The 55,840-nt window shown below is 57.8% G+C and carries 59 protein-coding genes (2 of these 59 cut by a window edge); 25 read left to right on the plus strand and 34 right to left on the minus strand.

What is annotated here, in order from left to right; genetic code table 11:
* Positions 1-1,925 carry the 3' portion of a DNA mismatch repair protein MutS gene (gene mutS / locus GS620_RS14780; protein ID WP_171616730.1) on the plus strand. Its footprint begins 688 nt before the window's first position, so 1,925 of the gene's 2,613 nt are visible here — the last part of the coding sequence; its start codon lies off the left edge, out of view; its stop codon occupies positions 1,923-1,925.
* 58 nt (positions 1,926-1,983) lie between these two features.
* Here the strand turns inward: mutS and GS620_RS14785 are convergent, their stop codons facing one another.
* Both GS620_RS14785 and hrcA read right to left on the minus strand, forming a co-directional pair.
* Positions 1,984-2,547: a nucleotide exchange factor GrpE gene (locus GS620_RS14785; RefSeq protein ID WP_171116719.1), complete on the minus strand. Its 564-nt coding sequence runs from the start codon at positions 2,545-2,547 to the stop codon at positions 1,984-1,986.
* Positions 2,548-2,557: 10 nt separating this feature from the next.
* Positions 2,558-3,622: a heat-inducible transcriptional repressor HrcA gene (hrcA, locus tag GS620_RS14790; protein ID WP_171616629.1), complete on the minus strand. Its 1,065-nt coding sequence runs from the start codon at positions 3,620-3,622 to the stop codon at positions 2,558-2,560.
* A 112-nt stretch (positions 3,623-3,734) separates the two neighbouring features.
* Here hrcA and rph point away from each other — a divergent pair, with 112 nt between their 5' ends.
* The 4 genes from rph to GS620_RS14810 are packed head-to-tail and all read left to right on the plus strand — an operon-like array spanning position 3,735 to position 6,559.
* Entirely contained in the window at positions 3,735-4,448 is a 714-nt protein-coding gene (gene rph / locus GS620_RS14795) for a ribonuclease PH (protein ID WP_171230142.1), read from the plus strand.
* Positions 4,445-5,059 carry an RdgB/HAM1 family non-canonical purine NTP pyrophosphatase gene (rdgB, locus tag GS620_RS14800; RefSeq protein WP_171616631.1) on the plus strand — a complete coding sequence of 205 codons (615 nt, stop codon included), beginning with the start codon at positions 4,445-4,447 and terminating at the stop codon, positions 5,057-5,059. Before rph ends, rdgB begins: the two co-directional genes overlap by 4 nt.
* Positions 5,049-6,203 (plus strand): radical SAM family heme chaperone HemW, encoded by a 1,155-nt coding sequence (gene hemW / locus GS620_RS14805; protein WP_171616633.1) that lies wholly within the window; start codon positions 5,049-5,051, stop codon positions 6,201-6,203. Before rdgB ends, hemW begins: the two co-directional genes overlap by 11 nt.
* 2 nt (positions 6,204-6,205) lie before the next feature.
* Positions 6,206-6,559 (plus strand): YbaN family protein, encoded by a 354-nt coding sequence (locus GS620_RS14810; RefSeq protein WP_152459608.1) that lies wholly within the window; start codon positions 6,206-6,208, stop codon positions 6,557-6,559.
* Here the strand turns inward: GS620_RS14810 and GS620_RS14815 are convergent.
* The 7 genes from GS620_RS14815 to GS620_RS14845 form a co-directional block, all read right to left on the minus strand.
* The gene (locus tag GS620_RS14815; protein WP_171616635.1) at positions 6,549-7,445 is read right to left on the minus strand and encodes a ParB/RepB/Spo0J family partition protein; all 897 of its coding nucleotides are present in this window, start codon (positions 7,443-7,445) and stop codon (positions 6,549-6,551) included. The genes GS620_RS14810 and GS620_RS14815 overlap by 11 nt on opposite strands.
* A 20-nt stretch (positions 7,446-7,465) precedes the next feature.
* Positions 7,466-8,269, minus strand: a complete 804-nt coding sequence (locus tag GS620_RS14820; RefSeq protein ID WP_152459610.1) for a ParA family protein — start codon at positions 8,267-8,269, stop codon at positions 7,466-7,468.
* A complete protein-coding gene (rsmG, locus tag GS620_RS14825; protein WP_371419752.1) occupies positions 8,262-8,879 on the minus strand; it encodes a 16S rRNA (guanine(527)-N(7))-methyltransferase RsmG in 618 nt (205 codons plus the stop codon). Before rsmG ends, GS620_RS14820 begins: the two co-directional genes overlap by 8 nt.
* Positions 8,879-10,747 (minus strand): tRNA uridine-5-carboxymethylaminomethyl(34) synthesis enzyme MnmG, encoded by a 1,869-nt coding sequence (gene mnmG, locus GS620_RS14830; RefSeq protein WP_171616637.1) that lies wholly within the window; start codon positions 10,745-10,747, stop codon positions 8,879-8,881. The genes rsmG and mnmG overlap by 1 nt, the downstream gene beginning before the upstream one ends.
* 12 nt (positions 10,748-10,759) lie before the next feature.
* Complete coding sequence (mnmE, locus tag GS620_RS14835; RefSeq protein ID WP_171616639.1) at positions 10,760-12,046, minus strand: tRNA uridine-5-carboxymethylaminomethyl(34) synthesis GTPase MnmE; 1,287 nt, start codon at positions 12,044-12,046, stop codon at positions 10,760-10,762.
* 31 nt (positions 12,047-12,077) lie between these two features.
* Complete coding sequence (rho, locus tag GS620_RS14840) at positions 12,078-13,349, minus strand: transcription termination factor Rho (protein ID WP_170345848.1); 1,272 nt, start codon at positions 13,347-13,349, stop codon at positions 12,078-12,080.
* A gap of 122 nt (positions 13,350-13,471) precedes the next feature.
* A complete protein-coding gene (locus tag GS620_RS14845; protein WP_171171524.1) occupies positions 13,472-13,921 on the minus strand; it encodes a CopD family protein in 450 nt (149 codons plus the stop codon).
* Between the two features lie 404 nt (positions 13,922-14,325).
* Between GS620_RS14845 and GS620_RS14850 the strand changes: the two genes are divergently transcribed.
* The 4 genes from GS620_RS14850 to dnaQ are packed head-to-tail and all read left to right on the plus strand — an operon-like array spanning position 14,326 to position 17,060.
* The gene (locus GS620_RS14850) at positions 14,326-14,925 is read left to right on the plus strand and encodes a nucleoside triphosphate pyrophosphatase (protein ID WP_171616641.1); all 600 of its coding nucleotides are present in this window, start codon (positions 14,326-14,328) and stop codon (positions 14,923-14,925) included.
* Positions 14,922-15,755, plus strand: a complete 834-nt coding sequence (locus GS620_RS14855; RefSeq protein ID WP_171616643.1) for a shikimate dehydrogenase — start codon at positions 14,922-14,924, stop codon at positions 15,753-15,755. The genes GS620_RS14850 and GS620_RS14855 overlap by 4 nt, the downstream gene beginning before the upstream one ends.
* Positions 15,752-16,345, plus strand: a complete 594-nt coding sequence (gene coaE, locus GS620_RS14860; RefSeq protein ID WP_171230151.1) for a dephospho-CoA kinase — start codon at positions 15,752-15,754, stop codon at positions 16,343-16,345. The genes GS620_RS14855 and coaE overlap by 4 nt, the downstream gene beginning before the upstream one ends.
* Positions 16,338-17,060, plus strand: coding sequence for a DNA polymerase III subunit epsilon (gene dnaQ, locus GS620_RS14865; RefSeq protein ID WP_152459619.1), 723 nt, complete (start codon positions 16,338-16,340; stop codon positions 17,058-17,060). Before coaE ends, dnaQ begins: the two co-directional genes overlap by 8 nt.
* A gap of 24 nt (positions 17,061-17,084) precedes the next feature.
* Here dnaQ and secB read toward each other — a convergent pair whose 3' ends face one another.
* Both secB and GS620_RS14875 read right to left on the minus strand, forming a co-directional pair.
* Positions 17,085-17,585 carry a protein-export chaperone SecB gene (gene secB / locus GS620_RS14870; RefSeq protein ID WP_152459620.1) on the minus strand — a complete coding sequence of 167 codons (501 nt, stop codon included), beginning with the start codon at positions 17,583-17,585 and terminating at the stop codon, positions 17,085-17,087.
* Positions 17,586-17,639: 54 nt separating this feature from the next.
* Positions 17,640-18,140, minus strand: a complete 501-nt coding sequence (locus GS620_RS14875) for an FxsA family protein (protein WP_171616645.1) — start codon at positions 18,138-18,140, stop codon at positions 17,640-17,642.
* Positions 18,141-18,248: 108 nt separating this feature from the next.
* Between GS620_RS14875 and GS620_RS14880 the strand changes: the two genes are divergently transcribed.
* The 3 genes from GS620_RS14880 to GS620_RS14890 are packed head-to-tail and all read left to right on the plus strand — an operon-like array spanning position 18,249 to position 20,532.
* Positions 18,249-18,908 carry a Tim44/TimA family putative adaptor protein gene (locus GS620_RS14880; protein WP_152459622.1) on the plus strand — a complete coding sequence of 220 codons (660 nt, stop codon included), beginning with the start codon at positions 18,249-18,251 and terminating at the stop codon, positions 18,906-18,908.
* Positions 18,905-19,945: a murein transglycosylase A gene (locus GS620_RS14885; protein ID WP_171116688.1), complete on the plus strand. Its 1,041-nt coding sequence runs from the start codon at positions 18,905-18,907 to the stop codon at positions 19,943-19,945. Before GS620_RS14880 ends, GS620_RS14885 begins: the two co-directional genes overlap by 4 nt.
* Complete coding sequence (locus GS620_RS14890; RefSeq protein ID WP_171616647.1) at positions 19,945-20,532, plus strand: Smr/MutS family protein; 588 nt, start codon at positions 19,945-19,947, stop codon at positions 20,530-20,532. Before GS620_RS14885 ends, GS620_RS14890 begins: the two co-directional genes overlap by 1 nt.
* Here the strand turns inward: GS620_RS14890 and GS620_RS14895 are convergent.
* From GS620_RS14895 to hslU, 3 genes are all read right to left on the minus strand, one after another.
* Positions 20,529-21,749: an MFS transporter gene (locus tag GS620_RS14895; protein WP_171616649.1), complete on the minus strand. Its 1,221-nt coding sequence runs from the start codon at positions 21,747-21,749 to the stop codon at positions 20,529-20,531. The genes GS620_RS14890 and GS620_RS14895 overlap by 4 nt on opposite strands.
* Positions 21,746-22,846: an alpha/beta fold hydrolase gene (locus tag GS620_RS14900; RefSeq protein WP_171206541.1), complete on the minus strand. Its 1,101-nt coding sequence runs from the start codon at positions 22,844-22,846 to the stop codon at positions 21,746-21,748. The genes GS620_RS14895 and GS620_RS14900 overlap by 4 nt, the downstream gene beginning before the upstream one ends.
* Before the next feature lie 98 nt (positions 22,847-22,944).
* Positions 22,945-24,252, minus strand: a complete 1,308-nt coding sequence (hslU, locus tag GS620_RS14905) for an ATP-dependent protease ATPase subunit HslU (RefSeq protein ID WP_152459626.1) — start codon at positions 24,250-24,252, stop codon at positions 22,945-22,947.
* A gap of 192 nt (positions 24,253-24,444) precedes the next feature.
* Between hslU and GS620_RS14910 the strand changes: the two genes are divergently transcribed.
* Positions 24,445-25,686 (plus strand): MFS transporter, encoded by a 1,242-nt coding sequence (locus GS620_RS14910; RefSeq protein WP_171116678.1) that lies wholly within the window; start codon positions 24,445-24,447, stop codon positions 25,684-25,686.
* Here GS620_RS14910 and hslV read toward each other — a convergent pair.
* Complete coding sequence (gene hslV / locus GS620_RS14915; RefSeq protein WP_171616651.1) at positions 25,678-26,235, minus strand: ATP-dependent protease subunit HslV; 558 nt, start codon at positions 26,233-26,235, stop codon at positions 25,678-25,680. The two genes, GS620_RS14910 and hslV, sit on opposite strands and share 9 nt — an antisense overlap.
* Before the next feature lie 197 nt (positions 26,236-26,432).
* Here hslV and GS620_RS14920 point away from each other — a divergent pair, with 197 nt between their 5' ends.
* Positions 26,433-26,627, plus strand: a complete 195-nt coding sequence (locus tag GS620_RS14920) for a DUF1127 domain-containing protein (protein ID WP_152459629.1) — start codon at positions 26,433-26,435, stop codon at positions 26,625-26,627.
* Positions 26,628-26,688: 61 nt separating this feature from the next.
* Here GS620_RS14920 and GS620_RS14925 read toward each other — a convergent pair whose 3' ends face one another.
* The 10 genes from GS620_RS14925 to regB all read right to left on the minus strand — a co-directional run bounded on the left by GS620_RS14925 (position 26,689) and on the right by regB (position 39,295).
* Positions 26,689-27,051 (minus strand): Lin0512 family protein, encoded by a 363-nt coding sequence (locus GS620_RS14925; RefSeq protein ID WP_152459630.1) that lies wholly within the window; start codon positions 27,049-27,051, stop codon positions 26,689-26,691.
* Positions 27,048-27,398 carry a Lin0512 family protein gene (locus tag GS620_RS14930; RefSeq protein WP_171616653.1) on the minus strand — a complete coding sequence of 117 codons (351 nt, stop codon included), beginning with the start codon at positions 27,396-27,398 and terminating at the stop codon, positions 27,048-27,050. Before GS620_RS14930 ends, GS620_RS14925 begins: the two co-directional genes overlap by 4 nt.
* A gap of 74 nt (positions 27,399-27,472) precedes the next feature.
* Complete coding sequence (gene trxA, locus GS620_RS14935) at positions 27,473-27,835, minus strand: thioredoxin (protein ID WP_367396964.1); 363 nt, start codon at positions 27,833-27,835, stop codon at positions 27,473-27,475.
* 18 nt (positions 27,836-27,853) lie between these two features.
* Entirely contained in the window at positions 27,854-31,210 is a 3,357-nt protein-coding gene (addA, locus tag GS620_RS14940; RefSeq protein ID WP_171616655.1) for a double-strand break repair helicase AddA, read from the minus strand.
* Complete coding sequence (gene addB / locus GS620_RS14945) at positions 31,207-34,131, minus strand: double-strand break repair protein AddB (RefSeq protein WP_171616657.1); 2,925 nt, start codon at positions 34,129-34,131, stop codon at positions 31,207-31,209. Before addB ends, addA begins: the two co-directional genes overlap by 4 nt.
* The gene (locus GS620_RS14950; protein WP_171616659.1) at positions 34,124-34,810 is read right to left on the minus strand and encodes a nucleotidyltransferase family protein; all 687 of its coding nucleotides are present in this window, start codon (positions 34,808-34,810) and stop codon (positions 34,124-34,126) included. The genes addB and GS620_RS14950 overlap by 8 nt, the downstream gene beginning before the upstream one ends.
* The gene (locus GS620_RS14955; RefSeq protein ID WP_171616661.1) at positions 34,807-35,811 is read right to left on the minus strand and encodes an aminoglycoside phosphotransferase family protein; all 1,005 of its coding nucleotides are present in this window, start codon (positions 35,809-35,811) and stop codon (positions 34,807-34,809) included. The genes GS620_RS14950 and GS620_RS14955 overlap by 4 nt, the downstream gene beginning before the upstream one ends.
* Positions 35,808-36,281: a tRNA (adenosine(37)-N6)-threonylcarbamoyltransferase complex ATPase subunit type 1 TsaE gene (gene tsaE / locus GS620_RS14960; RefSeq protein ID WP_171616663.1), complete on the minus strand. Its 474-nt coding sequence runs from the start codon at positions 36,279-36,281 to the stop codon at positions 35,808-35,810. The genes GS620_RS14955 and tsaE overlap by 4 nt, the downstream gene beginning before the upstream one ends.
* A gap of 41 nt (positions 36,282-36,322) precedes the next feature.
* The gene (locus GS620_RS14965; protein ID WP_171616665.1) at positions 36,323-37,831 is read right to left on the minus strand and encodes a PAS-domain containing protein; all 1,509 of its coding nucleotides are present in this window, start codon (positions 37,829-37,831) and stop codon (positions 36,323-36,325) included.
* A 66-nt stretch (positions 37,832-37,897) separates the two neighbouring features.
* Entirely contained in the window at positions 37,898-39,295 is a 1,398-nt protein-coding gene (gene regB, locus GS620_RS14970) for a sensor histidine kinase RegB (RefSeq protein ID WP_171116656.1), read from the minus strand.
* Between the two features lie 90 nt (positions 39,296-39,385).
* Between regB and GS620_RS14975 the strand changes: the two genes are divergently transcribed.
* The 3 genes from GS620_RS14975 to GS620_RS14985 all read left to right on the plus strand — a co-directional run bounded on the left by GS620_RS14975 (position 39,386) and on the right by GS620_RS14985 (position 41,120).
* Positions 39,386-40,012, plus strand: coding sequence for an SCO family protein (locus GS620_RS14975; protein WP_171616667.1), 627 nt, complete (start codon positions 39,386-39,388; stop codon positions 40,010-40,012).
* A gap of 80 nt (positions 40,013-40,092) precedes the next feature.
* Positions 40,093-40,647: an ActR/PrrA/RegA family redox response regulator transcription factor gene (locus GS620_RS14980; protein WP_152459641.1), complete on the plus strand. Its 555-nt coding sequence runs from the start codon at positions 40,093-40,095 to the stop codon at positions 40,645-40,647.
* A gap of 101 nt (positions 40,648-40,748) precedes the next feature.
* Positions 40,749-41,120 (plus strand): VOC family protein, encoded by a 372-nt coding sequence (locus GS620_RS14985; RefSeq protein WP_171616669.1) that lies wholly within the window; start codon positions 40,749-40,751, stop codon positions 41,118-41,120.
* Positions 41,121-41,198: 78 nt separating this feature from the next.
* On the opposite strand, the gene GS620_RS14990 is transcribed toward GS620_RS14985, so the two are convergent.
* Entirely contained in the window at positions 41,199-41,912 is a 714-nt protein-coding gene (locus GS620_RS14990) for a GDSL-type esterase/lipase family protein (protein WP_171616671.1), read from the minus strand.
* A 50-nt stretch (positions 41,913-41,962) separates the two neighbouring features.
* Positions 41,963-42,556, minus strand: coding sequence for an HD domain-containing protein (locus GS620_RS14995; protein ID WP_152459644.1), 594 nt, complete (start codon positions 42,554-42,556; stop codon positions 41,963-41,965).
* A 207-nt stretch (positions 42,557-42,763) separates the two neighbouring features.
* On the opposite strand from GS620_RS14995, the gene GS620_RS15000 reads away from it, so the two are divergent.
* From GS620_RS15000 to GS620_RS15015, 4 genes are all read left to right on the plus strand, one after another.
* On the plus strand, positions 42,764-43,078 hold the full coding sequence (locus tag GS620_RS15000) for a hypothetical protein (protein ID WP_171116648.1): 315 nt from the start codon (positions 42,764-42,766) through the stop codon (positions 43,076-43,078).
* Between the two features lie 103 nt (positions 43,079-43,181).
* The gene (ahcY, locus tag GS620_RS15005) at positions 43,182-44,570 is read left to right on the plus strand and encodes an adenosylhomocysteinase (RefSeq protein WP_171616673.1); all 1,389 of its coding nucleotides are present in this window, start codon (positions 43,182-43,184) and stop codon (positions 44,568-44,570) included.
* A gap of 13 nt (positions 44,571-44,583) precedes the next feature.
* Entirely contained in the window at positions 44,584-45,333 is a 750-nt protein-coding gene (locus tag GS620_RS15010) for an extensin family protein (protein ID WP_171616675.1), read from the plus strand.
* Between the two features lie 140 nt (positions 45,334-45,473).
* On the plus strand, positions 45,474-45,815 hold the full coding sequence (locus tag GS620_RS15015) for a DUF2853 family protein (protein WP_171171577.1): 342 nt from the start codon (positions 45,474-45,476) through the stop codon (positions 45,813-45,815).
* Positions 45,816-46,033: 218 nt separating this feature from the next.
* On the opposite strand, the gene GS620_RS15020 is transcribed toward GS620_RS15015, so the two are convergent.
* From GS620_RS15020 to tsaD, 5 genes are all read right to left on the minus strand, one after another.
* On the minus strand, positions 46,034-47,347 hold the full coding sequence (locus GS620_RS15020) for a hypothetical protein (RefSeq protein ID WP_171616677.1): 1,314 nt from the start codon (positions 47,345-47,347) through the stop codon (positions 46,034-46,036).
* Positions 47,348-47,508: 161 nt separating this feature from the next.
* Positions 47,509-47,931: an EVE domain-containing protein gene (locus GS620_RS15025; RefSeq protein WP_171116640.1), complete on the minus strand. Its 423-nt coding sequence runs from the start codon at positions 47,929-47,931 to the stop codon at positions 47,509-47,511.
* Positions 47,931-48,200, minus strand: coding sequence for a YciI family protein (locus GS620_RS15030; RefSeq protein WP_171116638.1), 270 nt, complete (start codon positions 48,198-48,200; stop codon positions 47,931-47,933). The genes GS620_RS15025 and GS620_RS15030 overlap by 1 nt, the downstream gene beginning before the upstream one ends.
* Position 48,201: 1 nt before the next feature.
* Complete coding sequence (locus tag GS620_RS15035) at positions 48,202-49,164, minus strand: NAD(P)H-dependent glycerol-3-phosphate dehydrogenase (protein ID WP_171233505.1); 963 nt, start codon at positions 49,162-49,164, stop codon at positions 48,202-48,204.
* Positions 49,161-50,258, minus strand: coding sequence for a tRNA (adenosine(37)-N6)-threonylcarbamoyltransferase complex transferase subunit TsaD (gene tsaD / locus GS620_RS15040; protein WP_171233585.1), 1,098 nt, complete (start codon positions 50,256-50,258; stop codon positions 49,161-49,163). Before tsaD ends, GS620_RS15035 begins: the two co-directional genes overlap by 4 nt.
* A gap of 98 nt (positions 50,259-50,356) precedes the next feature.
* Between tsaD and GS620_RS15045 the strand changes: the two genes are divergently transcribed.
* Genes GS620_RS15045 through GS620_RS15055 form a run of 3 tightly spaced genes read left to right on the plus strand, consistent with a single transcriptional unit; the run spans position 50,357 to position 53,837 of the window.
* Positions 50,357-51,070, plus strand: coding sequence for a uroporphyrinogen-III synthase (locus GS620_RS15045; protein ID WP_171233504.1), 714 nt, complete (start codon positions 50,357-50,359; stop codon positions 51,068-51,070).
* Positions 51,071-51,124: 54 nt separating this feature from the next.
* Positions 51,125-52,333, plus strand: coding sequence for a COG4223 family protein (locus GS620_RS15050; RefSeq protein ID WP_171616679.1), 1,209 nt, complete (start codon positions 51,125-51,127; stop codon positions 52,331-52,333).
* Between the two features lie 10 nt (positions 52,334-52,343).
* Positions 52,344-53,837, plus strand: a complete 1,494-nt coding sequence (locus GS620_RS15055; protein ID WP_171616681.1) for a heme biosynthesis protein HemY — start codon at positions 52,344-52,346, stop codon at positions 53,835-53,837.
* Positions 53,838-54,181: 344 nt separating this feature from the next.
* Here GS620_RS15055 and GS620_RS15060 read toward each other — a convergent pair whose 3' ends face one another.
* Positions 54,182-54,769, minus strand: coding sequence for a TetR/AcrR family transcriptional regulator (locus GS620_RS15060; RefSeq protein WP_371809811.1), 588 nt, complete (start codon positions 54,767-54,769; stop codon positions 54,182-54,184).
* 80 nt (positions 54,770-54,849) lie between these two features.
* Between GS620_RS15060 and GS620_RS15065 the strand changes: the two genes are divergently transcribed.
* The gene (locus tag GS620_RS15065) at positions 54,850-55,323 is read left to right on the plus strand and encodes a cupin domain-containing protein (protein ID WP_253283956.1); all 474 of its coding nucleotides are present in this window, start codon (positions 54,850-54,852) and stop codon (positions 55,321-55,323) included.
* Between the two features lie 260 nt (positions 55,324-55,583).
* Here the strand turns inward: GS620_RS15065 and GS620_RS15070 are convergent, their stop codons facing one another.
* On the minus strand, positions 55,584-55,840 hold the 3' portion of the coding sequence (locus GS620_RS15070; protein WP_171364065.1) for a TetR/AcrR family transcriptional regulator. Its footprint extends 385 nt past the window's final position; the window shows 257 of its 642 coding nt (coding positions 386-642); its start codon lies beyond the right edge, outside the window; its stop codon occupies positions 55,584-55,586.

Genomic DNA, 55,840 nt, shown 5'->3' on the forward strand with positions numbered 1-55,840 from the left:
CGATGGGCGCGCTGATCGATTATCTGGAGATCACACAGAAGGGCAAATTGCCCCTGTTGCAAACGCCGCTGAAAGAATCCGAAGATCGCGTCGTGCAGATCGACGCGGCCACCCGCCGCAACCTTGAACTGACACGATCTTTGTCGGGCGGGCGGGCCGGATCGCTGCTGTCGGTGGTGGACCGGACCGTAACCCCGGGCGGTGCGCGCCTGCTGGAACAACGCCTGTCCAGCCCCTCGCGCAATCTTGATGTCATCCACGCGCGGCTGGACGCGGTCGATTTTGCCGCCCAGGACAGCCTGATCACCGCCGATCTGCGCGAGGCGCTGCGCAAGACGCCCGATCTGGACCGCGCCTTGTCGCGCCTGTCGCTGGACCGAGGCGGCCCGCGCGACTTGGCCGCCATCCGCAACGGGCTGACCCAAGCCGCAGCGATCGCCGGGATTTGCGAAGGTCAAGACCTGCCGGTGCTGCTGGCGACTGCGGTGCAGAACCTTGTGGGATTCGACGATCTGCTCGACCTGCTGGATCAGGCGCTGGTCGCCGACCCGCCGCTGCTGGCGCGCGATGGCGGCTTCATCGCGCCGGGCTTTGACGCCGAACTGGACGAGGCCCGCACCCTGCGGGACGAAGGCCGCTCGGTCATTGCCGGGTTTCAGCAGAAATACGCCGAACACACCGGCATCGCCTCGCTGAAAATTAAGCACAACAACGTGCTGGGCTATTTCATCGAAACCACGGCCACCCATGCCGAAAAGATGCTGAACCCGCCCTTCAGCGAGACCTATATCCACCGCCAGACCACCGCCAACCAGGTGCGGTTCACCACGGTTGAGCTCAGCGAGATCGAAACCCGCATCCTGAACGCCGGCAACCTGGCTCTTGAGATCGAAAAAAGGCTCTATCAAAGGCTTTCTGATGAGATTTTGAGCTTCGCTGCGCGACTTAATCAAGCCGCCCGAGGGCTGGCCGAACTGGATCAGACCACCGCGCTGGCAGATCTGGCCCGCGGAGAAAACTGGTGCAGACCACAGGTAGACGCCTCCCGGGCGTTCAGTGTTCAGGGCGGTCGGCATCCGGTGGTAGAGCACGCGCTGCGCCAGCAAAACGGTGATGCCTTCATCGCCAATGACTGCGACCTCAGCGCCCAGGACGGCGCCGCCATCTGGTTGCTGACCGGCCCCAACATGGCCGGTAAGTCGACCTTCCTGCGCCAGAATGCGCTGATCGCCCTGTTGGCCCAGATGGGCAGCTACGTCCCGGCCGAGCAAGCTCATATCGGCGTGGTCAGCCAGCTTTTCAGCCGCGTGGGCGCCTCTGACGATCTGGCAAGGGGCCGGTCGACATTCATGGTCGAGATGGTGGAAACCGCGGCCATCCTCAACCAGGCCGATGACCGGGCGCTGGTGATCCTCGACGAAATCGGGCGTGGCACCGCCACCTATGACGGCCTGTCCATCGCCTGGGCCACGCTGGAACATCTGCACGCCGCCAACCGCTGCCGCGCGCTGTTTGCCACGCATTACCACGAGCTGACCGCGCTGGCCGGCAAGCTGGAGGGCGTCGAAAACGCCACCGTCGCGGTCAAGGAATGGGACGGCGAGGTGATATTCCTACACGAGGTCCACAAGGGCGCCGCCGACCGCTCCTATGGCGTGCAGGTCGCGCAATTGGCCGGGCTGCCCGCATCCGTGGTCGAACGCGCCCGCGTGGTTCTGGACCAGTTGGAGAAAACGGAACGTGAGGGCGGCAAGCAGAAGGCGCTGATCGACGATCTGCCGCTGTTTTCGGCCGCACCGCCCCCGCCGCCGGTCCCGAAAGCGTCGCCCGTCACCGATATGCTGGACCAGATCCTGCCGGACGACCTGACCCCGCGCGAAGCCCTCGATCTGATCTACAAACTGAAAGAGGCGGCCAGATCCTGACCGCCCCTTCATCTTTTCCCAAATACTCTCGCCGAAGGCACGCGCCCTTGGGCGCGTATCAGCTTGCCGGGGTTGACGACACGCCCACCTGCGCCGGGCGCAGCAGACGATCGTGCAACATAAACCCTTCGGCGGACACCTGAATGATGTCTCCTGCCTTGGTTCCTGGAACAGGCGCCTCGAACATGGCCTCATGCACGTTCGGATCAAACCGGTCGCCCACTTCGGGTGTGATCACTTCGATTCCGTGCTTCTGGAACACATCCTTCAAAGCGCGCATGGTCAATTCGACGCCTTCCAGCAGACCAGCAGCCACTTCTTTCTGCTCATCCGTCGCAGCTTCAAGGGCGCGTTTCATGTTGTCATAGACGGGCAGCATATCGCGGGCCAGCTTGGACCCGCCATACTGTTCCGCATCGCGGCGCGCCTTGTCGCTGCGCTTGCGCATGTTTTCGGCATCCGCCAGCGCGCGCATGAACTTGTCTTTATAGTCATCCCGTTCGGCCCGCAGCGCGTCCAGTTCCAGTTCTTCTTCGCTGATATCCATCAGCTCTTCGGCCAGCTCTTCGGCCTCGGCGGTTGCGATATCGTCCAGAAAATCTTCGTTCTTCGGCTCTGCCATCTTTTACCCTCTAGCTCCGGTCGGATATCAGCTTGCCGACCAGTTGCGCCGTATAATCCACGATCGGTACGATCCGCCCATAATTCAGACGTGTGGGTCCGATAACCCCCACCGCACCGATTATCTTTCGATCAGCGTTCATATAAGGAGACACCACCAAAGAGGAACCCGAAAGTGAGAAAAGTTTGTTCTCAGACCCGATAAAAATGCGCACACCCTCGCCTTCTTCGGTCAATTCAAGGAATTCGGCGATGTCTCGCTTGCGCTCAAGGTCATCGAACAGGGTGCGGATGCGGTCAAGTTCCTCGGCCTGACCGGGTTCGTTCAACAGATTCGCGCGCCCGCGCACGATCAAACGGGCCGAGTCGCTTCCGTCTCCGTCCCAAACGGCCATTCCGCTTTCGACCATCTCACGGGCCAGAGTGTCGATTTCCTGCTTGCGCGCATCGATCTGCGTCTGCATTTGCCGCCGCACTTCGCTGAGTGTCCGCCCCTCGATAAGTGCGTTCAGGAAATTCGCGGCCTCGCGCATGGAACTTGGCGTTTGCCCAGGTGGCGGCGTGAACAGCCGGTTTTCCACATGACCGTCCGAGAAAACCAAAACCACCAAAGCCCGATCATGGCCCAGAGAAACAAATTCGATATGTTTAATTTCCGATTCACGCTTGGGCGTCAGAACCAGCGAGGCCCCTTGTGTCACGTTCGACAAGGCAGAGCCGACACGGTCCAGCATTCCACCGACATCACCCGTGTTAGAGCCTAATGTCTGCTCCAGTTTCTGCCGGTCATCGGCACCCAGGTCGCCGACCTCAAGCAATCCGTCCACAAACATTCGCAGGCCTTGCTGCGTCGGGATTCGGCCGGCGCTGACATGGGGGCTATCCAGAAGGCCCAGAAATTCCAGATCCTGCATCACATTGCGGACAGTTGCAGCGCTGACTTTTTCTGACAACGTACGCGTCAAAGTACGGCTGCCGACGGGCTCTCCGCTTTCCAGATAGCTCTCGACAATCAGCCGGAACACTTCGCGTGACCGGTCGTTCATCTCGTCCAGAATCTTGCTCGCTTCGCTCATCCGTGTTCCCCTGCTCGTTTGTCATTAAATAGCAGGCAAATGAAAGGTCAATCGGGGTTGCATCGTAACGCTGCGGGGCGTTATCCCCAACCCAGCAAACAAAGGAATTCCGATGCGACCCTCTGGAAGAGATTTAAGTGAAATGCGCGCCGTTTCAATCGAGACGGGAGTCACGAAACATGCCGAAGGTTCCTGCCTGATCAAAATGGGCGACACGCATGTTCTGTGCACCGCTACGATCGAAGATCGCGTGCCGCCGTTTATCAAGGGCTCGGGCCTCGGATGGGTCACAGCCGAATACGGCATGCTGCCCCGTGCCACCAATACGCGGATGCGGCGCGAGGCGGCCGCGGGTAAACAAGGGGGCCGCACGGTCGAAATCCAGCGCCTGATCGGCCGCGCCCTGCGCGCCGGCGTCGATCGGGTTGCTCTGGGCGAGCGTCAAATCACCGTGGACTGTGATGTGATCCAGGCCGATGGCGGCACCCGCTGCGCGTCAATCACCGGCGGCTGGGTCGCGCTGCGTCTGGCGGTGAACAAGCTGATGAAGACCGGCGACGTGATCTCCGACCCGTTGGTTGATCCGGTCGCGGCCGTGTCCTGTGGCGTATATGCAGGTCAGCCAGTACTGGACCTTGATTATCCCGAAGACAGCGAAGCGGGCGTAGATGGAAACTTCATCATGACCGGATCCGGCAAACTGATCGAAGTGCAGATGAGTGCTGAAGGCTCGGTCTTTAGCCGCGCTCAGATGGATCAACTGATGGATCTGGCCGAAAAAGGCGTCGGTGAACTGGCCGCAGCGCAAAAGGCCGCCACCGCATGACCCGCAAGTTCGACGGCGACAGGTTGCTGGTCGCCACCCACAACAAAGGCAAGCTTGAGGAGATGGCCCATCTGCTCGAGCCCTTTGGCGTGACGGTCGTGGGCGCGCCCGAGATGGACCTGCCCGAGCCGGAAGAGACTGAAGACACATTTGTCGGCAACGCCCGGATAAAGGCTCACGCCGCCGCACAGGCCACCGGACTGCCCGCCCTGTCCGACGATTCCGGGATCACCATCGACGCGCTGGATGGCGCGCCGGGCGTGTACACGGCTGATTGGGCCGAAACCGGAAATGGCCGCGATTTTCTGATGGCCATGACCCGCGCCCATGATGAGCTCGAAGCAAAAAGCGCACCGCATCCCCGCACGGCCCAATTCCGCTGCACTCTGGTTCTGGCCTGGCCCGACGGGCACGACGAGGTGTTCGAAGGCGTCGCGCCCGGTCATCTGGTCTGGCCGATCCGCGGCAAGGATGGGTTCGGCTATGACCCGATGTTTGTCCCCGACGGCTACGACATTACCTTTGCCGAGATGGATCGCTGGGAAAAGAACAAGATCAGCCATCGCGGTCGCGCGGTGGAAATGTTCGTGAAAGGCTGCTTTGGCGGATGATTGGCGCAACGGGGGCTTTGGCCTGTACGTGCATTGGCCCTTTTGCGAGGCCAAATGCCCCTATTGCGACTTCAACAGCCACGTTTCCAGAAATATTGATCAAAATCAATGGCTTAACGCCTATCTGTCCGAGCTTCACCGATCCGCTGCCGAAACGCCCGATCGGGTTCTGAACACGATCTTCTTTGGCGGCGGCACCCCGTCGCTGATGGCGCCCGAAACCGTGGCCGCCGTGATCGACACCGCCCGCGCCCTGTGGCGGCCCGCCAATGACATGGAAATCACCCTCGAGGCCAATCCCGGTTCGGTCGAGGCCGGGCGGTTCGCCGCCTATCGCGATGCAGGCGTGAACCGGGTTTCGATGGGCATTCAGGCGATGAATGACGAAGACCTGAGGCGGCTGGGCCGCATCCACACCGCGGCAGAGGCCCGCGCCGCCTTTGACATCGCCCGCAACTGTTTCAACCGGGTCAGCTTTGACCTGATCTATGCGCGCCAACACCAGACACTGGACGCCTGGCAAGAGGAACTGACCCAAGCGCTATCGATGGCCATCGACCACCTGTCGCTCTATCAATTGACGATCGAAGACGGGACGGCCTTTGGGGATCGATACGCCGTCGGTAAGTTACGCGGCCTGCCCGAAGATGACAGTGCCGCCGACATGTATCTGGCCACGCAGGAAATCTGCGAAGCACATGGCTTGCCGGCCTATGAAGTTTCGAACCATGCCCGACCGGGCGCAGAGTCGCAGCACAACCTGATTTACTGGCGGTATGGCGACTATGTGGGCATCGGCCCCGGCGCCCATGGGAGGATTACCCTGAATGGTCAGAAATACGCGACCGAAACCTATCTGAACCCCCAGCGTTGGCTTGATGCCGCCAATCAAGGCAATGGTGAAAAGAACCGCAGCGCGTTGCCCCTTGAAGATCAGGCAAATGAATACCTTATGATGGGTATGAGAATTACTGAGGGACTAGATATGGACAGGTGGCAAAGTTTGTCTGGCCGCTCTCTTCCCTCTGAAACCATAGATCATCTGACCGACATCAACATGGTTCGGCGCAGCAACGGGCGCCTCATCGCCACATCAGATGGACGCGCCGTATTGAACGCAGTCATCCGGGAGCTGTTGGACTGAGCATGCAGTATCTTTGGGCCGGACTGGGATTGCTTTGTGTTGCCATGGCGGCTGTTGGGGTTGTCCTGCCCCTTCTTCCTACGGTGCCTTTTCTTCTGCTTGCCGCGTTTTTCTTCGCCCGCTCATCCTCGCGGCTGCACAATTGGCTTGTGACCCATAACCTTTTTGGGCCACTGATTCTTGATTGGCAAAGCTCCGGCGCCATTCGACCAGCCGCAAAAAAGGCGGCAACCGTCTCGATCGCCGCCGTTTTCGGACTCTCTGTTTTGTTGTCAGCACCGCTTTTCGTGTTGATCATTCAGGCGGTTGTGCTGGGCGGTGTCATGATCTTTATCTGGTCACGTCCTAACGGCTGAGCTTGGCGCACAAGTCGTCCAACTGATCCAGATTTTCGTAGGTCAGAACAACTTGTCCCGTTTCCGTTCCGGCCTTGTGATTGATTGACACTTTCATCGCCAGGATCGCGGACAGGTCTTTTTCCAAGGCACGTGTGTCTGCATCCTTTCCGGCATCCAGATTTCTGGAGCGGGGTGCAGAACGCTCGGCACTGCCTTGCTGCTGTTTTTTGACCAAAGCCTCGGTTGCGCGCACCGACAAGCCATCCTTGACGATCTGTTTCGCAAGTTCCGACGGATTTTCCGCCGTAATCAGTGCCCTGGCGTGCCCCGCAGACAATTTACCTTCAATAACAAGGGTTTGCACATCCAACGGCAAGGACAGAAGCCGCAAAAGATTTGCGATGTGGCTGCGGCTTTTGCCCAGGGCCTCGGCAAGCTTTTCCTGTGTATGACCAAATCGGTCCATCAACTGCTTGTAGCCGGCGGCCTCTTCCACCGCGTTCAGATCCGCGCGTTGGATGTTTTCGATAATCGCAACTTCCAACACTTCCGTATCATCGAATTCACGCACAATCACCGGGATATCATGCAGCTGCGCCATCTGCGCCGCACGCCAACGGCGTTCCCCCGCGACGATTTCGTATTCATCGGGCCCCGTCGCGCGAACGATCAACGGCTGAATGATACCTTTTTCCTTGACCGACGCTGCCAGCTCGTCCAACTGCTCGGGCATGAATGTCCGGCGCGGCTGGTTGGGGTTGGCTTTGAGCTTTTCAATCGGGACTTTCAGATCCGGTCTGCGTGCATCCGTTGAAATCCGGCCTTCTGATTCAGGATTCACATCCGCCATAAGGGCAGACAACCCCCGCCCCAAACCTCTGGACTTTGCTTTCTTGGCGCTCATGTCGCCCTCCTCGTTCCCGCTCAGGCAGCGGTCTTATTGTTCTTGTGCAAGATCTCACGAGCAAGATGCCGGTAGGCCATGGCCCCAAGCGATCCCGAGTCATATTGCAAAACAGGCAGCGCATATGACGGCGCTTCGCTGACCCGCACATTTCTGGGTATCTTCGTTTTAAAGACCATCTCACCCAGATTGTCACGCGCGTCCTTTTCAACCTGACGGGACAAGTTGTTGCGGTTGTCATACATGGTCAACACAATACCTTCGATTCTCAGATCTGGGTTAGCCGTTTGGCGGACCTCTCGAATCGTCAGCATCAGTTGTGAAAGCCCTTCAAGGGCAAAGAACTCGCTCTGCAGCGGAACAAGCACCGAATGCGAAGCAACCATTGCATTCACGGTCAGCAAGTTTAAGGACGGCGGGCAGTCGATAAGCACAAAATCCAGTTCAAACGCATCTATGGCTGGCTGCCTCAAAGCATCATGCAAAAGATAGCTGCGTTTTTCGTTGGAGATTAGTTCAATATCGGCGGAACTCAGATCAACGGTCGCCGGAACAACGAAAAGACCTTCGATTTCAGTTTCCTGAACGACGGCCTCCAATGGCGCGTCGTCGAGGATCAGATCATAAGTTGTCCAGTCTCGATCTTCGACACCCAAACCTGTCGAAGCGTTCCCCTGCGGGTCAAGGTCAACCACCAGAACCCGACACCCGGATTCGGCCAATCCTGCTGCAAGGTTGATTGCTGTGGTTGTTTTTCCGACCCCACCCTTCTGATTGGCAACAGCAATTATCCGAGGCCCTGAAGGTCGAGACAAATCAACCACGTGATACTCCATTTATCTTAAGGATAACGGCTTGAGGTTCAGTTAAACTTGTAATCGCCTCAGCTTCGAAATTCCATTCCTCACGTGCGTCTTCCAGCTCTTTTTTCCAATTTGCACCTTTGGGCAACAACGCTGTCCCGTTGGTGTGTAAATGCCTGTCACAAAAGGACAACAGGGTGCGCAAGTCAGCCAGCGCTCGGGCGGAAACTATGTTTGCAGCCAAAGGATCAACCGATTCAATCCTTTTTGAAGTAACCGTGCATTTTATACCGCATTCCCGCGCAACGCTGCGCAAGAAAGCCGATTTCCGCTGGTCGCTCTCGATCATATTGAATGCGGCGCCTGGGTTTTCTTCCGCGGCGATGATGGCGCAGACCATACCCGGGAATCCGCCTCCGCTTCCCAGGTCCGCCCAGGTGTCAAACCTGTCAGCGCACCGATAGACTTGCACCGAATCCAGAATATGCCGGTCCCAGATATGCTCCAAACTGTTCTTCGACACGAGGTTGATCTTAGGATTCCAACGCTTCACCAGATCAACATAGGTCACGAGGCGATCGAATGTTTCACGTGAAACATTTAGGTCTCCAAACTTCGAATAATCAACCATCATGCCTGACGAGCTCTTTGATCCCGGCGTAGTTTTGCCAGAACAAGCGTCAGCGCTGCCGGAGTAACGCCCTCGACACGACTTGCCTGAGCGATATTGGCGGGTTTCGCTTGCGACAGCTTCTGTTTCATCTCCGACGACAGGCCGTCCAAGGCAAAATAGTCGAACTCATGCGGGATGACATAGGATTCATCCCGCTTCATTGCTTCGACATCCCGCTTTTGTCTGGCAATGTAGTTGGCATACAAGGCGTCCCGCTCAATCTGGAGCCTGATTTTTGGGTCGACGTCCTGCAAATCAGGAACGAGAGGCAACAAATCTTCGAACGAGGTGTCGGGGAATGCCAGAATTGCCATCCCATCTCTACGGTTTCCGTCCTGATTAACGTTTATACCGGCAGCGAGAACTTCCTTGGGTGTGTAAGTGCGTTCCGTCAGCTTTAACTTCACACTCTCAAGTTGGTTCATTTTATCTTCGAACTGAATCTTGCGCCCTTCTCCGACGCACCCCAGCTCCAAACCAAGCGGTGTCAACCGTTGATCAGCATTGTCGGCACGCAGAGATAGCCGGAACTCCGCGCGCGATGTGAACATGCGGTAAGGTTCGGCAACCCCTCGAGTTGTCAAATCGTCGATCATTACGCCAACATAACTGTCGGATCGTGTAAAATGGATGGGCTCCCGCCCTTGGGTCTCCAACGCCGCGTTGAGGCCCGCCACCATGCCCTGAGCCGCGGCTTCCTCATATCCTGTGGTCCCATTTATCTGTCCCGCTAGATATAGTCCGGGAACAGCCGGCAAGGATAAAGAAGCGCTCAGGACACGCGGATCAACATAGTCGTATTCGATTGCATATCCCGGTTGCAGAATTTCTGCATTTTCCAATCCTTTGATTGACCGCACATAGTCCAGCTGAACATCCTGGGGAAGAGATGTCGATATGCCGTTCGGATAGATTGTGTGGTCGTTGATCCCTTCGGGTTCAAGGAAGATTTGATGCGATTCCTTGTCGGCGAAGCGTACGATCTTATCTTCGATCGAAGGGCAATAACGCGGGCCTACCCCATCGATGTGACCGCCATACATGGCAGATTTCGAAAGATTTTCCGCAATGATCTCATGCGTTCGCGCATTTGTATGTGTAATTCCGCAAGAAATCTGGGGCGCGACAACGGATTTCGACATGAAAGAAAACAGGGTTGGCTCATCGTCGCCGTCCTGCCTTTCAAGATCGGACCAATCAATGCTCCGCCCGTCCAGACGCGGCGGTGTGCCGGTTTTCAATCGCCCCATAGGAAGATCGTATCCATCCAACCGCTCAGCCAATTTGATGGAGGGCCGATCCCCCATTCTCCCGCCTGGGCGAGACACGTCACCGATATGGATGACGCCCCTTAGAAACGTACCGGACGTCAGAATAACGGCGCGGGCGGAAAGTTCTGATCCATCGGAAAGAACAACACCTGCAACCTTTTCGCCGTTCATCAGGAAATCGACAACCTCGCCAACAACGACGGACAGGTTATCCTGCTTCTCCGTTACCTGTTGCATAGCAAGACGATAAAGGGCGCGATCCGCCTGCGCTCTCGGCCCCTGAACGGCGGGCCCCTTTCGACGGTTCAATAATCGAAACTGAATGCCGGCCTGATCCGCCACGCGACCCATGACGCCATCCAAGGCGTCGATCTCACGCACAAGATGGCCTTTCCCCAAACCGCCAATCGCTGGATTGCAGGACATGACGCCAATGTCCGTTGCAGACAGCGTCACCAACGCCGTTGTAGCGCCCATTCTGGCTGATGCATGAGCGGCCTCGGTTCCGGCATGACCTGCGCCGATGACGATGACATCAAACTTCGAATGTTTCACGTGAAACACTCCTTATTTTCCCAAACAGAAGCTGGAGAAGATTTCATCCAACAGAGTTTCCACGTCTATTCTGCCCACCAGGGATTCAAGGGCGCGAATGGCGGTTCTCAGCTCCTCTGCTGCGATATCATACAGGTCTGGGCCTGATTCCAGAACCGAGATTGCAGATGTGAGTGAGTCCAATGCTCTGGTGATTGCAATGCGGTGACGTTCCCGAGTAGCAATACCATGGGTAGTGGTTCGCTGACGCAGAACACACGATATATCGTCTACTAACGCATCTATTCCCTGGCCTGTTTTCCCTGACACACCCTTTTCCCCGATCCCTCTAAGATCTGCTTTGGGCAAAACATGTATATCATCTTCCCGCATCTCCACCCCTAGGTCCTTCGGTGTTTCAGACAGGAAAACGCGAAGATCGGCGGCCTCCGCTCTGCTGCGCGCTAGCTCGATACCCAGGTTTTCGACATGATCTTCGGTCTTTCGCAGCCCTGCCGTATCCAGCAAGGTCACCGGTAATCCAGCCAGATCCATTCGAACTTCGATCACATCACGCGTGGTTCCAGCATATTCCGAAGTAATGGCCGCCTCACGGCCTGCCAAGGCATTCAAAAGGGTGGATTTTCCCGCATTTGGAAGGCCGACGATCGCAACCTCGAACCCTGAACGAATTCGCTCGGCAATCTTGACTCCATCTGCCTCGCGATGAAGGTCGGACATGACGCCCTGGATCAACTCGCGCACTTCCGGCGTGACATCGGTTGGAACTTCTTCATCAGCAAAATCGATGACAGCCTCCAACAGGGACGCAGCCCGTATCAAATCCCGACGCCACCGTTCAGCCAATGTGCCCAGCTCACCCGCCAGAATGGTCTGAGCCTGCTTCCGTTGTGCTTCCGTTTCTGCATCGATTAGATCGGCCAGGCCTTCAACCTGAGTCAGGTCCATCTTGCCGTTTTCCAGCGCTCGGCGTGTGAACTCACCCGGTTCAGCGATGCGCAACCCTTCTGTATCCGACAGGCAGCGCAGAACGGCGTTGACAGAGGCGGTGCTTCCATGAATCTGAAGCTCGGCCACGTCCTCACCGGTAAAACTGGCCGGAGCCTGGAAGGTCAAGACCAATCCGTCGTCCAAACGTGCTCCGCCATGATCGGTCAGAGTGCGCAGGACCATGCCACGCTTTGGCAGCGCTCCACCCGTCAGGCGCGCCGCTGCTGAATGGGAGTCCGGACCCGAGAGGCGGATGACCGCCACCCCGGCTTTGCCCTGCGCGCTGGCCAAGGCGAATATCGTATCCATTCGAAGGCCTCGCTAGAGTTAAAGACCAATGTCAGGTGTTCATGGAATCGAAGAATTCGCTGTTTGTCTTTGTCTGCTTCAACTTGGACAACAAGAACTCGATTGCGTCGGTCGTGCCCATCGGGTTGAGGATACGCCGCAGAACGAAGGTCTTGGCCAGATCACCCTTGTCGACCAGAAGATCCTCTTTCCGCGTGCCGGATTTGAGGATGTCGATGGCCGGGAACACTCGCTTGTCCGCGATCTTGCGATCCAGAACGATTTCCGAGTTGCCTGTACCTTTGAATTCTTCAAAGATGACCTCGTCCATCCGGCTGCCGGTATCAATCAGTGCGGTTGCGATGATGGTCAGCGATCCGCCTTCCTCGATGTTCCGCGCCGCACCAAAAAACCGCTTGGGCCGTTGCAGGGCGTTTGCGTCCACACCACCGGTCAGAACTTTACCCGAGGATGGGACCACGGTGTTAAAAGCCCTACCAAGTCTTGTGATCGAGTCGAGAAGGATAACAACATCTCGTTTGTGTTCGACCAGACGCTTGGCTTTTTCGATCACCATTTCCGACACGGCAACGTGACGCGACGCCGGTTCATCAAAGGTCGAAGATACCACCTCGCCCTTCACTGAACGCTGCATGTCGGTGACTTCTTCCGGGCGTTCGTCGATCAGCAGGACGATCAGGTAGCATTCCGGGTGGTTGCGCTCGATCGAATGCGCGATGTTTTGCAGGATCACCGTCTTACCGGTGCGCGGCGGCGCCACGATCAACGACCGCTGGCCCTTGCCGATCGGCGCGACCAGGTCGATCACCCGTGCGGACTTGTCCTTGATGGTCGGATCCTCGATTTCCATCTTCAGCCGCTCATCCGGATAAAGCGGCGTCAGGTTGTCGAACAGGATCTTGTGCTTGGCCTTTTCCGGGTCTTCGAAGTTGATCTTGGTCACCTTCGTCAGCGCGAAATAGCGCTCATTCTCATCCGGGGCTTTGATCTCGCCTTCCACGGTATCCCCTGTCCGCAATGAGTGCTGGCGGATCATCTCGGGTGAGACATAGATGTCATCCGGGCCGGGCAGATAGTTCGCCTCGGGCGAGCGCAGGAAGCCGAAACCGTCCTGAAGCACTTCAAGCACGCCATCGCCACCAACGGTCCAGCCTTCATCTGCGCGTTCACGCAAGATCTGGAACATCATCTCGCCCTTGCGCATGGTCGAGGCGTTTTCGATCTCCAGCTCTTCGGCCATCGCCAGAAGGTCTTTGGGGCTTTTGGCTTTCAGATCAGCAAGATTCAGGGATTCGGTTGTCATGATATATACCTTCACCGCTGACAGCGCGGCACGAAGTGGAATTTCAGTATGGAAGATACGCCGCCCGGACGGGCGTGTTGATCCCTACATAAGCGCAGTGCGGGGCGGAGTCAAACAGGCCCTCAGAACTTCAGAACGACCGCCAGAACGATGGCAACCATCAAAACGGTCGGGACCTCGTTCATCATGCGAAACTGCCGCCCACTGAGCGTGTTTCGCCCTTCCAGGAAATCCTTGCGTCGCGCCATCAACCAGTGATGAAACCATGTCATGCCGATCACGGCGGCGCCCTTGACCCAGGGCCAGCTCCAGTCCCATCCCACGATGCCCGGCGTAAACACCATGATCAAACCACAAACCCAGGCAACGATCATCGCTGGTCTCATGATCACACGCAGCAGCTTTTCTTCCATTTCAAAGAAAATGTCCTGTGCGCCTTCTACGGCCTGTGCCTTTTCGACGTGATAGACAAACAACCTGGGCAGATAGAACAGGCCCGCCATCCACGAAATCACCGCCATGATATGGAGCGATTTCACCCATGGGTACAAAGTGAACAGAAGATCGGTCATTTCGGCTCCGGGCGTTGTTCGGGACCCTCCCTAATAAAAAAATAAGAAAAGAAAAAGGATGATGGTTTTGTAGGGTGAGTAAAATCCGTGGATTACTTTTTTACACAAGTGTTTTCCCCAGGTGGACAGAACACGGATTTTTTCATGTGATTCTGTTGGTGGATATTTTTATCATTTAAAATCAATTATTTATTATCAGTATTCCTTGTTCCACTTGGGGATAACTGGTAGGAGAATTTGGGATATCGGGCTTTTCCAGAGAAACTGACTTATCCTTGTCCGGACGGGATGGGATTTGAGCGACTCGGGGATCTCTGGCGCGAAATCCCCGGGGTTGCGTGTCAACTGGAAAACCATACAAAGCACCCCTGAACTCTCAATGATTTGCACACGGGGTTTTCCACATGTCTGTCCCCATTCTTCTTGCTTCCGGGTCCGCCATTCGCGCGCAGATGCTTGAAAATGCAGGCGTACCGTTTGTGGTTCAAACCGCGCGCGTGGATGAAGAGACGGCCAAACGCGCCCTGCTGGCTGAAAGCGCATCTCCACGGGACATTGCCGATACACTCGCAGAAATGAAGGCGCGGAAGGTAAGCGACAAAAATCCCGGTGCCATGGTTCTGGGATGTGATCAGGTTTTGGATTTTGACGGTCAGCTGATGTCAAAGCCGGAAACCCCCGAACAGGCGTTGGCCCAGCTGAAAGCCATGCGTGGCAAGCGGCATATGCTTTTGTCCGCAGCGGTGATCTATCAGAATGCAGAGCCGGTCTGGCGGCATGTGGGGCAGGTACGATTGCGGATGCGGGCCAGTTCCGACACCTATCTGAAGGATTACGTGGCGCGAAACTGGGACAGTATCCGCCACGCCGTCGGAGGCTACAAGCTGGAGGAAGAAGGTGTCCGCCTGTTCGCCACCATTGACGGCGACTATTTTAACGTTTTGGGTATGCCCCTGTTGGAGCTGCTCAACTTTCTGGCTGTCAAAGGGGTAATCGATCAATGACGGACTATCGGGTTCCTTTGGCCGGTGTGATTGGACATCCCATTGGTCACTCACGATCCCCCAAACTGCACGGTCATTGGCTGAAGACATACGGTCTTGCCGGTCACTACATCCCGATGGATGTGGCGCCCGCCGACCTGGAAACTGTGTTGCGCACCCTGCCCAGGGCGGGTTTTGTCGGCGCCAATGTGACCGTTCCCCACAAGGAAGCCGCCCTGAAGATCGCGGATCATGCGTCTGACCGTGCGACGGTGATAGGTGCGGCGAACACTCTGGTGTTTCGTGAAGATGGCTCGATCCACGCGGATAACACTGACGGATACGGGTTCATGGAGAATCTTCGCACCGGTGCGCCGGACTGGAATGCAAAGGACGGGCCAGCTGTTGTATTCGGGGCCGGAGGGGCCGCGCGCGCCGTGTTGCAGGCATTGTCTGACGCGGGTGTTCCGGAAATCCTGCTGACCAACCGAACCCGCGCCCGTGCGGATCATCTGAAAGAGGAATTCGGTCAACGTATCCGCGTGGTGGATTGGGTTCAGGCCGGAAATGTCATCGAAAACGCAGAACTCGTGGTGAACACCACCTCGTTGGGCATGCAGGGCCAACCGGAATTGCGGGTTCCGCTTGATGGGTTGCAGCCCGGTGCCGTGGTGACGGATCTGGTTTATGCGCCATTGAAAACCCGCCTGTTGCAAACCGCTGAACAGGCTGGATGCACCGCAGTCGATGGGCTGGGCATGTTGTTGCATCAGGCAGTGCCCGGTTTTGAACGCTGGTTCGGCGTGCGCCCCGAAGTTGATGCTGATGCACGTGCGGCGGCCATGGCATGAATTTTGCGCTTGGCCTGACCGGTTCCATCGGCATGGGGAAAAGCACAACGGCGCAGATGTTCGTCGAAGAAGGTTGTGCCTTGTGGGATGCGGATGCGGCGGTGCATCGCCTGTATTCCAGGGGGGGCGCGGCCGTTGGCCCCATGGAACGATTGTTTCCGTCGGCCATTCAGGACGGTGCGGTCAACCGGGAGGCGCTGAAACAGATAATTGCCGCCGATCCTGCTGCGCTGAAGGCCATCGAAGCCATCGTCCACCCTCTGGTCGCTGCTGACCGCGCAGCATTTCGTGAAGCCGCGACAAACGACATCCTGGTGTTCGACATTCCGCTTTTGTTTGAAACGGGCGGTGACGTGGCGATGGACGCGGTGGCTTGTGTTTCGATCCCGGCCAACGAGCAAAAGCGGCGTGTCATGGAACGGGGCACAATGACCGAGGCGCAGTTCGAGCAAATCCGAGCCAAGCAGATGCCGAATGAAGAAAAATGCGCGCGGTCGGATTACGTCATCGTGACCGACACTCTGGACCACGCCCGCGCGCAGGTGCAGGATGTGGTCAGGCAGATACGGGCGGGGATGGCAGATGCGTGAAATTGTACTCGACACCGAAACCACGGGTTTCGATCCCGAAAGCGGTGATCGGATCGTGGAAATCGGCGCCGTTGAACTGTGGAACCACGTCGCAACGGGTGAGACGTATCACGTCTACATCAACCCCGAACGTTCGATGCCGGAAGAGGCATTTGGCGTGCATGGCATCGGCCCGGACCTGTTGGAAAACCCACGTCCGCCGGAAAAGGGTGAAGTGACGCTGAAAGACAAACCGGTTTTTGCCAAGATCGGTCACGCTTTTCGCGAATTCGTCGGCGATGCGCGGCTGGTGATCCACAATGCATCTTTCGACATGAAGTTCCTGAATGCCGAACTGAAATGGATGGGTGCCCCGCTCATCCCGATGGAACAGGCGCTGGATACGCTGGCGATTGCGCGCAAACGGTTTCCCGGTTCGCCGGCCTCACTGGATGCGCTTTGCCGTCGCTTCAATATCGACAACTCGAACCGTGTACTGCACGGCGCGTTGCTCGACTCTGAAATCCTGGCCGAAGTTTATCTTGAGCTGATCGGAGGACGACAGCCCGATTTTGGACTGTCAACATCTGCATCATCCGTGGCAGGCGGCGGCGATGATTGGCGACCGGCACCACGAGCAACGCCACTGCCGTCTCGTATTACCGAGGATGAACGCGCGGCACATGACGCATTCATAGAAAAACTGGGCGACAATGCCCTGTGGACCCGCACCTGATCCCATCAGGCACGGGCTAAACCCTCAGGCATCTGTCTTCTGGGACTGTTCGGCCTGACGACGCATCAGTTCGTTGCGGTACAGGGCGACGAAATCGATATTGTCCAGATTCACCGGTGGGAAACCGCCGTCGCGGGTGATGTCGCTGACGATGCGGCGCAGGAACGGGAACAGCATCCGCGGGCATTCGATCATCAGGAACGGGTGCAACTGGTCTTCCGGCACACCTTCCACGTGGAACAGGCCGCAATAGTCCAGTTCACAAAGGAACAGAACGTCTTCCAGGCCTTTGGCTTTGGATGTCAGGTTCAGCTTGATCGACACTTCGAACTGGTGGTCAGCCGGGCGCTTCTTGGCATCCAGATTCACCTGAACCGCGATTTCGGGCTGTACGTCACCGGAAACACCCTTCTGGGCCATCACGTTCTCAAAGGACATGTCGCGGATGAACTGCCCCAGAACACGCATCTGAACTTGCGGGGCGGCTTTGGCCGCAGTGTTTTCTGCAGCTTTTTCTTCGGCCATGGATCTACTCCAAAAATGAAATTCGCCACTGCTTATCAAGTTGGGCGCGGCACCTCAATGCCGGTGGGGGCCTTCCACCCATTTAGACGGCTTTGACGGATCATTTTTTGGGCGGACCTCGGTAAAGTCACCATCTATGATGTCACCCTGATCGAACGGATTTCCCCGAGACTGAAAACCGGGGCCTTGGCCCATCTGAAACTGGGTAACGGTGACTTTCGATCTGAGATACCTGAAAACCGCAACCCGCACGCCGGGAACAAGCAACGCAAATCCAATGGCATCAGTAAAGAATCCCGGTGTAAGCAACAAAGCGCCCGACAACAGGATCATCGCACCATGAGCCAGCGGCTCGGTCGGGTCGTCCAGTTCGGCAAACGACCGTTGCAGGTTTCCCAACGCCATGCGACCTTGTGTCCGCACCAAAACAGTGCCCAAAACCGCCGTCATCACTACGATGGCAAGGGTTGGCCACAAGCCGATCAACCCGCCAACCTGAATAAACAGCGCGATCTCGATGATGGGCACCAACAAAAATGCCAAGAACAGATACATTTGCGTTATCCTTTCCCTTAGGCCGGGCTGTGGACTTGCCACCTACGGTCACCTACATAGTGGCATGAGGCCGCGTATACAAAGCCGCGGTTCTGAAAAGAGGATGAAATGAACGAACCCATGATCCAGTTGCTGGTCCTGGCCGGAATTGCCGTTTTCCTGATCCTGCGCCTCAAGAGCGTGTTGGGCACGCGTGAAGGTTTTGAGAAACCGCCTGTGCAGCAGCAGCCCGAAGCGCATAAGTCGCGCCGCGATTTCGAAGTGATCGAAGGCGGCCCGGATCATGACATCACAGACCATGTCCCGGAAGACAGCGAGCTGGCACAGACGCTGGCGGCGATGAAACGCGTTGAACCCGGTTTTTCCGTCACCGAGTTTGTTCAGGGTGCGCGCGGTGCCTATGAAATGATCGTGATGGGGTTTGAGAAGGGCAACCTGGACGAGATCCAGCCATTCCTGTCGGAAGAAGTTTTTGAATCCTTCGTTGCGGGCGTCGCCGCACGAGAAGATCAGGGCCTGACGATCGAGGCCGAGTTCATCGGTGTCCGAGAGACGACCCTGACGGATGTGAAATTCGACAAGGATACCAATCAGGCCGAGATCACTATGAAATTCGTGGGTGAACTGACATCGGTTGTGCGGGATCGCGGTGGCGATATCGTCGAAGGCAGCCCCAACACCGTGAAACGCCAAAAGGACAGCTGGACCTTTGCCCGTGTGATGGGCAAGGACGACCCGAACTGGCTGCTTGTTGCCACGGACGCATGATTGCCACGCTCCGGTCGCTTTTACTGGTGGGTGCAATGACCACTGCCAGCGCTGCCGGGGCCGAGGCAACGCGATCCATTCTGTCGTTCGATGATCTGCGTGGCTGGGCCGAGGATGACCACGGTGCAGCCCTGTCAGTTTTTCTGAACACCTGCGGGGATCTGAAGGATCCCGATTGGCGGGCCCTGTGCGGTGTGGCAAGAACCTATGATGCCGAAGCGGCACGGTCGTTCTTTGAGCTCTTTTTTCGCCCTGTTCTGGTCGAGGATGGTGAGGATGCCCTGTTCACGGGGTATTTCGAACCCGAACTTGATGGTGCGCGTACCCGGACGGATCGTTTCAAGTATCCCATCTACAAAATGCCGCCCGAGGCCCGCGCTGAGGGGCCCTGGCTGAGCCGGCGAGAAATCCTGACCAGTGATGTCATGCAGGGCCGCGGGCTTGAGATTGCCTGGGTCGATGACCCCGTAGAGTTGTTTTTTCTGCAAATCCAGGGTTCGGGCCGCGTTCGATTGCCGGATGGCGGCGCTTTGCGCGTCGGGTATGGCGGTGCGAACGGGCATCCCTACAGGTCAATTGGCGTGGAACTGGTGCGGCGCGGCATTCTTGGCGCGCATGAGGTCAGCGCGCAGATGATCCGCGCCTGGGTGCGCAAGAACCCCGAGGCTGGCGCGGAATTGCTGTTCCACAACCCATCATACGTGTTTTTCCGCGAAGTTTCACGTGTCGCGCCCGAGCTTGGGCCGCTGGGCGCCATGAACCGATCTGTCACGACGATGCGCAGCATTGCGGCTGATCCCGCCTATACCCCATTGGGTGCGCCGGTGTGGGTGGAAAAGGACGGCAAGGAACCAATCCGCCGCCTGATGATCGCGCAGGATACAGGTGCGGCCATCAAAGGCGCGCAGCGGGCCGATATCTTTTTCGGAACGGGGGACGAAGCCGGTCAGGCCGCGGGCAAGCTGAAGGATCCCGGTCGGATGGTGCTGTTGCTGCCCATCCAGCGTGCCTATGCCCTGCTGCCGGATGAATTCTGATGACCCGGCGCAAACTGACAAGCGAAGAGATCGAGCTGTGGCGCAAGGTCGCCAAACAGGCCGAGAGGCTGCACCCGGAAATCCCGCAGACGATCCATCCGACCTCTTTGCCGAAACCCAAGCCCAAGAAAACTCCGAAACCCCGTTTTCAGGCATTCGAACTTGGACAGACCCATCAGTCGAAACCGAAACCGAACGACCTGAAGCCCAAGGTGACGGATGCGTTGCGCAATGCACCGGTTCAGATGGACAACAAGGCCTTTGGTCGGATGAAGCGCGGCAAGCTGAAACCCGAAGGCAAGCTGGATCTGCACGGTATGCGGGTGGCTTCGGCCCATCCGGCGCTGATCCGATTCATCCTGAGCGCGCAAGCACAGGGTAAGCGTCTGGTTTTGGTCGTGACCGGCAAAGGCAAGGATCGGGACGAGCCCGGTCCGATTCCGACGCCGCGAGGTGTTCTGCGAAATCAGGTTCCTCACTGGTTGTCGATCCCACCGCTGGCCCAGGCGGTGTTGCAGGTCACGCCGGCTCATATAAGCCACGGCGGAGACGGGGCGTATTACGTGTATCTCAGGCGGGTGCGTTAAAGGTCGCGACACGCGCGGGAAATACCGACCCAAACAAGGCTGCATACCAGCACGAAGAGCAGGCCAATCCAGAAAAACTGAATGCTCAGCGGGATACCAAGGTCAATCAGAACGCCGGTCAGACCTGGGCCGATGGCTGACCCCAGTACCATGACAGCCGCAGCCATCGCCTTGATGGCCCCGATATGCCGGGTCCCATAGAATTCTGCCCAGAACGCGCTGGGCAACGTGCTGTTCGCTCCGACCGTCAGGCCAAGAAACACCAACCCGATCGTCGCGCCGCTGATTGATTCAGTCATGCCCAGAACCACAAACCCAACCGCCATCGGAAGCTGATAGAATGGCATGATGCGTGCAGTGCCCCATTTGTCCAATGCCCAGCCCGCAGCAAACATCGACAGCAGTGATACTCCGGTAAAGATCGGGAACAGAGCGACCAGTTGGATATGCTGCCAGCCTTTGACCTCGGCGAAATAGACCTGATGGAAGAAAAACGCGGTGATGAATGCCGATGGCGCAAGCACGGCGGGCACCATGAACCAGAACAAGGGGTCAAACAGCGCGTCGCGACGGCTCCAGTGGCGACCCTGCATCCCAATGGCAGAGGATTCGCTGGCAAGGCTTTGCGGTGTTCGTTCCTCGCGCAACAGCCGCATCAACACGGGTATTCCCAAGGCAGTCATCCCTGCCGCGACCACCCACAGCCAACGCCAGTCCAGGTAAACCATGGCTGCAACAAAGATCAGGGGCAGCAGGGCCTCACCGATGGCATAGCCGATGGATGCAATGGAAAGCGCCTTGCCCCGCGTGACCGTAAACCACCGCGCCATGGCGACCGCGGCCAGATGTGTGCTCATCCCCTGACCCAGCAGGCGCAACAGAAAAATCACCACTGGCAACAGGAGCAGCCAGGTATTCAGCGCCATGGCAAGGGCGGCCAGGGCCAACCCAGCCAGAACCGCCGGACCCAGCACCCGGACGCGAAAGATATCCGTCAGCCCTCCGGCCCAGATCATCACGATGGCCGACAGGGTTGTGCCCAATGTATATAGCCCACCCCACGCACCGTGGCCGAGGCTGAATTCCGCGCGGATTTCACCGGCAAAGATCGAGATGAAGAACGTCTGCCCGAAGCTGGATAAAAACGTCAGAAGAACGCCGGCGCCAAGCCAGGTGGCATTGTCTAGAAGATACCGACGCAGCTTGAACCGCGTCACGGAGTGGTAACCTGTGCCTGCCCGGTTTCCGTCAGAACAATTTCAGTGGCCCCGTCTGGATTGCGCTCGCTGGGTGGCACCAGAATATCAATGGTCGGTCGATCTTCCCGCCCGAAGGTATTGTTGACACGCCGCAACGAGTTGAGGATCGACAATAAAGCCGGAGAGGTCGCGGCAACGAAATGCGAGGATGCCGCGTCACTGTTGAAAGCAGTCGTGTCGATCACGCTGATCGGGAATTCCTCGAGCGAGTCAACCGAACTGATGTTCCCCAACCGCTGGCCCTCATCCGTGCCACGCAAGCGGCCCGAGATGTTCAGGATCTTGTCCTTTTGCGACACCATTACGATGAACGGATCGGGGGGGTTGTCGATACGTTTCATCTGCGAGCGAAACAGATCAAGATCAAGATCAGGCGAGATCAGAACGACCCCTTCGATGTTTCGCTTGGCCCAGCCGGGTTCCTGCAATTCGGTTTGCCGCATCATCTCCATCGTCAACGCACCGCCCATGGAATGCGCGACCAGAATAACGCGTTTGACACCCATGGCTTTCAGTTCGCGGATGGTCTGTTCCAACCCGTCGCGGGCGAACAGCATACTGTCCAGATCATAGGCATATCCATAGCCCGTCGCGCGGCTGGGCCAGGAATACACCAGCGTTGATCCGGGGAGGCCGATGTCATGTGTCAGCTGCGCCGCGCGGAAGATCGTTTCGGTCTGGGTCGAATTGTAGCCGTGCACAAAGATAGTGACGTCATCCTGTCCTCGCAGGTGTTTGCGCAGCCCCTGCGGTCCATCCAACTCGGTCACGTCTGCCAGAACGAATTCTTTCCGCGGATTCGGGTTCGCGTAGGAGAAGCGGAGCGTACCCGGAGTGTGCGTGGGTGGAATAGAAACCGTCGTTTCCAGGAACCTGAGCGTTTCACCGCGTCGGAATCCATAGGATCCATCGGCCTCACGCGCGCGGGTCGTGCTTGCGAAGATGGTTTCAGGTGTTCCGATGTTCACGGCACCGGGCACGACCTCGGACACCGTCCGGTCGACACAGGCGTTGAGCGAAAGGGATATGAACAGAATGACGAAGTATCGCAGCACGGGCCAGACCTCGGGGTGACTTGTGCACACGCTAGCCTATTCCTGCGCGACGTCCAGCACGGCATGACCAAAACAACGGCAAAAAACGGCTGGCCGTGTTACAAAACGTAACGGCTCAGATCAGAGGACTTGGTCAATTCACCAAGATTGTCGCTGACGAACTGTGCATCAACGGTGATCTCTGAACCGGCTTTGTCCGGTGCAGCGAAAGACAGTTCTTCGAAAACCCGCTCCATGACGGTATAGAGCCGCCGCGCGCCGATGTTTTCGATGCTCTGGTTCACGTCAGCCGCAATCTTCGCCAACGCCGCGATGCCGTCCTCGGTAAAGCTGACGGTCACGTCCTCGGTGCCCATCAACGCCGTGTATTGCAAGGTCAGGGCATTGTCGGTTTCGGTCAGGATGCGCACGAAGTCTTCTTCGGTCAGGGCGCGCAGTTCGACGCGGATCGGCAGGCGCCCTTGCAATTCCGGCAACAGATCCGACGGTTTGGCGATGTGAAACGCACCCGAGGCGATGAACAGGATATGATCCGTTTTGACCGGGCCGTGCTTGGTGCTGACGGTGGTTCCCTCGATCAAGGGCAGAAGGTCGCGCTGCACGCCTTCGCGGCTGACATCGCCGCCGCGTGCGTCAGAGCGGGCGCAGACCTTGTCGATCTCATCCAGAAATACGATGCCGTTCTGTTCGACGGATTCCAACGCGGTGCGGGTGACGGTTTCATCATCCAGCAGCTTGTCGGCCTCTTCCCCGATCAGCGCATCATAGCTTTCGGCGACGGTCATGCGTTTCTTGACGGTCCGTCCACCAAAGGCCTTGCCGAAAATGTCGCCCAGATTCATCATACCCATCTGACCGCCCGGCTGCCCCGGAATGTCGAACATCGGCATCGGGTTCGAGGTGTCGGACAGTTCCAGCTCGATCACCGTGTCGTCCAGTTCGCCGGCTTTCAGCTTTTTGCGGAACATCTCGCGCGTGCCTTCGCGCGCATCCGCGCCTGCAATGGCTTCGATCACCCGATCTTCGGCGGCCTGATGGGCTTTGGCCTTGACGTCTTCGCGCATGAACTCGCGGGTTTGCAGGATGGCCGCATCTGCCAGATCGCGCACAATCTGTTCCACATCACGACCGACATATCCGACTTCGGTGAACTTGGTGGCCTCGACCTTGATAAACGGCGCGCGTGCCAGTTTGGCCAGACGGCGGCTGATTTCGGTCTTGCCAACGCCGGTGGGGCCGATCATCAGGATGTTCTTGGGATAGACTTCCTCCCGGATGTCGTCCGGCAATTGCTTGCGGCGCCAGCGATTGCGCAGGGCGACGGCTACGGCGCGCTTGGCGTCCTTCTGCCCGATGATGAAGCGATCCAGTTCCGAGACAATCTCGCGCGGGGTCAGGTCGGTCAAAGGGCAGTCCTTTCGGTCGGCATTTGTGTCATGCGGCTTAGGTAATCACCGCGCGGGCGAAAACAACCAAGCCTGTATTCATGGCCGCGTTGGTTAGCAATGCCGGCTCAGGTTTGCAAATGCTTTGCTTGGGGAATGCGCGAACCCTCTGCTACAGTGATTTCAAGGGTTTGAGGGTCAGGAGCGTAAGACATGACAAATATTGCCAAGATTACTCTTCTGTTTGTGGTGTTTGTGGATCTGATCGGACAGGGGCTGGTCTTTCCCATCATCAACTCGCTAATCATGGAAACGAAATCCGGGTTTCTGCCCGAAAACACGCCCGAGGGGCGCAGGCATTTCTATTACGGCCTCGTGATCGGGTGCTTTTTCCTGTCTTGGTTTCTGGGCGTTGTCTATGTTTCGAAAGTATCGGATTCGATCGGGCGCAAGAACGCTTTGCTGGTGTGCCTGGGCGGTGCTCTGGCCGGGTATGCCCTGACCATTGCCGCGCTTTATCTCAACAGCCTCCTTCTGCTGATTGTCGGGCGTTCGATCACCGGATTTACTGCGGGCAACCAACCCATTGCGCAAGCGGCGATGATCGACGGTAGCACCGACGCGACAGACCGGGACCGGAACATGGGCTATATCGTGACAGGCGTCAGCTTTGGCCTTGTGGGCGGGCCGATCATCGGCGCGGTCTTGTCTGACGCCGCCCTGCTGGGCGGCTTCGCCACGCTGAGAACGCCCTTTTACGGTGCATTTGTCCTTGTCCTGATTGCAATCTTTCTGGTCCTGTTTTTCTTCCAGGATACCCGAACGGATCGTGCGCCCTTTGTTTTCCGTCCCCGTGACATAACAGACAGCCTGATGGCGGTGCGTGGTCATCCGATGGTGTTGAAGATCCTGCCGGTCTATTCGTTCTTCATGATCGCCAATGTCACCTTTTACGTCTTTGTCGACAATTTCCTGACCAGCGCCTTCGGATACGGAGTCATCGGCGGCAGTATGGCAATGGTCGTCATCGGTGTGGCGCTGGCCTTCTCCAGCACGTTTCTGGTGAAACCCGCGCAGGAGAAATTCAGCAAACATGCGATAATCCACACGTCACTCATCGTCATGGTGATTTGCGGCTTCGCGTTTGCCTTCAGCCCAAGCGGCGTGTTCAGTTATGTGCCGGTCTTTTTCTTCTATTTCCTGTTCGGAATCGCCTACCCCACCATGCTTGGGCTGTTCTCATCCAGCGTCAGCGAAGCGGATCAAGGCTGGGTCATGGGTGTGACCACTGCCGTGTTCTGCCTTGCGGGCGGGATCATGTCGCTGATCGGGGGCGGATTGATGAGCATCGATATCCGCGTGCCCTACTACATCGTGATCATCGCAGCGATCATTGGCCTGATCGGCATGCATCGCCGCTGGAAAGGCAAGGAGATTTCGGCGCTGTTAGCCTGAGATCGTCTCAACCGTCAGATTACCATTGGTATAGACACAGATATCGGCCGCGATGGCCATTGCCTGACGCGCGACCTCTTCCGCCGACTTGTTACTGTCCATCATCGCGCGGGCAGCGGCCAGGGCAAAATTGCCCCCGGACCCGATGGCAGCCACGTTGTGTTCAGGTTCCAGCACGTCACCCGCCCCGGTGATCACGAACATGTCCTTGCCGTCCGTGACGATCAGCATCGCTTCGAGCTTTTGCAGGTATTTGTCGGTACGCCAGTCTTTGGCCAATTCCACAGAAGCACGGGCAAGTTGGCCCGGTGTCGCCTCGAGCTTGGCCTCCAGCCGTTCCAGCAAGGTGAAGGCGTCGGCCGTCGACCCGGCAAAGCCGGCGACAACTTCGGACCCTCCGGGGGACAGGCGGCGTACCTTGCGGGCCGTGCCCTTGATCACGGTTTGACCCAGGCTGACCTGCCCATCACCGGCTATGACGATCTGGCCGTCCTTCTTGACGCCAATGATCGTCGTGCCGTGCCAACCGGGAAAGTCGCTGTCTGCCATGATCGTCTCCGTTTTCGCTGGCGGTATATATGGGCTGGGTCGCAGGTTGGCGCAACCCGTTCTTCAATTGCCTAAAAGATATGCAAAAAACGCATTCCGGGGTTACCAGACCAGCAATTGTGAGTCCGGGCATGCAGGACTACATGAGGCTTACAACCGACAACGGGTCGGCTGTTTCTTCACAAAGGACCGCGCACATGGCAACCACAGCTAACATTCATGCGCCGCTCGGAGCAGCTACCATCCTGCACGTAGTGGACGCGTTCACCAATGTCGTCAACACCGTTGTCGAATGGAAAGAATCCCGCAAAACCCGCAAACTCCTGTCGGAACTCAGCGACGCCCAGCTTGACGATATCGGCCTGAGCCGCGCAGACATCGCCGATCTCTGATGTTCCCGCAGATCAGCAACTCGAGACAGCCGCACGGATTTCCGAGCGGCTTTTTCTTTGTTCAGCCCTGAACGTATTTTCCAGCAAGATCAGGCAGAAACGCCTCGATCGCCGCAGTTGCAACCACGTGCCGCGTTCCCGCTTCTTCGTCGACAACGTCAAGCCCACCTTTGACTGCGCGAACCTCGGCCCTGCCCCGCGGCAGATCCGAGGCAACCAGATCGCAATCCACCTGTTCAGGATCCTGCACGCCGATCGTGACGCTGACGCGCATTTCGGAATGGTCGATCCCCAGCTTTGAAAACAACGTGATGGATGAATGGTGCAAAGCATCCTGCACCGCGCGGCGAGCTGCCTTGGTATAATCTTGGCCGTACAGATCGTTACCTGTTCCCATCTCCAGAATGATGCGTTTTTCGCTCATTGCGCGGGCTCCATGTCGAAGGAAACGATCAGGGCGGCGTTGGCAATGACCGTGTGCCCGTCACTGTGGGGCTTTGCGATGTCCAGCCCGCCTTTGGTGACAGTAATATTGGGATGACCATAGGGAAAGACAGCCTTCAACGCTTCGGTGTCCACCTGATCCGGCTGCTGAACCCCTATTTCGGCATCAATGATCATCGCCGCTTTCGGAAACCCGAACAGTTCCGCCATGTTGACCGAGTTGTGCCAAAGCGCATCCTTGATCGCCCGCAGTGACGCCTGAGTATAGTCCATCCGGCGCAGGGATGTGCCCATCCCGAATTCCACAAGGACCCGCGTTTTTGCCATTGGTGTCTCCGATGTCTTCAATAGAAAAGGCGCCCCGATCTGAGGCGCCTTCGAGATAATCTGTTAGGACCAGATCAGATGGATTCGTCGATCCAGCTTTGCAGGGCGGCTTTGGGCGCCGCGCCCGCGCGGTTGGAAACGACCTGACCGTCCTTGAAGATGAACAGCGCGGGGATGCCACGTACACCCATGGCGGCGGCTGAGTTCGGGTTGCTGTCCACATCGACCTTGGCGATTTTGACTTTGTCGCCATACTCGGCCGCCAGCTCTTCCAGCGCAGGGCCGATTTGCTTGCAGGGGCCGCACCATTCGGCCCAGAAATCCACGACCACGGGAACGGTCGAATTCTTGACTTCGGCGTCAAAGGTGTCGTCGGTAACGGCTACGGTCGACATATTCTGTCTCCTGAATGGGGTAAACTTGGGAACAGAACGTATGTGCCGCTTCGGGTAAGGTCAAGATATCTGGGTGCGGGCCAAAGCATCTGTCACAAGATCGTGTGGCAACCACATCAGCCGCGCCGTGCGGGTCCACAGAATGGCGGTACGAATGCTGCGATCCGGATAGATCTGCGCCAGCGCCTGCGCGTATGCCCCCATCTGTCGCAGCAGGCCGTCGGGGCAGTCTTCCGCGCGGTCTGGAACGGTGGCATTTGATTTGAAATCAATCACATGCACTTCCGATTCCGACAAGATCAGACGATCGACAACCCCAAGCATCCGCTGCCCGTTCAGAGCGGCAGTAATGGGCATCTCGGCCAACGTGTCAGGTGCAAAGACGGGCTGCAAACCTTCCGCTGTCAGCACAGTTACGGCTTCGTTCAAAATCTCGTGCCGGTCCGTTTCGTGCATATCGGGCAGCAACCGCGCGCAAAGCTCTGGCCAAAGGTCTTTCTCGGCCACGGGAAGGTGTTCCAGCAACAGGTGCAGGCGGGTTCCGCGCAGTTTGGCCGCATCTTCATCCAGGCCGGCATCTCCGGGCAACGCCTTAGGACCACCCAGATCCGAAGGGCTGAGCGTGCCGGCAGGCGCAACCGGATCCGGTGCCGGATGTTGGAACATATCCGGCAGTTCGACCTGCTGAACGACAGTGTTCGGTTGATCGATCAAGGGCAGCGCGTCCCAATCCCCGTGGGACAGGCGGCGGATATCGGTACCCGGCACCTGCGCGGCCCCGGCCCGATCCATCGCCGCCTCGACCATCTGATACCAGCTGTTGCCGTCTTTCCCCAAATCGCCTGCCGCCGCCACGATCAACCACTTTTCCGCCCGTGTCAGGGCCACATACAGCAGCCGAAGCCGTTCGTTTTCCTCGCGGTTGCGCGCCTCTTCCCGCGCCTGCGAGATCAGGTTTGGTGACGCGTCCGCCGACACTTTCCACAAGGGTGTTCCGCCGGCCAACATAATCTCGGCGTCACGCGGGGGCTGGCGTTTGCCGGTATCCGGCAGGATGACAATCGGCGCCTCCAACCCTTTTGAGCCATGAACGGTCATCACCCGGATCCTGTTGCCGACGCCGGTCATCTGTCGTTTGATTTCCAGATCGTCAGTCTGCATCCAGACCAGAAATCCCGTCAGGCTGGGGATATCCGTTCGCTCATAGGCCAGAGCCTGGGACAACAGCGCGTTGATACCGTCTTCGGCTTCCGCCCCCAACCGCCCCAACAGCTTGCGCCGTCCGTCATGGCGGGTCAGGATACGTTCGATCAGATCATAGGGACGCAGAAAGTCGATCTGGCTGCGCAGATCATTCAGCACGGACAGTGTTTCCGGAAACTCTTCCGCGCGGTTGCGCAGTGCGGCCCAAAGGAACTGTTCCTTCCGACGGTGCGCCAGATCGAAAAGCTGCTGTTCGGACCAACCGAACAAGGGGGATTTGAGAACCGTCGCCAGGGACAGGCTGTCTTCGGGCGTGGCCAGAAAGCTGAGCAATGCCGCAAGATCCTTGACCGCCAGTTCAGCGCCCACTTTCAGCCGATCTGCTCCGGCGATGGGCAGGTGCAGCGCCTTGCAGGCACGGATGATCTCGGCAAACAGGTCCGAGCGGCGTTGCACGAGGATCAGAAAATCCCCCGGCTGCACTTTTCGACGAACGAATTGGCCGGATTTGCCGTCTTCCGGGATCGTCTCGCCCCGTTCGATCATGTCTTTGATCGACTGTGCAACTTTCTCGGCCAGAATGACGGTGTGATGCCGTGCGCCCGGACGATCGACCGGGTCGGTCCAATCCCCGTCTTCGGCATCTGCTACTTTTTCGACAACGGGCCAAAGATCAACACGACCCGGCAGATCGGCCTTGAAAGCACGGTGCTGACTGTCCTTGTGAAACCCCGCACCAGAGCGGTTTTCAAACAGGATATCGACCAGAGTCAGGATCGCGCTGGAGGATCGGAACGAGTATTCCAACGTCGAATCCCACAGTTTAGAGCCTGATTCAGCCAATTTCCGACCAAACTCTTCCTGCATTCTGTCAAAGGCCTGTGGATCGGCGCCCTGAAAGGAATAGATCGATTGTTTCTTGTCGCCGACGACGAAAATCGTACGCTCGACCCCGGATCGGGCCCCTTCCCCGCTGGTGAATTCCTGTGCCAGTTTCTCGATCACGTCCCATTGATCGGGGCTGGTGTCCTGCGCTTCGTCCACAAGAATATGATCGATTCCCCCGTCCAGTCGGTACAGCACCCATTCGGCCACTGCCGGATCGTTCAACACCTGCCGCGCGCGCAGGATCAGATCGTCGAAATCCAGCCAGCCGTGCAACTGTTTGCGCCGTTCATATTCCGGCAGGAAGGCTGCGGCAAAGCGGTGCAGAACCGCGGTTTTCTGTGCCGCGACCAGCGCCAGACGTTGTTCACGCGCGGTTTCGATCCGCTGCATGAAGGCCTCGATCTGCGGCATCCGGTCGGCCAGCGCACCTTCGCGCAAGGGTTTGGTGGGAAAAGCGTTGAGTTTGGCTGTGAAGGGTTCCTTTGCGCCCTTCCCCGTCAGAAACACGCTTTCCAACATGGGTAGATGTATCAATCTGGCTTCGTTGAACGCGGCCAGTTTTACGGCGGCCTTGGCATTGTTGCCTCCGCTTTCGGTCAAAGCGGGCAGTATGGACTGGATGAGTTCGACTTCGCCACCAAGAAAAACCCGCGCAAGCAGCGCTGTTTCGTCAAAGCCGGCGGGCAGATCGAAGCGTTGCAGCAGATCGGACCATTCGAGCGGCTGCGCAAAAAGACTGCGTTTTTGCGTGATCGCAGCGGTCAGTTTATCAAACCCCGTGTCCGTGACGAACCGGGCCACATCTTCAATCAACCCGGCCTGCGGGCCTGCGGCGAAATCTTCGACAATTTCCTCTCGCAACAAGGCTGCTGCGCGGTCTTCCATTTCGGTGAACTGCGGGCTAACGCCAGCCTCCAGCGGAAAGCGTCGCAACAATGACGCGCAGAACGAGTGGATGGTCTGGATTTTCAGACCACCCGGCGTTTCGATGGCGCGGGCAAACAGGGTGCGTGCTTGCGCCAACCGGTCCAAACCGATTTCGCCGGGCACACCCAGATCGGTCAGCTCCTCCAACAAGGGGGTATCATCCAGCATGGCCCATTCGCCAAGGCGCTTGAACAACCTGTTCTGCATCTCGCTGGCGGCGGCCTTGGTGTAGGTCAGGCACAGAATATGCTGAGGCTGGACCCCGCCCAGCAGCAGACGCGCCACACGGTCGGTCAGAACCCGGGTTTTGCCGGACCCGGCATTGGCCGCCAGCCAGGTCGAGGCATCGGGGCGCGCGGCCTGTACCTGCCGTTCAGTTGCGTCGTTGCGCGGGCTCATGTCAGATCCTCGGGGTAGGTTTCCGCTGTCCGGTCCCATTCGCCGAACCGCGCCAGGTGATCATAATCACCCATATCCGTATCCTTGTGCAGCATACGACGGGACGAAAACCCCTGATCAGGCTCTAAATAAGCGGAAATCAACTCTTTCAGCTCGGCAAGAACCTTGTCGGTCGGTTCTTTGTCCAAAGGCGCCGCAACCTCCTTATAGCTGCCACCCATACCGATGAAGATGGCTTGGGCCACGCTTGTCGGGTCAAGGCCCTCAATCCCGCCCTGCTCGGCTATGGCCACCTCGATCAGCAACTGCTTGTCAAATTTGGATTGCTGGCTTTCCGTCGGTGGTGCGCCGGTTTTATAGTCGATGATGCGCAACGCGCCCCGGCTGTTGCAATCGATTCTGTCCGCGCGCCCGACAATGGTGAAATCCAGGGGGCGCAGCGCCAGTTTCATCGCTGCCTCAAATGCCACGGGGCCACCATCCTTCCGGCGCGCGAGCTCTGCCCCGAGGAAATCATCCGCGATCCGCTCAAGCCGGGCCAGCCACAGTTTGCGGGCCGTCGGCCAGGCGACGTGTTGATCCAACAGAGCATGCGCCCGTTTCAGGAAATTGTCCCGCGTCAGCAAAGCGCTGTCGAGGACGCTGTCCTTGATGAAATGCTCGAGGATTTCGTGAATCACAATTCCTCTCAGCAAGGCATCGGGGGCCTGTACAAGCGGATCAAGCGGTTTCAGTCGAAGCACATGTTTGGCGTATATCGCGTATGGATCGCGGATCAGCCTCTTTATCTCGGTCACAGACAGACGGCGCGGACGCGCGGCGGCCGGTGGGCGCGGAGAAGGACGCGGTGCGGGGTCGATCGGCGGCGCATCTTCCAGTGCCTCGGACCAGTTCAACCATTTTTCGCCGTGAGCGCGCATTTTGGTCAGAGCTTCGGGGCCACCCTGACCCGACAAACCCTGCAACAGGTTGGTCAGTCGGTTCAGCCAGCGCGACGGAACCGTCTCGGCATCATCCGAGCGGGTCGCGCGGGTCAACCACACTTCGGGTGCGCCGATGGCCTGCTGGAAGTCATGCGCAGACAGGCCGATCCGGCGTTCGGGCAACAACAAGCCGGCTTTGTCACGCATCTGCCGGTTCAACCAGGGATCGGGTGTTGGCGCCTCTGGCCAACTTCCTTCATTCAACCCGCCAAGGATCAGCAGGTCGGCGCCCTGCACCCGTGCCTCGAGTGTGCCCCAGATCATGATGTGCGGATGCGGCGCATCCCGGTCACGAACCTCTTCACCCGCAAGCAGAGCGCCCAGCAGATCGGCAAAGTCATGGGCTGTCATCAGGCCGCCATGCTGCGCCTCTGCGCTGAGAGAATTCAGCACCCCCAGCGCCTTTTGGCCTGCGTTTTTGTCCCACAGAGTGCCCGTTTCACCCGTGCTGCCGGCCGAGATCGCCTCGGCCAGTTTCATCAAACGCTCCACCCAGTCCGCGAGGTGCAGTTCACTGGTGACCTGCTGGTCGCAGAAATGCTGCACGACCCATTTCACCCAGCTTTCCTGGGCCTCTTTGCGCACTGCAAAAGCCGCAAGGCTTGCACTGTCAGGAAAGGGCGGGCCGTGACGGCGCAGGTCAAGTTCCAGGTCACGCGTGTGCAGCAAATGAATTCCGCGGTCACCGCCATCATGACATAGCGGGTGCTTCAAAAGGGTCAGCAGCGCCTCGCCTTCCAGACGGCGTGTGAACAGGTTGGCCACATGGCGCAGAAAACGTCCCGGCGGGGAAAGTTGCAGCGGCAGGCCCGCACTGTCGTCCGGCACGATGTTCCACCGATCCAGCGCGGCGCTGACCTGGCGGGTCAACATGCGATCCGGCGTGATCAGAGCGGCGGTCTGTCCTGTTTCCGCCGCCTGCCGCAGGCGCAGGGCGATGGCCAACGCCTCGGCGCGCGGTGATTGAGCCTCGACCAGCGTCAGGCCGTCGGTTGCGCCTTTAATATCGGACAGTCTGGGGCCTTCGGTCATCCAGGCGTCAGTGACGGGTGCCGGACGTAAAGCTAGGGATATCAATCTGTTACGCGAGGGTGAGGGGGCCGATAAATCCGTCCATGGGGTGATCTGACCCGGTGCAAGTTCCAGCGCGCGCATCAACTTGCGGAAACGGTATTGTGGGTGATCTTCAGACGTCAACGCATCATCCAGCCCCTGCCAAACGTGATCCGGCTGGTCGAAATCAAAACCGGGCAGCACCAATGCCCCTTGCGGCAGGCGCGCGATGGCTTCCATCAACATCAGGGTGGTGCCGCGGGACCCGGTAGAGCCCGCCAGAATGACCGGGTGTTGCGGGGGGGCAATCTGCCATCGCGCGATCAGGTTTTCGACCACGCGGCGCTGGCGGGCCTGTGCATCCATCGTCTGCCCGCCGGTGTCGATGAATTGATCCGCGATGCCGATAAAGGCTTGTGCCTGCGACCAGTGTCCGGACATGTCGCTGACGTCCAGCTGCCGGATCGCTTCGGGCGATACGCCTTCGCCCTGCATTTCATCAATCAGCGCGGCAAGACTGTCGGACAGGTCAAAGATCGATGACCGGGCGGCAAGGTCCGGCTGTTGTTCCAGCAGTTTGGATACAAGCTGAGTCAACTCAAGACGCCGCCGCAGAGGCGGGATAGCAGGCGGGATCCGCGCCAGATCAACCCTTTCACCCAAGTCCGTCACCAACGAGAGACGCGGCAGAAGGCAAGGTGGCCCCTGATTGAACAGATCGCGGACGCGCCGTTCCATGCGTCGTGTGTTCAGGATCAACTCTACCCGCGCCAAAGCTTCGGGTGGGCCCGAACAGCGCTGCCGCAGACCATCGACCAATGCCGTGGGGAAATCCGTACCGGGAGGCACGGCAAATACACGGGGCAGGGAGCCGGATTCAAACATCAGCCAGCAAACCCTCGGCCAGCGCGATGCCTTCCGGACGACCTACGTCGCACCAGCGTCCCGGGTATTCGACCGCAAAAAGCCGACCCTGATCGAGCATTTGGTTCCAGAGCAGGTTGAGTGAAAACGCAGTTTGCGAGAACGAATGCAAACCCTGGGCCTTGAGGATCTGGGCCCCGCCGTAAACCAGACCAGGACCGCGCGTGATCCGTCCATCTTTTCCAGCGGTGAAATCACCCGATCCAATATGACCATCGGTTCTCGCAACTGGAACACACATCAGCAGCGCATCCATACGACCCGGGTCCCAGGCGTGCTGCAACAGGGTCAAAGGGTTTGGCCCTGACCAGATCGCGTCCGTGTTCAACGTGAATACGGGGTCGGTGCCCAGCATCGGCAAAGCCGCCCGCAATCCGCCGCCTGTTTCCAGGATTTCAGGGTCTTCCCGAGACAGCAGAACGCCTTTGGGACCGAGATGCGCCGCGAGCTGATCAGCGTGATAATGCAAGTTGGCAACGGTACGGACGGGATCAAGATCTTCGACAAGGTCCAGCGCATGATCAATCAGAGGTCGCCCCGCCACTTCGATCAATGGCTTGGGCCGGTCTTTGGTCAACGCGCCCATGCGGGTGCCGAACCCGGCTGCGAACAGCATTGCGGCAAATGGCGATCCGGTCATTGCGTTCTCAACTTGGCCAGGTTTTCCGGTGTGGGTCTGGGCAAAGCTTCGTGCAGCAGGGACGCCACCGAAACCAGGGCAGGGTGATCCAGATCGCGCATCAGATGTGCCCAGACGGCCGGGATCATGTCCACATAGTGAGGCTTGCCATATTCCGTCGCCAGACGTGCGAAGACGCCAAGGATACGCAGGTTTCTCTGGGCCCCCAAAACACTGTAGGTCGTGCGGAAATCATGGTCGTCCATACCTGACGCAGAGATGTAGTGGTTGATCATCTGCATTTCGATCCCGGCCGAGACATCTCGGCGTACATCCTGTAGCAGAGACACCAGATCGTAGGCCGGGTGCCCCAGCATGGCCAACTGAAAGTCCAGCAACCCGACGCGCTTCACGCCTTCGCGCTGCGGCAGCCACAACAGGTTTTCCGCGTGATAATCCCTGAGAACGACGACTTTCGAACCGGATGTTTCACGATGCAGGATGTCCGCGAACCGGTGCTCGAACCGGGACATGGCGTCTTCATCACGTGTTCCCAGGATACCGGCCGCATACTTGGTGAAAGCCAATGAAGCCAGCTCCGCCATCAGGGACGGATCATAAGACGGCAAGGCAAGAGAAGGCGCCTGATGCAGGTGGAGCAGCACGTCGGTGGCGACCCGGTACAATTCACGCTCTTTGCCCGGGTCTTTTTTCAGGATGCGCGCAAAAAGATCATCACCCAGATCTTCCAGCAACAGAAAACCGTACTGGGTATCTTCGGCATAGATTTCCGGCGCGCTCAGACCAACCGATCGGAGGTATTCGGCAACCCGCACGAAGGGTTCAACATCGTCACTTTTTTCAGGTGGCGCGTCCATCAAAACCGCAGTGCGCCCGTTGGTTGGATCAATTAGCCGTTCGTATCGCCGGTTCGAGGCATCGCCTGCCAGTGGCCTACGTGTTGCCCCGGCCCAGGGTGTTTGCGCAATCAGGGCCTCGGCCAGGACCGTCCTGTTGGTCATGCGGTTCTCTCCAGTTTTTCCGCCCATTTCGGAGCAGTCCAAGACAGGGTCACACAGCGGAAATCGATATTGTTTGGGTCTGTTTCAAAGGTCAATGTCAACGCACCTTGGGGCGCCAACGGGCCCAGCTTGTCCGGCCATTCCACAAGGCAGATTGCCGTATCGAAAGCGTCCGTCAGACCCAGTTCGTCAACTTCTTCGGCCGCGCTCAGACGATACAGGTCGCAATGCCATATTTCCCCTGATGGCGTGTCGTAAGCCTGGACCAAAGTGAATGTTGGCGAGGGCACATCTTCGGGTTCATCCATCAATGACTGAATGAGGTTGCGCGCGAAATGCGTCTTGCCGCTGCCGATCGGGCCCTCCAGTAAAACAACATCGCCCGGGCGCAGTGATGTTCCCAGTTTCCGTGCGAAAACTGCGGTTTCTTCGGGCGATTTGAAAGTCAGAGATCGGGCGGTCTGTGTCATGCCGCCACAATGGCCTTGCGCCTGACCGGCTGCAACCCGGTTCAGGCGCTGATCTGTTCCATCGCGGTGGATTTCGACGGAAACTCGGATTGCGTAAACCGTACGATTGTCGCGCCGTTGTGAACCGGTGTGACGGTGCAATCCACGGTAATGCCGGTTCTCATCTGGATTTCAGCGGTCCAATCGGCGCGGTTTTCCCGCATTTCGACAAAATCCCGAACCTCACCCAAAACCGGCGTCGCAATACAGAGGTCTTGCCAGCGTCGCGTGACATCGGTGACCGTTTCGCTTTGGAACCCGACCTCGTGCGCGTCTCCCCACAGCTTCTGATACGCGTAGTTCGTAAAGGCCAGCGTGCCGTCATCCGCAAAGACGGCAATCGCGTCCGCCAGTTTGTCCAGGATGGACTGCATCAGATCCATTTCTGATCGAAAGCGCCGCGTCAGGGTGATTTCGGCGGTGATATCCTCGAATAGAAACGCCACTGCGCCGTCCGGGTGAGGGCGGCCGCTGACGGAATAGACCGATCCGGATGGCAGCGACCACGTCTCGTGATAGTTTCCATCTTCAGCCGCTTCGAGAAGGTCGTTCATCTGACGCCGCCAGCTGCGGTAATTCTTCGGTTCGGGCATCATGTGTTGATCCCGCAAGCGGTCGAAGAAACTGCTCAGGCTGGGGCGGCAACTGAGGAAATCGGGCGGCAAGGTGGTCAGGTCGATCAAGGCCGGGTTGAACAGGGCCAGTTGCCGATTGCGGTCAAAAATGGCGAGACCAATAGACAATTGGGCAAAGGTCTTGGTCATGGTCTGCACGAATTTGCGCTGGGCGGTTTCCGCTTCGACAATCGCGTTGACATCAACGGCATAGCATAGATGACCGTTCTCGTGTTCAATCCGAGTCAAATCGAACCAAAGCTTGCGATCAGTATCTGCCACATCCACCGACACTCGGGTTTTTCCGGTAGGTCTTGTGGCATCCTCCGGGCTTTCAAAAAGCGGCGCAGTCAGATCGGCGTCCTGATCACGTGCCTTTTGAACAAGTGCGACATAGGCGGCATTGCACCATTGCACCCGATTGTCGTTATCCGCCAACCATACCGGGTAAGGGGCCAGATCCATTGCCAGACGAGTCGGTTCGCCTGGGGTAACCGATCCGGCCGAGGTGGTCCTGGCGCATTCGCAAAGTCGAACGCGGACGATACCGTCGATCCACTCACACACGACTTCTCGTTCGATCGTGCAGTCAATGGCCGATACCAGGATTTTGCCCTGATCGCGCACTTTGTCGGGAGTTTCGGGAAAGGTGGGGAAATCCCTTTGCAACAAGCGCCGCAGGTCCAGCCAGTTTTCAATATGCTCAAACCCGGCCAGTGCGAAATCAGAATGGCTGATCAGTTGGTCGCCATCGAACAGGAATACGGCGTCAAACAGCGAGGTGTTCGAAAACAGACCAAAAGCCTTGTCGCGCTGAGCCCGGCGTGGCAACAGCCACAGAACGGCGAAACAGCACGAAACAAGACTGATCGCGGCCAGAATAATCCAATCGGCCATCAAATTCCCCAAGCCTGAACGATACAAGCACAGACTATGCGTGGGATTGGTTAATGGTGTCTTAATTCACACCTGGATGCGCGTGTTGGATCCCGACGGGACCGGGGTGTCACCTTTCTGCGCATCAATCAGTTTGCGTGGCCAGGTCACCTTGACGATTGCCCCGCGCCGTTCAGGATTGTCGGTCAGATGCTGGTAGGGGTCCGAACCATTGGCGAATTCCAGTTCGGCGCCGCTGCGTTCCAGCAGGGTTTTGGCGATGAACAATCCCAGGCCCATCCCTTCGTATTCCGGGCGTGCTCTCTGATCGGATTCTGCCCGTCTGCGGCGCATAAAGGGATCGCCGATGCGTCCGATCATGTGGGGCGGATATCCCCGCCCGTCATCCATGATGCTGACGGTGATCCTGCTGTCGGTCCATTCGGCCTCGACCCAGACATTTGCGCGGGCGAAATCCACGGCATTCTGAATCAGGTTGCGCAAACCGTGAATGATCTCGGGTTTGCGCAGGATCGAGGGCTGCTGAACATCCCCGTCCTGCGCGGGGCCTTCAGAGAAATGAACCTCTTTGCCGCGACCGACATGTGGTTCGGCCGCTTCGTTCACCACTGTCGAAAGCGGCGCCTGCCGCAGGTGCAGATCATCTTTGCCCGCCCGTCCCATGTCGCGCAGAATGTCACGGCAACGGTCTGCCTGCTCGCGGATCAAAGCAGCGTCTTCTTTCAGGTCCGGGCGGTCGTCCAGTTCTTCGATCAGTTCCGCGCTGGTCAGTTTTATCGTCGCCAGAGGCGTGCCCAGTTCATGCGCGGCAGCGGCAACGACGCCCCCCAGATCGGTCAGTTTCTGTTCGCGCGCCAGCGCCATATGCGTGGCGGCCAGCGCTTCGGACATGGATTGGACCTCGGAACTGACGCGGTGTGAATAGGCGCCGATGAACACGATGGCGATGATGATCGCGGCCCAGTTTCCAAACAGAAGGATATCGGGGATATCCAGAACAAGCCCCAGACTTGTCCGCAACGGAAGGTGAAATTCCGCCAGCACAGTTGTCAGAACGATTGCGACGGCGCCGACAATCAGGGTCGATCGAGTGCTCATGACATTGGCTGAAATCGTGACCGGGCCCAGCAGAAGCAGCGCAAACGGATTGTTCAGCCCGCCGGTCAAATAGAGCAGAATTGACAATTGCAGCAGGTCGAACAGAACCATCAGGAAGTTTTCGAACTCGGTCAGACGCTTGTTCTGCGGAAACAGCAATATGGCAGTCAGGTTGCCCATGACCGAGATTCCGATGGCCAGGTAACACAGGCCCAGTTCCAGCTGCACGTCATAATATCGCTGGGCCACCGTGATTGCGGTGAGCTGGCCGATGATGGCCACCCATCGCAAAAGGATCAGGGTCCGAAGCCGAATCCAGCTGCTGCGTTCCTGGCCGCGCCAAAAAGTCTGATTGGATTCTGCCATCGGTCGCTTATGTCCTGTTGCATCGGCTGGTCATCTTGATAGGTGTCCCGGCCGGAACGATCAACAACCCCTTGAGACCGGATAATCGAAATGACCCGCCTTCTCGCAATTCTCGCAACTGTTGTTTTGGCTATCGGACTTGGGGCCATGTGGTTTCTGACGTGGGGCGGCGGGTCCGATGACAAATTCGCGCAATGCCGGTCCAGCCAGATCGCCGGGGGTGCCGCCGCAATTGGTGGACCATTTGAACTGGTGAACGGCAAAGGCGAGACGGTTACGGACAAAGATGTGATTACCGAACCGACGCTGGTTTACTTCGGATACACGTTCTGCCCGGACGTTTGCCCGTTCGACATGTCCCGCAACGCCGAGGCTGTCGATATTCTGGCTGAACGCGGGCTGTCGGTGACGCCTTTGTTCATCTCGATTGACCCGGATCGCGATACGCCCGAAGTCATGGCTGACTATGCTTTCAATCTCGGGGGCAAGACGATCGCCCTGACCGGATCGCCCGAACAGGTCAAGGCGGCCAGCAAGGCCTACAAGACCTATTACAAGGCGCATGACAAGGGCGACGAATTCTATCTGGTTGACCATTCCACCTTTACCTATTTGGTCACACCCGAAGATGGATTCCTGGAATTCTTCAAGCGCGAAGACACGGCCGAACAGATGGCGGACAAGGTTGAGTGCTTCCTGGAACAGGCCGCGTCGTAACAAGGTTGTTTGACCTTTGTTCCCGCGCTGCTAATACTCATGTTCGAGCCAAAGGCATGAAATAGCGAAAGACCTAACATATGGCAGACACTTCTCAGCTTGACATCGGCCCTGACAAATCCCTGCTTTTGGTTGATGATGACGAGCCGTTTCTGAGACGTTTGGCCAAGGCCATGGAAAAGCGTGGCTTCGAGGTTGAGACCGCAGGATCCGTCGCGGCAGGGCGCGCGATATCCACCGCCCGGCCCCCGGCTTATGCCGTCGTCGATCTGCGGCTTGAGGATGGCAACGGATTGGACGTTGTCGAGGTATTGCGGGAAAAACGCCCCGACAGCCGTGTTGTTGTTCTGACCGGATATGGCGCGATCGCGACCGCCGTCGCGGCTGTCAAGATCGGCGCGACCGACTATCTGTCAAAGCCAGCCGATGCCACCGACATCACGAACGCATTGCTTGCAAAGGGTGACGAGATGCCCCCGCCGCCGGAAAACCCCATGAGCGCGGACCGTGTGCGCTGGGAACATATCCAGCGCGTCTATGAGCTGTGTGACCGGAATGTTTCCGAAACCGCGCGACGGTTGAATATGCATCGGCGGACGTTGCAGCGGATACTGGCGAAACGCAGCCCGCGTTAGGCCGGCCGGCCGCTCGATGACGGTTTAGTGACTTGTAACCTTGGCCCCTGTCGAGGACTGTTCGCCACATCTGGAATCTTTTGTCAGAACAGGACCACTTTATGATCGGATATGTAACCGTTGGCATTTCGGACATGGCGCGCGCCAAGGATTTCTATACCAACCTTTTCGCGGACAAGGGCGCGAAAGTGGTTATAGACGCAGGCCGGATCGCGTTCATCGGCAACAAACCCGACGCGCCGATGCTGGCAGTGTGCGAGCCCTATGACGGTGATGCCTGCGCCGCCGGAAATGGCAACATGGTCGCCTTTGCAGCCGACTCCAAGGATGAGGTCAAGGAACTTTATGACAAGGCAATCAGCCTGGGTGCGGTGGACGAAGGCGAACCTGGTCAACGCGTCCCCGACAGGTTCTATGGTGCCTATGTGCGTGACCCGGATGGCAACAAACTGTGCTTCTACGTCTTTGGCTGAAACGGCGTGAACACAAACCCTGCCCAAGTTTCAGACAGGTCTGCGGGCAGCGGTGCTGACCGTACCCATTCAGTACCTTCAGGGTGAGCAGGAGATTTCTGCGCAGAGCTGCCGCGCCAGCTGACGATATCCGATTGCGTTGGGATGCAACCCGTCCGATGTCCAGTCGGCGGTGTTCTCGGCGAACCCGTCCGGAGGGGTCAGAAATGTGCAGTTCGCCATATCCTGACAGGCCTGTTGTGCAGCCGAATTGAAGGCCGTTCGAAACGCCTCTTGTTCCGCGGTCCAGTTTGCACCGGTTACGGGCAACACAGCACGCCAGATCAACCTGTCAGCAGGTATGAACAGGGCCTTCAACTGTGCGACATAGCCTGCAATCTTCTCTGGCGGTGTGGCGGTCAGAGCGTCATTGACCCCGATTCCCAGATACCATGTCGGGACATGGGCAATCAGTTCCGGTTTTGCCCGTGCTATCAGGCCCGGGGCGGTGTCGCGACTGATCCCAAGGTTCAGCGAGTTGGGCAGGATGTTGCTGGTCAACCACCCTTCGATTATGGAATCGCCGATGAAAGCGATCTGAATATCCGGTGAGGCGAGCGCCTGAGAAATCGGCCGCTCGTGCAGCCAGACCATGAGCTTGTAGTGATCGGTTTCCGTGACCGGGACATGTGTGCCCGAGATTTTTCTGAGCGCCTTCGAAACATACCCGGTTTCGACCAACGCTGCCGCAAGACCAACAGTCAGCAGGACGTTGACGACAAGCAAAACTCGGGTTCCGGTCTTTGTTTTCATCTTTCTTCCATCCGTCCCCCGTCCCACTCACCGCATTTGGATAGCGTCTTTCAGATCTGAGCGATCAGCTCTGCGTGCCGCGCCGTAAAGGCGTGCCGCACCTCGACCGGGGGGCGCAGCCTGATCTGTAAACCCGCCACGATCCCCCTGTCCGGGCGGCCAAAGAATTTCGTGGCTTCGGCCTCGGAAAACCCCGCAATCTGTGTCGCCTCCATCCAGGCGCTGATCTTGTCGGCCTTCTTGATCTGGCGCTTCACCGTTTTTGGGACCTCAGCCGGTAGTCCAAACCGTATGTGGATTGCTGCCGCCAGCCGGTCGTCCAACGCGCCATAGTCTGGGCCGACGGCGGATTTCACGGGCGAGATCATATCGCCGATCACATATTCGGGCGCGTCATGTAACAGGGCCGCCAAACGCCATTTCATGGGTGCTTTGGGGGCAATACGGCCAAAAATCTCTTCAACCAGCAGGGAATGTTCGGCCACGGAATAAGCGAAATCGCCGTTTGTCTGACCGTTCCAACGAGCGACAAAGGCAAGGCCGTGTGCGATGTCTTCAATCTCGATATCCACCGGTGTCGGGTCCAGCAGGTCCAGCCTGCGGCCCGACAGCATCCTTTGCCACGCTCTGGGTTGTGTTGCCATTCTGCCATGCCTTGTGAAGTTGGACACGTTCAATTCGCGTTTTTATGGTATGATGTACCTGTCTGGATCACACGCTGCCAACATTTTCTTGAGCGTTCGTGCTTTGAAACGGCGCGGTAAGATCCCGACATTGAAGACTGAGGGGGGTGCATTCTCCTCCCAGTGTGCCCCTCTCGAACTGAAACACGTATCGAAAAGGAGCACCCTATGTTCAAACGTTTATTCGCAATCGCGCTGACCTTCGGAATGGCCGCCACCGCGCCACCTGCCTTTGCCCAGAATTGCGCGACACGGGATCACATCATATCCAAATTGCAGGAGAACTATGCCGAAGAATTGGCCTTTGGCGGCCTGCAAAAAACACGCGGCGCGCAATCGGTGATGGAGGTTTGGACCTCGAAAGAAACGGGAAGTTATACCGTTTTGGTAACCAATGCGAACGGTATCAGCTGTATTGTTGCCGTTGGCACCGATTTTTTTGAAGCGATACCAAAGATCGAAATTGAAGGCACACCAAGCTGATATTGGCCATATCGTTTCCGACCACAGTCTTCAAAGTTGCCACCTGCCCCAAGGAATGCTAGGGGCAGCGAGGACTGTGAATTACCGGAAAATGGAGCACCTGATGGCCGGGGACTATATCGTTAAAGACATTTCATTGGCTGGCTTTGGCCGCAAAGAGCTGGACATAGCCGAAACCGAGATGCCGGGCCTGATGTCCCTGCGCGCGGAATACGGCGACAGCAAGCCGTTGAAAGGGGCGCGCATCGTCGGGTCGTTGCACATGACCATCCAGACGGGCGTTCTGATCGAAACGCTGGTGGCGCTGGGCGCGGATGTGCGCTGGGCGTCGTGCAACATCTTCTCGACCCAAGACCACGCCGCCGCCGCGATTGCCGAGGCGGGTATTCCCGTCTTCGCCGTCAAGGGCCAGACACTGGAAGAGCACTGGGATTATCTGGACAAATCCTTCCTGTTCGAGGAAGGCCCGAACATGATCCTGGATGATGGCGGCGACGCAACGCTGTACATCCTGTTGGGCGCCCGTGCCGAAGCGGGTGAGGACATCATCCCTGTTCCGGGTTCGGAAGAGGAAGAGGTTATCAAGAAGCAGATCGCCAAGCGCATGGCGGCAAGCCCGGGCTGGTTCACCAAGATGCGGGATCAGATCAAGGGTGTTTCCGAGGAAACCACCACCGGTGTGAACCGCCTGTATCAGCTGGTCAAGGAAGGGCATCTGCCGTTCCCGGCGATCAACGTGAATGACAGCGTCACCAAGTCGAAATTCGACAACAAATACGGCTGCAAGGAATCGCTGGTCGACGGTATCCGCCGCGCCACCGACACCATGATGGCCGGTAAGGTTGCCGTGGTCTGTGGTTATGGCGACGTGGGCAAAGGCTCGGCGGCCTCGCTGCGCGGCGCTGGTGCCCGTGTGAAAGTGACCGAAGTTGACCCGATCTGCGCACTGCAAGCCGCGATGGACGGGTTCGAAGTGACCCTTCTGGAAGACGAAGTCGCCAGCGCGGATATCTTCATCACAACCACCGGCAACAAGGACGTGATCCGCATCGAGCATATGCGCGAGATGAAGGACATGGCCATCGTCGGCAACATCGGCCACTTCGACAACGAAATTCAGGTGGCCAGCCTGAAGAACCACAAATGGACCAACATCAAGGAACAGGTGGACATGATCGAGATGCCTTCGGGCAACCGCATCATCCTGCTGTCCGAAGGCCGTCTGCTGAACCTGGGCAACGCCACCGGGCACCCGTCCTTCGTGATGTCGGCCTCGTTCACCAACCAGGTTCTGGCCCAGATCGAGCTGTTCACCAAGGGTGACCAGTACGAGAACAAGGTCTACATCCTGCCCAAGCATCTGGATGAGAAAGTGGCCCGCCTGCATCTGGATCGCATCGGCGTGAAGCTGACCCAGATGGATGCGGATCAGGCTGCTTACATCGGTGTCAAACCGGAAGGTCCGTACAAGCCGGAACACTACCGCTACTGATCGCCGTCTGGGTATGACGCAGAAATCTGGGCGCCGCCGGTATTTGTACCTGGCGGCGTCTTTCTTTTTCAGGCTGGCGGTTGTTGTGATCCTTTTGGGCGGTGGTGTCTGGTGGGTGTTGGCGCACCCCGAAACGCCGATACCCTCACACTGGAACCCGTTGCGTGATCTGAAGGTAACCGCCCCGATTACACCCGTCACCAAGCTCCAACTGAACCGCGCACTGGCCAGCGAAGCACAGTGCAGGGCCGCTCTGGAAGACGCGGGTGTTCGGTTTGAGGCGATGGCGGACTTGGTTGTCGATCAGAATTGCGGCATCGCCGGTCGGGGTCGTCTGACCAAATTGGTGACATCAGGGATCGAGGATGTTGAAACCAGTTGCGCCACGGCTTTGCGCCTGACCATGTGGGAACATCACGTCGTGCAGCCCGCCGCCCGCGATCTGCTTGGGACCACCGTTTCCCGATTGCGCCACATCGGCAGTTACAATTGCCGCCCCATGCGCACTGCGCAGGGTGAAAACAGTGGGTGGAGCAGCCATGCCCGCGCAGATTCGATAGATATCGTCGGTGTGAATACCGTTGACGGTCGGACGCTGACCTTGTTGTCAAACTGGCAGGGCTCGGGACCGGAAAGCGCCTTTTTTCGACGGATCTGGCGCGGGGCCTGCGGTTGGTTTCGCGTGGTTCTTGGGCCCGATTTCAATCGTTTGCACGCGGATCATTTCCACTTGCAAGGCCCGGGGTGGGGCTATTGCCGATAGGCTTTTCAGCAAGAAACGTGCAGGCTGCGACCAAGGGGGAGAAATCGCAAATTTTTTTCCTTTTGGAAAAGCCTGCGACGCGGCTAGTCTTTCGATCATCGGTAAAAGGTGCCGGGTAAACGGATCAAGGAGACTAGGATATGGGCAAGCGCGACGAGCTGATCGCCAAATACGCAGAAGACCTGAAAACCAAATGCGGGATGGACCCCGATATGGACCTGCTGACCAAGGTCACCATCGGTTGTGGTCCGGCGATCTATGACGCAGATGCGGCAACTGTCGCGGCCAGCCAGGACTCGGAACTGGAAACCGTCAAGAACAACTTCCTGATCAAAAAGCTGGGTCTGGCAGATGGCCCCGAGCTGATGGAAGGGATCAACAAAGCCATGGAAACCTATGGCATGTCCGAGCGCAACAAGTACCGTGCCGTTGTCTATTATATTTTGACCAAGCATTTCGGAAAAGAATCCGTTTACAGCTGACCCGGTCGAAATTTACCAAGCGCCCGCCGAGATTCTGGCGGGCGTACTTAATTTGAGTTTCGATTTAAAGACTTGGCATTTGAAACCAAGGGTGCGGCTGGGCTAAGTTCAACCTGTGACCAGGACGGTCAGAACCAGATATTTCCATACGCGTGTGGTGAGTAGGGAGCACGCGGGGGTAGGGAAGGTTCTGTATCGTCAGAGCCTTCCCTCGTTTCTTATCTGAGTTCGCCAAGAATACGCGCAATGAAATTGTCGAATTCCGTGGGCCTCGGGTCCGAATTCCTGGATGACGCGCCACCGCTGCCTGCCAGGTAGACTTCTATCCGCCCCGGACGGGTCTTGCTGCCCGAATTCGTGAAATCCCTCAATATTCCGTCAAGAGCATCAGCTGCCAGCGCCGCGTTTTCAGCGTCGCTTGGATGATAGAAACGAACCTGTGTTTCTCTGACCCGAAAACCCACGCGGTCTGTTGACACAACCGTCGCGCGGCCCTGTGTAAGCAGTTCCAAAGCCCGGCTGCTGGCGTCTTGTGACACTCTCAACGGAACAAAAAGCGAGACTTCCAGATCAATGGGGGATTGTGCGGGCGAAAGCGGTTTTACCTCTGCATAAGACGGGGCCGTAGATAAAGTGATCTCTTGCTGGACAGGGTCCAAAACCATCAAGGATGTCTGCGAAAAGCTGTCTTTGTTCGACCGGTTGGTGTGGCGCCACGGCGGTTCGGCAGAAGCTGGAAACAGGGTTTGAATATCCGCAGAAGAAGCGGCGGCCAAGATGGGTTCGAGCTGTGGCGGAATGAATATGGCTGGCGGGGACAAAGACACGGCCGGTTCCGCTTCTGGGTTTGGGGGTCTTGGTTCCACCCTGTCTTGGTCATCCGTAGCCGAAATGTCTTCGGCTGGAACGGGTGGCGTCACGAGCGCTTCAACCGAGACGCTCTGGTCGAGAGGTGCGCCTGTGATCGCATCCTCGACCTCTTCGATGATTGCCGGGTTGGAAACGGGTGCGACTTCGGAAGACGCTGAATCGGCGGGGTCCTCGGCTGCTTGTGTGTCTCGTGGGGCCGGTGACTCAGCGATTCTGACGGTGGGGGCTCTGTCTGAAAGCAGCTCCTCGATTTCAGGAAGAGTTTCCGTCGCCGCATCCAGGCTGGCTGGGGGCGTTCCACCGGTAGAGCGCCAAGTTCCGGCAATATGTGTGACCGCCCATTGCAGGAACGCGCCGCAAACCAAGGCGGCCAGAACAATACCTGCTCTAACCAAGGGTTTTTTCTTAGTTTTTGTTTCTTCCAAATGCAAAGAACGGACCCGGTCTGATACGATCTCTTCGATTTTGGTTTCGTCTGGCCGGGGCAGGTGCTCTGTCTCGGAAGGTTTCAGGGTGGGTTTTTCCTGCGCTTCACCCTGCGCCCCGCTGAGCACTCTGGCACGCTTTTCACGCGCCTCTTTCAGGCGCGCTTCCCAGTTTTTTGAATTCTTCGCAGCAACGGCGTCTTCGAATATCCCATTGCCGCCTTCGTCGTCAGACATGGGTTTTTGCTTTCAAGAAAGACCGATCTTTATTCGAACACCACCAAGCAATTTCAATCGCGGAAAAACGCGACCGACATGTTCTCACCCGGCAAAGCCCAAGGAAAGATAGCATCTTGCCAGGGGTTTGAGAAGTTCTGCGCCCGGTGCCACTGTCCCGTTCAGTCAGGCTGGGTTTCACCCAGCATGCAAATCACCCGCCATTCATCCTCGGTCACGGGTTGCACCGACAAACGAGAGTTCTTCACCAGCACCATGTTGGCCAGACGCTCGTCCGCCTTGATCTGGTCCAGCGTTACGGGTTTGGAAAAGGGCCGCACGGCCTTGATGTCTACACACTCCCACCGTTCGTCATCGGTGGTGCTGTCGGGATGGGCCTCGGCACAGACCTCGATAATGCCAACAACGGACTTGTCCTTTTGCGAATGGTAGAAGAACCCCCGGTCCCCAACCTTCATCTGACGCATGAAATTGCGCGCCTGATAATTGCGGACACCGTCCCATTCCTCGCCCGCGTCGCCCTTTGCGACTTGCTGATCCCAACTCCAGGTCGAAGGTTCCGACTTGAACAACCAATAGGCCATCAACCGATCACCTTTTTCCACGGGATCAGCTCAACCGATTGGAACAATCCAGCCTTTGCGTAAGGGTCGCCATCGGCCCACGATTGTGCGGCGGCCAGGTCCTCCACATCGAGAATTATCAATGAGCCGATCATGGCGTCACCGTTCAGCAACGGTCCGGCCTGTGACACGACGCCGGTTTCTTCGATATAGGCCAGGTGGGCCGAGCGGTTGTCCAATCGGGTTTGCAACGCGTCGGGTTTATCACGAGCGATGAGGGCGATCAGCATGTTATTCCTCCTTGAGGGGTCGATTTAGCAGGTTTTGAATGGCCTCGGTGACACTGTAGGCGCCATGGCTCAGGTCCGCCACCGTGGCGCTGATGGGCATATCCAGCCCTTCCTTGGCGGCAATGTCCGACATGGCACGGGCAGTGGCGACGCCTTCGACCGTCATTTGGCTGTCAAAGGGCTGATTCAGACCCAAACTAAGGCCAAAACGATAGTTTCGGGACAGCTCGGAAGAGCAGGTCAGCACAAGATCCCCCAACCCGGACAAACCCATCAGGGTGTCGGGGCGCGCGCCGCGCATCGCGGCAAAGCGCTGCATCTCTGCAAACCCGCGGGTCATCAAGGCCGCCCGGGCGCTGTCTCCCAGACCTGCGCCGATGGCGGCACCGCAGCCAATGGCCATGACATTCTTCAGCGCGCCGCCAAGTTCGGCGCCGATCGTGTCTGTGGTGCGGTAAAGGCGCAGGTTCGCCGTCGTCAGTTCGGCCTGAAGCGCCTTGCCAAGTTCCGTATCCTCGCAAGCCAGCGTCAGAGCGGTGGGCAGGCCATGTGCAATGTCATCAGCAAAACTGGGCCCGGTCAGCAGCGCGACGAGGGCATCCGGGATGCTCTCTTTGATGACCGCGACAGGTCCAAGCCCCGAGGTCAGTTCAATTCCCTTGCAGCAGGCCACCAGAGTCTTGCCGCGCAGGGCCGGTGCGTGATCCTGCAAAGCGCTGCGCAATTTCTGCATTGGCACGGCCAACAAAAGCGTGTCAGCCCTGAGCGCCTTGGCGATATCCCCAGTCACATTGATGTCCTCGGGCAAGGTTATGTTGGGCAGTCGGGTTGCATTTTCGCGCGTCTCGCGCATCTGCTGCGCTCGATCGGCGTTTCTTGACCACAGTGTCACTGGCCCGTTGCCTGCGAGCGAGATAGCCAGAGCAGTGCCAAACGCACCGGAGCCCAGGACGGATACGCTCATGCCTTAGCCCCTTTCTTGCCGCCGCCCAGCATGGCCGGGCTGTGTTGATCCAGAGGCCAGCGAGGGCGGGCGACCAGGTCCAGCCCATCCCGCGCGCCGGTACGAAAGCGTTCCAGGCCAGCATAGGCAATCATCGCGGCATTGTCCGTGCACAACGCCAATGGGGGGGCGGTGAATCTGGTGTTTTTTTCAACACAAACAGACTCTAATTCGGACCGAATGGCCGAGTTCGCGGCAACCCCTCCGGCAACGGCAATCACGGGTTCAGACGGAGAGGTTTCCAGATACAGATCAATCGCTCGCCGGGTCTTTTCGGCCAATGTGTCCACAATCGCCTGCTGGAATCCGGCGCACAGATCTGCGCGGTCCTGGCGCGTCAAACCGCCCTTTTCGTTCACGATCTGGTCGCGCATCCGCATCAAGGCCGTTTTCAACCCCGAAAAGGACAGATCGCAACCGGGCCGGTCCAAAAGTGGCCTGGGAAATCTAAAGCGTTTGGGATCACCGGCGCGCGCCTCGGCTTCGACGGAAGGGCCACCAGGTTGCGGCAGACCCAAAAGGCGGGCGGTTTTGTCGAAGGCCTCGCCCGGCGCATCGTCGATGGTGCCGCCAAGGCGGGTAAAATGTTCGGGCCCGTGGGCGATCAGGAATTGGCAGTGGCCGCCAGACACCAGAAGCATCAGGTAGGGGAAGGCAATGTTGTCCGTCAGTCGTGGTGTCAACGCGTGACCGGCAAGGTGATTGACACCCACCAGCGGCAGACCGGTTGCCGCACTGATCCCCTTGGCGCACATGACGCCCGACATGACCCCTCCGATCAGACCCGGCCCCGCGGTGACCGCAACGGCGTCCACGTCCTTCAGGGAAAGACCAGCGGTGTCCAGCGCTTGCAGAACGCAGACATCCAGCTTTTCCGCATGCGCCCGGGCCGCGATCTCGGGCACGACGCCACCAAAAGGGCTGTGCAGTTCGGTTTGGCCATGTACCACGGATGACAGGACTTCGGCCTTGGCGCCCGTCGTTTGACGCACGATGGCCGCGGCGGTATCGTCGCAGCTGCTTTCCAATCCCAGTACGGTAAGTGTTTGCACCATCACCCTGATCCGTTGCATCATGATCTAACGGCGGGGTATCACCCTGCGCGGATGCAAACAATCCTGAAGGGCCAAGGGGCCGCACGTTGTATTTGTTGATGACCCGCCCGCGCGCTGCCTCTGAACGGTTCGTCGCGCAGCTGCCGACCCGTACCAAATCCCGGGTTCAGGTCATCTATTCTCCGATCATGGAAATCCGGCCTCTGCCGGTCGAGGTTGAGACCGAGGGTGTGCAGGGGTTGATTTTCACGTCGGCCAATGCGGTGCACGCGGCGGCCCTGAAAGGTGTGGACCGCAACCTGCCCGCTTTCTGCGTCGGACCGACAACGACCAGCACAGCGAAGGGTTGCGGGTGGCGGGCCGAAATGGTCGGGGCCACGGCGGAAGAACTGGTGGGACATCTGCTCAAGCGGAGGCCCAAAAGCCCGTTGTTGCATTTGAGGGGTGAGAACACGCGCGGCAATGTTGCCGGTCGACTGACCGAATCCGGCCTGACCGTGGGGGAACTGCCAGTCTACCAGCAATTGCTGTTGCCGCTAACATCCGAAGCGACCCGGGTGGCAGATTTGGATTCGCTGGTAATCGCACCGCTTTTTTCGCCAAGAACGGCGCGACATTTTGCCGATATTTGGACCGGATCCGCGCCTTTGTGGTTGGCCGCAATCAGCCAGGCCACGGCGGATCCCCTTTATTCATTGGACTATGCACGCCTGAAGATCGCAAAGAAGCCGACACCAAAGAAAATGCGTAAGGCTGTCAAAAAGCTTGTGAAACATGCGTTGCGGGTTGAGGGCGGCGCGGTCCCCGATTAACTTGACTGGGGCTGTTATTCATCTGAATTTGGATTCGATAAGGGGAATATTGCGGTGGCTGGTAAGAAAAAGTCCGAAGAAAAGCCGGTGGAAACCCCCAAGGCAGATGACGTCGTCGAACCCGAACTGCAACAGGAAGATACACCTGTTGACCCGACTGAGACCGTAGAAGAAGAACTTTCCGAAGCCGAAGCCGAAGCCGAAGCCGAAGCCGAAGCCGAAGCCGAAGCCGAAGCGTCGACTGAAGATACTGCCCCGGCCGAAGAAAAAGTGGTCGAGCGTGTCGTTGAAAAGCGTGGCGGATTTGTTCCCGCTTTGCTGGGCGGCGCCATCGCTGCCGCCGTCGGATTTGCGCTGGGTAATGGCGGGCTGTTGTCAACTGGCTCGGACAGCTCGGATACCTTGGCGACGTTGGAATCCAAACTGGCAGACCAGTCCGACCAGATTGCCAAGCTGTCTCAGGCGCTTGCAAACAGTCCGGATGATGCTGGTCTGACGGATCAGGTCAAAGCGCTGTCCGACAAATTGACACCCGTGGAAAGTGACCTGAGTGCGATCAAATCTACTGTGGATACGCTGTCAGGCCAGATCGGACCATTGTCAGACCGCATTGCGACGCTTGAGAAAACCCCGATCGAATCCAGCGTGTCGCCCGAATCCATGGCCGCGTTCGAAGCTGAGCTGAAGAAGCTTCAGGACTCGCTGGCCTCGCAACGGGCCGAGGTTGAAAAAATGGTTTCCGACGCTCAGGCGCTGGAGGCGAAAGCATCAGCCGATGCGCAGGCTGCGGCCAATGCCGCCGTTCTGTCGCGTTTGCAAGGGCAATTGGATGCGGGTCAGCCCTATTCCGATCTGGTTGCAGAACTGAAGGCAGGCGGTGTGGATGTGCCGGATGCCCTGTCCGGGCCGGCTGACAAGGGTGTTGAAACACTCTCTTCTCTGCGCGACAGTTTCGCGCCTGCGGCCCGAACCGCGCTGGCCCAAGCCCGTGAAGCCGACAAGGGCACCGGCCTGATCGCATTCCTGCAACGTCAAACGGGCGCGCGCTCGGTCACGCCCCAGGAAGGGGATGGGCCAGATGCCATCCTGTCACGGGCACAGGCTGCGCTTGCGGACGGAGACCTGGCCAAAGCCTTGAGCGAACTGAAATCACTTCCCGAAGCGGCACAGGCTGCAATGTCCGATTGGGAACAGGCGGCCCAAACACGGGTCGCAGCCGTCGATGCGGCGAATACACTGGCTTCCAGCCTGAACTCGAACTGAAGGACCTGCCATGCTGTGGTCACTGTTTAAGATCCTTGTTTTTGTTGCGATTATCGGCCTGCTGGCGTTGGGCGGTCACTTCCTGATGCAAACCAGTGGCGGGGTTCAGATCACCGTCGCGGGCACGGAATTCACGTTGGGGCCGCTTCAGTCAGTGATCGCGTTGGCTGTGTTGGTTTTTGCGGTCTGGCTGTTTTTCAAGTTGCTCAGCCTGCTCATCGCAACGCTGAAATTCCTGAACGGTGACGAAACGGCCCTGTCTCGGTATTTTGACCGCAATCGCCAGCAAAAGGGGTACCAGGCGCTGGCTGATGGTCTGTTGGCGCTGGCCTCGGGCGAAGGGCGCGTGGCGATGACCAAAGCCAGCAAGGCCGAAAAACTGCTGAACAAGCCCGAGCTTACCGACCTGCTGGTGGCACAGGCCGCCGAGATGACCGGGGATACGAAAAAGGCATCGGATACTTATAAAAAACTGGTGACCAACAGCGCCACCCGTTTCGTCGGCGTGCGCGGGATCATGAAGCAGAAGCTGGCCGAAGGTGATGATGAAACGGCCCGCAAACTGGCCGAGAAGGCCCTGGCGATCAAACCACGTCATGAAGAAACGCAGGACGTGCTGCTGAACCTGCAAACCAAGGCGCAGGATTGGGCCGGTGCCCGTTCGACCCTGACGGCCAAGCTGAAAGCCGGGTATTTGCCGCGCGATGTCTTCAAACGGCGTGATGCGGTTTTGGCCTTGTCCGAAGCCAAGGGAATACTGGACGAAGGTGCGACGGTCGAACAGCAGGAACGCGCGATTGAAGCCAATCGTCTGTCGCCTGATCTGGTGCCTGCCGCTGCCATGGCGACCCGCGCGTATATCGCCAAAGGTAAACCGCGGGCCGCGACCAAGATTCTGAAAAAAGCATGGGAGGCTCAGCCGCATCCGGATCTGGCCCATGCCTTTGCCGACATCGTGCCGGATGAAACCCCCGACCAACGGATCAAGCGGTTCACCGCGCTGACCCGGATTCACCCCGAGAACATGGAGACGCGTCTGATACTGGCCGAATTGAACATCGTGGCCGAGGACTTCCCCGAAGCCCGCCGTGCGCTGGGCGATGTGGTCGAAACGCAGGGTGATGCGCGCGCCTATACGTTGATGGCCGCTATCGAACGGGGCGAAGGAGCCTCGGACGCCATTGTGCAAGGCTGGTTGGCCAAGGCGCTGAATGCGCCGCGTGGTCCGCAATGGGTGTGCACCAATTGCCATGATATCCAACCTGAATGGGGACCGGTCTGCCAGAACTGCGGCAGCTTCGACACGCTCAGCTGGCAGACACCACAAACACCCGAAATCGCAAGCGCGACCGGCGTACATATGTTGCCTTTGATCGTTGGTGCGCTCGAAGATCAATCCGAAGAGCCTGAAGTCATGGAGCCCGCGGACGAGGATGATGTGGTCGAAGTGACACCAAAGTCGGCAGAGGTGGCAGACGAAGCCGAGGTTCAAAAGCAGGCCTGAGCCCTGCAACGTCTGTTTTATGCCTGCTTACACTCATTGAGATTGATGCGACGCCGCGCTTTTTGGTGAAGCCAAACCGGACGCCAGCGGTCCGAAGGGTCGTGCTTTTTTGCCTCTCTCAGCGGCTTGTCGACGCGTTGGCGGCCTGTTGCACTTACAGGCTGTGTTGGCCGCTTCCCTCCGCAAAGCAGCCGTTCAAAAAAAGGCGCAGTTAACGTCCGAGATGCGGTCAAAACGGCCGTTCGCGTTCTTCGTCGCGAAGTACACAGTCAATGCAAAGCGGACGTTTAACTGGTGTCTATTTTCCAGCAGTTTTGGGATGAAGTCGGCATCTGAATTCTGTCTCAGTTTTTTGGTAAGTACCGATCCAACAGAGCATCGACCAACCCTTCCTGAAGTTGGTAACCGGTTGCTTCGTCCACTCGCAAAATGTCTTCCAGAATAATAAGTTGTTCCATGCCCGTCGTCATGGACAATCGCTTTGCCAGGTCGTCGATTTCCTTCGGCTTCATCAATGGCTGAACTGGTGCAAGTGCTTCCGAAAAAGCCGCCACTCTTCTGGCGCCACGCATTTTGACAGTTCCATCTTCAAGTGATGCCTTGAGTGATTCAGCTAGAAACTGCCGGAAGTGCGCCTCATGAACCCGAGAAAAATCCAGATAGTAGCGCGCAACGGCGTGTACGCGGCTCCTGACGTTTTTCAGCCCCTCGAGAAGTTCTGAAGTTGGAGTAACTTGAAGATCGAGCGTCGCATCCAAAGCCAAGACACTTGGATCAGAAAAGTAACGATAGACCGTCGCACGACTGGTTTTGGCACGCTCAGCGACTTTTGCCAGCGTGACTTCTTTGCCTTCCGACATCAAGTCACGTGCAGCTGAAAGAAGTGCTTCTCGTGTTCGATTAATTTGATTTGTACGCGACGCCAATACCAAGCCTTTTGTGATACACTTGTCTCATTAGTAGATATATGTATCATAAGGGCAGTGTGTTTCAAGTAAAGGGAGTTGAAGTAATGGCTGAACCTCGTCCGCGAATTTATCATCTTCTAGGAAACCTTCTAACCTTTCACGCCTTTCCCAGTGAGACCGGAGATCGTTGCACAATCGTTGAGATAAAGACGGCGCCGGGTGCCGGTGGGCCACCCAATCATCATGCTGGCGAAGACGAAAGCTTCTATGTGCTTGATGGTGAATTCGAGTTCTTTGTGAATGGTGAGACAATCAGCGCAAAAAGTGGTGACTTCGTCAAAGTTCCGGACGGCGCAGTGCACGCCTTTACGTGTACTGGGGAACGGCCTGGCCGGCTACTTTGCATAAACGCCCCTGGCGCGATGCATGACACTTTCTTTACTGAAGCTGGTGAAGCCATGCCTGATGGTACGACAGAAATTCCGGCGCCAGATGGACCGCCAGACATTCCGGCAATCATGGCCGTAGCAGACCGAGCAGGAATGACGATCTTGGTGCCTGCAGAAGTTCCCAGCTAACAAACGCGCCTATATAATTCCAGGTTGAGAAACGGAAGTATTGGACTGAAAACTCTGCTATAGACCCTATCTGGTAACACTAGCTCAATCCCAAGCCGGCATTCACGATGAGACCTTGCGATTGTGGATAGCGGACATTCGCTGCGCTGTCCAAAAATGTCTTCTATGTGAACCAGAGCAATCGTTTACGCGTAGGCGTGATAGCGGCTTAGATTGTCTGCTATCTGCGCTTGGTCAAGTTCGTTTTGGCGTGAGAACGCTCAATTCAGCATTCTTTCCGAAACGTCCTCAAGAAGGGTATGAAGATCGAAATCTTCGCCTTTCTCAGCAAGCCCTTTGTCATGCAGAATGAAGGACAGCCCGTGCACGAAACTCCACAACAAAAAACCACGGCGGCGAACTTCGTCTGTGATTCCCGGTTCACCGAGACACTTTGCTACCTCAGTCAAGAGAATCCCGAAACTTTGCTGGCCACCTTCCTCCAACCGGGGATCCGCGATGCGATCTGTGAAGCCGC

The sequence above is a fragment of the Ruegeria sp. HKCCD6428 genome, assembly GCF_013110595.1.
Taxonomy (GTDB): Bacteria; Pseudomonadota; Alphaproteobacteria; order Rhodobacterales; family Rhodobacteraceae; genus Ruegeria.

Excerpts from the sequence above, each read along its gene's own strand:
- GS620_RS14950 (WP_171616659.1), bottom strand. The coding sequence starts at position 34,810 with ATGACCGGATCGCCATTTGCCGCAATGCTGTTCGCAGCCGGGTTCGGC.
- ahcY (WP_171616673.1), top strand. The coding sequence starts at position 43,182 with ATGGCCGGGGACTATATCGTTAAAGACATTTCATTGGCTGGCTTTGGC.
- GS620_RS14925 (WP_152459630.1), bottom strand. The coding sequence starts at position 27,051 with ATGAGCGAAAAACGCATCATTCTGGAGATGGGAACAGGTAACGATCTG.
- hslV (WP_171616651.1), bottom strand. The coding sequence starts at position 26,235 with ATGGCAGACAGCGACTTTCCCGGTTGGCACGGCACGACGATCATTGGC.
- secB (WP_152459620.1), bottom strand. The coding sequence starts at position 17,585 with ATGGCCGAAGAAAAAGCTGCAGAAAACACTGCGGCCAAAGCCGCCCCG.
- GS620_RS14985 (WP_171616669.1), top strand. The coding sequence starts at position 40,749 with ATGATCGGATATGTAACCGTTGGCATTTCGGACATGGCGCGCGCCAAG.
- addB (WP_171616657.1), bottom strand. The coding sequence starts at position 34,131 with ATGTTTGAATCCGGCTCCCTGCCCCGTGTATTTGCCGTGCCTCCCGGT.
- GS620_RS15035 (WP_171233505.1), bottom strand. The coding sequence starts at position 49,164 with ATGAGCGTATCCGTCCTGGGCTCCGGTGCGTTTGGCACTGCTCTGGCT.
- rph (WP_171230142.1), top strand. The coding sequence starts at position 3,735 with ATGCGACCCTCTGGAAGAGATTTAAGTGAAATGCGCGCCGTTTCAATC.
- GS620_RS14990 (WP_171616671.1), bottom strand. The coding sequence starts at position 41,912 with ATGAAAACAAAGACCGGAACCCGAGTTTTGCTTGTCGTCAACGTCCTG.
- GS620_RS15065 (WP_253283956.1), top strand. The coding sequence starts at position 54,850 with ATGGCTGAACCTCGTCCGCGAATTTATCATCTTCTAGGAAACCTTCTA.
- GS620_RS14910 (WP_171116678.1), top strand. The coding sequence starts at position 24,445 with ATGACAAATATTGCCAAGATTACTCTTCTGTTTGTGGTGTTTGTGGAT.
- GS620_RS14810 (WP_152459608.1), top strand. The coding sequence starts at position 6,206 with ATGCAGTATCTTTGGGCCGGACTGGGATTGCTTTGTGTTGCCATGGCG.
- GS620_RS14815 (WP_171616635.1), bottom strand. The coding sequence starts at position 7,445 with ATGAGCGCCAAGAAAGCAAAGTCCAGAGGTTTGGGGCGGGGGTTGTCT.
- GS620_RS15055 (WP_171616681.1), top strand. The coding sequence starts at position 52,344 with ATGCTGTGGTCACTGTTTAAGATCCTTGTTTTTGTTGCGATTATCGGC.
- dnaQ (WP_152459619.1), top strand. The coding sequence starts at position 16,338 with ATGCGTGAAATTGTACTCGACACCGAAACCACGGGTTTCGATCCCGAA.
- addA (WP_171616655.1), bottom strand. The coding sequence starts at position 31,210 with ATGAGCCCGCGCAACGACGCAACTGAACGGCAGGTACAGGCCGCGCGC.
- GS620_RS15030 (WP_171116638.1), bottom strand. The coding sequence starts at position 48,200 with ATGCTGATCGCCCTCATCGCTCGTGATAAACCCGACGCGTTGCAAACC.
- GS620_RS14855 (WP_171616643.1), top strand. The coding sequence starts at position 14,922 with ATGACGGACTATCGGGTTCCTTTGGCCGGTGTGATTGGACATCCCATT.
- rdgB (WP_171616631.1), top strand. The coding sequence starts at position 4,445 with ATGACCCGCAAGTTCGACGGCGACAGGTTGCTGGTCGCCACCCACAAC.
- GS620_RS14920 (WP_152459629.1), top strand. The coding sequence starts at position 26,433 with ATGGCAACCACAGCTAACATTCATGCGCCGCTCGGAGCAGCTACCATC.
- GS620_RS15000 (WP_171116648.1), top strand. The coding sequence starts at position 42,764 with ATGTTCAAACGTTTATTCGCAATCGCGCTGACCTTCGGAATGGCCGCC.
- GS620_RS15010 (WP_171616675.1), top strand. The coding sequence starts at position 44,584 with ATGACGCAGAAATCTGGGCGCCGCCGGTATTTGTACCTGGCGGCGTCT.
- GS620_RS14785 (WP_171116719.1), bottom strand. The coding sequence starts at position 2,547 with ATGGCAGAGCCGAAGAACGAAGATTTTCTGGACGATATCGCAACCGCC.
- GS620_RS15020 (WP_171616677.1), bottom strand. The coding sequence starts at position 47,347 with ATGTCTGACGACGAAGGCGGCAATGGGATATTCGAAGACGCCGTTGCT.
- GS620_RS14845 (WP_171171524.1), bottom strand. The coding sequence starts at position 13,921 with ATGACCGATCTTCTGTTCACTTTGTACCCATGGGTGAAATCGCTCCAT.
- GS620_RS14885 (WP_171116688.1), top strand. The coding sequence starts at position 18,905 with ATGATTGCCACGCTCCGGTCGCTTTTACTGGTGGGTGCAATGACCACT.
- GS620_RS14875 (WP_171616645.1), bottom strand. The coding sequence starts at position 18,140 with ATGTATCTGTTCTTGGCATTTTTGTTGGTGCCCATCATCGAGATCGCG.
- GS620_RS14980 (WP_152459641.1), top strand. The coding sequence starts at position 40,093 with ATGGCAGACACTTCTCAGCTTGACATCGGCCCTGACAAATCCCTGCTT.
- mnmE (WP_171616639.1), bottom strand. The coding sequence starts at position 12,046 with ATGGATACGATATTCGCCTTGGCCAGCGCGCAGGGCAAAGCCGGGGTG.
- coaE (WP_171230151.1), top strand. The coding sequence starts at position 15,752 with ATGAATTTTGCGCTTGGCCTGACCGGTTCCATCGGCATGGGGAAAAGC.
- hrcA (WP_171616629.1), bottom strand. The coding sequence starts at position 3,622 with ATGAGCGAAGCGAGCAAGATTCTGGACGAGATGAACGACCGGTCACGC.
- regB (WP_171116656.1), bottom strand. The coding sequence starts at position 39,295 with ATGGCAGAATCCAATCAGACTTTTTGGCGCGGCCAGGAACGCAGCAGC.
- GS620_RS15015 (WP_171171577.1), top strand. The coding sequence starts at position 45,474 with ATGGGCAAGCGCGACGAGCTGATCGCCAAATACGCAGAAGACCTGAAA.
- GS620_RS14975 (WP_171616667.1), top strand. The coding sequence starts at position 39,386 with ATGACCCGCCTTCTCGCAATTCTCGCAACTGTTGTTTTGGCTATCGGA.
- GS620_RS14995 (WP_152459644.1), bottom strand. The coding sequence starts at position 42,556 with ATGGCAACACAACCCAGAGCGTGGCAAAGGATGCTGTCGGGCCGCAGG.
- GS620_RS14880 (WP_152459622.1), top strand. The coding sequence starts at position 18,249 with ATGAACGAACCCATGATCCAGTTGCTGGTCCTGGCCGGAATTGCCGTT.
- GS620_RS14890 (WP_171616647.1), top strand. The coding sequence starts at position 19,945 with ATGACCCGGCGCAAACTGACAAGCGAAGAGATCGAGCTGTGGCGCAAG.
- GS620_RS15045 (WP_171233504.1), top strand. The coding sequence starts at position 50,357 with ATGACCCGCCCGCGCGCTGCCTCTGAACGGTTCGTCGCGCAGCTGCCG.
- tsaE (WP_171616663.1), bottom strand. The coding sequence starts at position 36,281 with ATGACACAGACCGCCCGATCTCTGACTTTCAAATCGCCCGAAGAAACC.
- rho (WP_170345848.1), bottom strand. The coding sequence starts at position 13,349 with ATGACAACCGAATCCCTGAATCTTGCTGATCTGAAAGCCAAAAGCCCC.
- GS620_RS14955 (WP_171616661.1), bottom strand. The coding sequence starts at position 35,811 with ATGACCAACAGGACGGTCCTGGCCGAGGCCCTGATTGCGCAAACACCC.
- rsmG (WP_371419752.1), bottom strand. The coding sequence starts at position 8,879 with ATGGTTGATTATTCGAAGTTTGGAGACCTAAATGTTTCACGTGAAACA.
- tsaD (WP_171233585.1), bottom strand. The coding sequence starts at position 50,258 with ATGGTGCAAACACTTACCGTACTGGGATTGGAAAGCAGCTGCGACGAT.
- GS620_RS14930 (WP_171616653.1), bottom strand. The coding sequence starts at position 27,398 with ATGGCAAAAACGCGGGTCCTTGTGGAATTCGGGATGGGCACATCCCTG.
- GS620_RS14965 (WP_171616665.1), bottom strand. The coding sequence starts at position 37,831 with ATGGCCGATTGGATTATTCTGGCCGCGATCAGTCTTGTTTCGTGCTGT.
- GS620_RS15025 (WP_171116640.1), bottom strand. The coding sequence starts at position 47,931 with ATGGCCTATTGGTTGTTCAAGTCGGAACCTTCGACCTGGAGTTGGGAT.
- GS620_RS14850 (WP_171616641.1), top strand. The coding sequence starts at position 14,326 with ATGTCTGTCCCCATTCTTCTTGCTTCCGGGTCCGCCATTCGCGCGCAG.